The organism is Sandarakinorhabdus cyanobacteriorum (assembly GCF_002251755.1).
Lineage (GTDB): Bacteria > Pseudomonadota > Alphaproteobacteria > Sphingomonadales > Sphingomonadaceae > Sandarakinorhabdus > Sandarakinorhabdus cyanobacteriorum.
On sequence record NZ_NOXT01000114.1, the window covers coordinates 1 to 56,262 of the forward strand.

Sequence of the window (56,262 nt, forward strand, 5' to 3'; positions counted from 1 at the left end):
GGCAACGCCCTGACAGGAAGGCTCATGAATAAGGCGGGTCAACATCAAGACCCCGCGTCCGCTCGATCGCCCCGGGTTCAAGGGCAGCATCGCCGCCAAGGGCATGATCGACAACCAGTTCAAGGGCACGTCGCTCACCCCGGAAGTGTCGGGCATCCTGAGCAAGACCTTTGCGGATGACAAGATCGGCATCCTTGTCACCGGCGTGTATCAGCGCCGCAAGGCCAGCCTGGCTCAGTTCAACGCCGGCTGGCGCGAAGGCTATCTGGGCAACGAGAACAACTGGGGCTCGCTGCCGGTTGATGCCAACGACTGGCGCGGCAATTTTGCCAAGACCCAGAACCGCCCGGGCCCGACCGATGTCTATCAGGTCACCCAGAACGCCGGGTATGATTTCACCGACATCGATCGTGAGCGCATCAACGGCCAGGTCGTGCTGCAGGTGAAGCCGAGCGACACGCTCGACCTGCTGGTGGATTACACCTATTCGCAGAACACCATCGATGCGCGCACCAACAGCATCGGCGTGTGGTTCAACCACAACAACACCAGCAGCAACTGGACCAAGGGTCCGGCGGCTGGCCCGCTCTTCTATGCGGAAGAATTTGGTGCGGGCGAGGGCAAGGATCTGGCGATCACCGGCGCCGTGGCCGCCAACCGCAACATCAACCGCAGCCTGGGCGGCAATCTGAAGTGGGATGGCCCCGGCGGCCTGTCGCTGGAGCTGGATGTTCACCACTCCACCGCCGAGAGCAAGCCGACCTCGCCGTTCGGCAGCAACATCGCGGTGGGCAGCGCCATTTTCGGCGTGGCCAACCAGCGGGTTGATTTCCAGACCGACATGCCGGTGATTTCGGTGGCCATGCATCCGGGCGCCAATATCCAGGCCAGCAACATCCGCCCGGCCGGCAACAGCTTCCGCAACGCCTACATTAAGGACACGATCAACGAAGGCTCGCTGCGCGGTCGCTATGATTTTGAATCGGACCTGATCGACAGCCTGGATTTCGGCGTGACCTTCACCGAGAACAAGGTGCGTTCGGCCTTCAACGTGATCCAGAACGACAGCTGGGGCGGCACGCTGAGCGCGGCGGACACGCCGGATGCGCTCTATGCCATCACCCCGCTGGCCAATCGCCTGGCCGGCATGGATGGCTCGCAATCGCCCAACCTGATCCCGAATTATTTCCAGGTTGATACGGTTGGCCTGATCAACCTGCTGCAACAGCGCATCGGCATCTGCAATGCCAGCGCCGTGCAGGGGGCCTGCCTTGCCAGCTTCTCGGCCGCCGGTGCCACCGACCGCCGCATCCGCGAACAGACCTGGGCGCCCTATCTGCAGAGCACCCACAAGTTTGATCTGGGTGCCATGCGCGCCAACCTGCGCCTGAGTGTGCGGTACGAAAAGACCCGCATCAACTCGTCGGCGCTGGTGCCGATCCCGACCGGCGTGGTGTGGGTGGCCGACAATGAAATGGGTCTGCTGGGCGGCAATGCCCAGGATTTCAGCACCCTGCGGGGCGAATACGCCAACTGGCTGCCGGCCTTTGATTTCGATCTGGCGCCGACCAGCGACATCCGGCTGCGCGCATCCTACAGCCACACCATCACCCGCCCGGATTACACCAGCATGCAGGGCGGCATCACCGTGGCCCAACCGCTGCGCCCGAACGGCGGCAGCACCGCCAGCCGCGGCAACCCGGGTCTGCTGCCCTACAAGGCGAAGAACATCGATCTGTCGGCCGAATAGTATTACGGCAAGGATAGCTATGTCTCGGTGGGCTTCTTCCACAAGGATGTGAGCAACTTCATCGCCAACACCACCACGCAGGGCCCGCTGTTCGATCTGCCGAACCCGGCGCAGGGTGCGGCGGTGCAGGCGGCGCGGGCGGCGCTGGGCGGCAATCCGGGCCAGGCCGCGATCCTGGCCTGGCTGGCGACCAGCAATCCGGCGGTCGTGCGGTTTGAAACCATCAACAATGTCCGCACGCCCACTGGCATCATCGGCCAGAACGCCGATCCGGACGTGGTGTTCACCATCACCCAGCCGGCCAACAGCGCCCAGACCGCCAAGCTGCACGGCTTTGAATTTGCGGTGCAGCACAGCTTCTGGGACACCGGCTTCGGCACAATCCTGAACTATACCATCGTGCGCAGCGACACCCGCTATGACAACACGCTGCGTTACACGGCGACCCAGTTCGCGGTGAACGGCGTGTCGGACAGCGCCAACGCCGTGCTCTATTACGACAAGAACGGCGTGCAGGTCCGCGTTGCCTACAACTGGCGTGATGGCTTCCTGTCGGGCTATGGCTTCGATCCCTTCTATGTCGCGGCTTATGGCCAGGTCGATGTCAGCGCGTCGTGGGAGTTCAAGAAGGGTCTGACCGCGTTCGTTGAAGGCATCAACATCACCAATGCCGATCGGCGCGGCCACATGCGCAACAACAACACGGTGTTCTTCGCCGCACCGGGCTATGCCCGCTACACGGCTGGGATGCGTTACAGCTTCTGATCGGAACGGCCGGGCTGTGTTGAGGGGAGCCGCGCGCGCAAGCGTTGCGGCTCTCTTCATGCTCTGCCACTGTCGGGGCTGAGGTTATGGGTGTGACTGAGGACGGGGCATTTCGCATCGTGATTGCTGGCGGCGGCACCGCCGGCTGGTTGACGGCCTGCGTGCTGGCCGCGCGCCACCCGCAGCTGGACATCACCCTGGTGGAATCGCCCGACATCCCGACCATCGGCGTGGGAGAGGGCACCTGGCCGACCATGCGCGAGACGCTGGCCAGCATCGGGCGGGGCGAAGCCGAATTCATGGCCGCCTGTGATGCCAGCTTCAAGCAGGGCTCACGCTTTGATGGCTGGGTGACGGGCGCCGAGGATGACATCTGCCTGCACCCGTTCACCCTGCCGCCGCCCGGCAACATGGCGGCGCTGCTGCATGCCTGGGCAAGCACGGCACCGGCCAGGCGCTTTGCCGAGGTGATGACGGCCCAGGCCGCCGCCTGCGCGCAGGATCTGGCGCCCCGCCAGCGCGGCATGCCGGATTATGCAGGGGCGCTGAACTATGGCTATCATTTCGATGCCGGCAAATTTGCCAAGCTGCTCACCCGCCATGCCACCGGCCGGCTGGGGGTGAAGCATGTGCCGGCGGAGATTGTGGGTACGATTGCCGCCGACAATGGTGATGTGGCGGCGCTGGTTCTGGCCGATGGCCGGCAGCTGGCGGCCGACCTGTTCATCGATTGCACCGGCCAGGCGGCGCGGCTGATTGCCGGCCATTGCGGCGTGGCCTGGATTGACCGGTCGCATGTCTCGTTCAACGATCGGGCGCTGGCGGTGCAGGGCCCGGTGGCCCAGGGCAGCCCGATTGCGTCGCAAACCATCGGCACTGCGCACCGCGCCGGCTGGATCTGGGACATTGACCTGCCCACCCGGCGCGGCATCGGCTGTGTCTATGCCAGCCGCTTCATGAGCGATGACGAAGCCCATGCCGTGCTGTGCGCCCATGTTGCCGCCAAGGTGCCGGGCGCGGATGTGACGGCCCTGGCCCCGCGCCGGCTGGCCTTTGCCACCGGCCATCGCGCCCGTTTCTGGCAGGGCAATGTGGTTGCCGTGGGCCTGTCTGCCGGTTTCATCGAGCCGCTGGAGGCGTCTGCCATCGTGTTGATCGAGCTGTCGGCGCGGGCGCTGGCCGATGCCCTGCCGGCCAGCCGGGCCGCCATGGACATTCACGCCCGGCGGTTTGACGACATGTTCCACACGCGCTGGGACCGGATCGTCGATTTCCTCAAGCTCCATTATGTCCTCAGCCGGCAGAGCGAACCTTATTGGCAGGCCCAGCGCGACCCGGCGAGCCTGAGCCCGCGCCTGGCGGAGGATCTGGTGCTGTGGCGGGAACAGCCGCCATCGGCGCGGGATTTCCCGCTGCATGACGAGATGTTTCCGCCGGCCAGCCAGCATTATATCCTGTATGGCATGGGCCATGCCCTGCCGCCGGCGCCGCCGGCGCCGGCGATCGCCGCTGCGGCGGCCCGGCTTGCCGAGGTGCAGGCCCGCAGCCGCCAGTTGGGTGCCGCCTTGCCCGAAAACCGCATCTATCTTGCCGCCGGCGCAGCCCAGGCCGCCTGTGGACCACACGCATCATGGCCAATCATCAGATCCTGAATTTTGAACAGCATGGTGCGCTACGCGTGCTGACCGGCGCCGGGGCCGCTTTGGGCGATGCGGTGATGGCCTGTCTGGTGGTGCCGCTGGAATTCCGCCGGCTGGCCAATGATTATCCCATCCTGTTCCGCCGCGATGACGAAAGCGGCGACTGGTCGGCCCTGGCGCTGTTCGGCTTTGAACCGGGCGAGAATCTGTTTCTGGAGGGCGATCGCTGGCTGGCGCTGAACCGGCCGCTGGCGATGGCGGCGCAGCCGTTTCTGGTGGGCCGCACGGCTGCTGGCGAGGGCCCCGGCCAGGTGCATATCGACATGGACCATCCCCGCGTGTCGCGCAGCGGCGAAGGCGTGAAGCTGTTTGAGCCGGGCGGCCAGCCCACCCCGCATGTCGAACTGGTTGCCGACATGCTGGGCGCGCTGGATGAAGGCTATCGTGCCAGTGGCGGCTTTTTCGCGGCGTTGGCCCGTTATGATCTGATCGAACCCTTCTCGCTTGATGTCACGCTCGACAATGGCGCCATGCATCGCCTGGTCGGCTATCATCTGATCAACGAGGACAGGCTGGCAGCGCTTGAGCCGGGGGCGCTGGCCGAACTGCAGGCCGAAGGGCATTTGCAGCCGATCTACATGGCGTTGGCCTCGCTGGGCAATCTGGCCCGGCTGGTGCGGCGGAAGAACCAGTTGCAGCTTGGGGATGGCTGAGGCGGCGATCCTTGACCGGCTGCCGCGGGTGGCCGAAGTGGCGGTGCCGGCGGCTGGCCTGGCTGACCGGTTGACCGGCGCCACCACGCCGTTCGTGGTGCGCGGCCTGGCGGCCGATTGGCCGCTGGTGCAGGCGGCCGGGCAGGGCGGTGCGGCGGTGCGGGCGCTGCTGGCCCGGCAGGCACGGCCGCGCGGATTTCCGGCCAGCATTGCCAGCCAGGCCGGCGACGCGCGGCTGTTCTACACCGATGCGATGGCGATGAATTTCCGCATGGACATGGCGCCGCTGGCCCAATGGCTGGCCGCGATGGCCGAAGCGGAGACCGATCCGGCGCAGCCGACGCTCTATCTCTCGTCCATCGACATGGCGGATTATTTCACTGGCCTTGGCGAGGCGCACCAGCTGCCGCTGGGGGATCGCCAGCCGCTGGCCAGCATCTGGATCGGCACCCGCACCTGCATCGCCGCCCACAATGACGTGCCGGAGAATGTCGCCGTGTGCGCGGCCGGACGCCGCCGCTTCACCCTGTTTCCGCCGGATCAATTCGCCAATCTCTATGTTGGACCGCTCGACAATACGCCGGCGGGACGGCCGGTGAGCCTGGTGGATGTCAGGGCGCCCTATCTGGCCCGGTTTCCACGCTTTGCCGAGGCCTTGGCCCAGGCCCAGGTGGCAGAGCTGGGCCCCGGTGATGCCATTTTCGTGCGGTCGCTGTGGTGGCATCATGTCGAAGGGTTGGCGCCCTTCAACGTGCTGGTGAATTTCTGGTGGCGCGACTGCCCGCGCTGGCTGGGCAATCCGGAGGATGCCCTGCTGCATGCCATTCTGGCGGTGCGTGATCTGCCTGACCATCAGCGCCGGCAATGGCAGGCGCTGTTTGATCATCATGTCTTTGCCCCTGATGCCGGGGTGACAGAACATCTGCCGCCCGAGGCGCGCGGTGTGCTGGCGCCCCTGACCCCTGAAACCGCTGGCCGGATCAAGGCCCGATTGCTGAGAGGATTGTCGCGATGAACAAGGCAGCTTCGCCCCTGCGGGTGGTGGTGGCGGGCGGCGGCACCGCCGGCTGGATGACGGCGGCGGCGCTCGCCCACACGCTGGGCCCGGTGATCGAACTGACGCTGGTGGAATCCGATGCCATCGGCACCATCGGCGTGGGCGAAAGCACCATCCCGCCGATGCAGCTGTTCAACCGGCTCTTGGGCATCAACGAGGCCGAGTTCATGCGCGCCACACAGGCGACGTTCAAGCTGGGCATCATGTTCGAGAACTGGCGCGACGTGGGCCACAAATATTTCCACAGCTTTGGCACCACGGGAAAGGATCATTGGTCGGCCGGGTTCCAGCATTTCTGGATGCACGGGCTGACCCAGGGGCATGAGCATCCCTATGATGACTACGCGCTGGAACTGCAGGCGGCGATGCAATCCAGGTTCGCGCATCTGCCCGATGACCGGCTGAACTATGCCTATCAGCTCGACAGCGCGCTTTATGCCCGCTTCCTGCGCCAGCGCGCCGAAGCCGGCGGGGCCACCCGCATCGAAGGCCGCATCGCCCAGGTGGAGCTGAACGGCGAAAGCGGCGACATTGCCGCGCTGGTGCTGGATGGGGACCGCCGCATCGAAGGCGATTTGTTCATCGATTGCACGGGCTTCCGCGCCCTGTTGATCGAAGGGGCGCTGCATGCCGGCTTTGATGACTGGTCGCATTGGCGGCCGTGCGACAGTGCCATTGCCATCCAGACCAGCAGCGTGCGCCCCGCCGTGCCCTACACGCGGGCCATCGCCCATGATGCCGGCTGGCAGTGGCGCATTCCGCTGCAGCATCGCCAGGGCAATGGCATCGTCTATTGCAGCCGCTATCTGAGCCAGGAGGCCGCCCAGGAACGGCTGTTCGCCACCATCGAGGGCGACAAGCTGGTGAAGCCCAACATCATCAAATATCAGACTGGAGTGCGCCGCCGGCAATGGCACCGCAATTGCGTGGCGGTGGGCCTGTCGGGCGGGTTCATGGAGCCGCTCGAATCCACCTCCATCCACTTGATCCAGCGCGCCGTGCTGCGCATCTGCCGCATGCTGCCGGCCGGCCGGGTGAGCGAACGCGACATTGCCGAGTTCAACGAACAGCAGTTCACCGACATGGAGCAGATCCGCGATTTCCTGATCCTGCACTACAAGGTCACCGACCGGCGCGACAGCCCGTTCTGGCGCCATGTCGCCAGCATGGCCATTCCGGACAGCCTGGCGCACAAGATCGAGCTGTTCCGCGAGACCGGCCGGGTGTTTCGCAAGAATGAGGAATTGTTCGTCGAGAACAGCTGGGTGCAGGTGATGATGGGGCAGGGGATCATGCCGCAATCCTGGCATCCGGTGGCGGCCAAGCTGCGGCCGGGGGAGCTGACGGCCTTTCTGTCGGGCCTGCGCGACAGCGTTGCCCGCACCGTTGCGGGCCTTCCCGATCATCATGCCTATGTTTCCCGCTATTGCGCGGCGGCCGAACCGCGTGACAACAAGGCGGCGTGAGCAGCGGCAACGGGAGGCAGTGAAGCGGCATGGCGCGGCGCAAGCAGGCGGTGACGATCCGGCACGTGGCGGCCGAAGCGGGCGTGTCGTTGCAGACCGTCAGTCGGGTGATCAACAACGAGGCCAATGTCCGTGCCGAAACCAAGGAGCGGGTGCAGGCAGCGATTGACCGGCTGGGCTATGTGCCGTCCATCGCCGCCCAACGTATGAGCGGGTCGCGATCCTATCTCATCCTCGCGGTGAACGACCGGACACGCACCATCGCCGACTGGCAGGCCCGCCAGGGCACCGACTGGGTGGACCAGATGATGCTGGGCGGCATGCTGAAATGTGCCGAGCATGGCTATCGGATGATCTTTGAACTGGTCGATACCCACAGCGACCATGTCGAACGCGAATTGGGTGCCGCCATTGCCGCGTTGCAACCCGATGGCATCATCCTCACGCCGCCACACAGCGACAATCCGCAAATTGTTGATTTTCTGTGCGAACATGGTGTGCCGTTCGTGCGCATCGGTTCGCAGCGGCAAGATCATGGCATCCCGGTTTCGATGGATGATGAAGGTTCCGCGCGCATTGCGACCAACCATCTGATCGCCCATGGCCACCGCCGCATCGGTTTCATTGCCGGCCCTTCTGATTATGAATTGAGCGGCTGGCGCGTTGATGGCTGGCGTGCCGCGATGGCCGCCGCTGGCCTCGACACGGCCGGCCTGCTGGATGCCGGGGATTTTTCCCACGCCTCTGGCCGGGCGGCCGCGCTGCGCCTGCTCGATCCGCCCGAACGGCCAACCGCCATCATCGCCAGCAACGACCAGATGGCGGTGGCAACGCTGGAAGTGGCACGCGAGCTTGGGCTGGTCGTGCCCGATGATCTGTCGATCATCAGCTTTGACAACACGCCCATCGTGCAATTTGCCCAGCCGCCGCTGACAGCCATCGATCAATCCATCGCGGCGACCGCATCGCTGGCGGTGGAGCTGATCATTGCCAGCCTGAAGGGCGATCCGGCGCCGGACCAGTCCCCCCCGGAACCGCCGCAGCCGGACCAGTTGCATGTTGTGCCGGCCACATTGATTCCCCGTGCATCCGTGGCTGCGCGTGGCTGACGCCAGGCGCCTGCGCCGCTTTCTCCTCGTCTATGCCATCGCCTGGGCCGGCGTGGCTGTTGCCTACATGCCATTCCTCACCATCCTGTTGCCGATGCGCGTGGCCGGCCTGGCCGGCCCCGGCGCGGCCGTGGACTGGGTGGCGCAGATCAGCTTTGCCGGTGCCTTGGCAGCCAGCGCCGGCCACCTGTTGTTTGGTTGGCTCAGCGATGTGAGTGGCGTGCGCCGGCCCTGGATCTGGGCTGGCCTTGGCCTCAGTTGCGTCTTGCTGCTGCTGGTGCGTCAGGTCCACACGCTGCCGCTGTTGCTGGCGATCATCATTGCCTGGCAATTGGCGCTCAACCTGATGATGGCGCCGCTGGCCGCCCTGGCAGGTGATGTCGTGCCGGATGATCACAAGGGCATGCTGGGCGGACTGATGGCGCTGGCACCGGGCTGTGGTGCCTTGTCGGGCACGTTGATCACCTGGCCTGGGCTGGCCGGGGCGGATGGCCGGCTGTTGCTGGTGGCCGGGCTGGTGCTGATGTGCCTGTTGCCGTTGCTGCTGATGCCGCTGCCGGGCCCGGCGATGGCAGCCCCGGCCGGGGGCGCAGCGCCGGCGCGCAGCCGCACCCAGCGCATGTGGCTGGCCCGGCTGGCCGTGCAAATCGCCGAGGCGACGCTGTTCGCCTATCTCTATTTCTGGTTCCGCAGCGTTGATCCGGCGATGACCGACAATCGCGTCGCCAGCCTGTTTGCTGTCCTGCTGTTGCTGTCAGCGCCCATGGCCTTGCTGGCCGGTCGCTGGTCTGACCGGCGGGGAGAGCCGCTCATGCCGCTGCGGCTGGCCGCGCTGGGATCGGCGGCGGGGCTGCTGGTGATGGCCCTGGCCGATGGGCTGGCCATGGCGGCCGGCGGCTTTGCCCTGTTTGCGCTGGCTTCGGCGAGCTTTCTGGCCCTGCATTCGGCCCAGACGCTGCGGGTGCTGCGCCGGCCTGATCGGCGCGGGCGCGATCTGGGCCTGTTCAACCTCACCAACACCATCCCATCGCTGATCATGCCGTGGCTCACCCTCGGCATTGTGCCGCGCTTTGGCTATGCCGGGCTGTTCCTGGTGCTCGCGCTGCTCAGCCTGGTCGGCGCTGCCTTGCTCAGCGAGCGTCGAGCCTGATTTCAGTGGCTTGATTTCCCATTTTGCCCGTGCCAATGTTTGAGAACGTTCACAGATTTCGACCGATGCGGGGCAAGCGCGCGGTTGCGGACGGCCAGCAACGGGCCGGGACGGGGGATGGACATGCGCAAGGCAGCCTTGCTTGCAGGCTTGATGACATTGGTGGCCAATGATGCGGCGATGGCGGCAGAACCGGCGCTGGATCCCCAGCGCTGGCCGGCCACGGCCAGTCCGGCGGCGTTGACCGATCCGGCCACCGAAGCCCGCATCACCGCCCTGATGGCGCGGATGACCTTGCGGCAGAAGATTGGCCAGATGATCCAGGCCGATCTGAATGCCATCAAGCCGTCTGAGCTGAAGCGGTATCCGCTGGGCTCCATCCTGGCGGGCGGCAATGGCGGGCCCTATAATATCGAGCGTGCCGATGGCGCGACCTGGGTGCGGCTGGTCAATGAATTTCGGGCCGCTTCGGCCCGCAGTGGCGCCGGCATTCCCATCCTGTTCGGGGTTGATGCCGTGCACGGCCACAGCAATCTGCCGGGCGCCACCATCTTTCCTCACAATATCGGCCTGGGTGCCGCCCGTGATCCCGATCTGATTGGCCGGATTGGCGCGGCCACCGCGGCCGAACTGTCGGGCGGCGGCATTGACTGGACCTTTGCGCCGACGCTGGCCGTGCCCCAGGATCTGCGCTGGGGCCGCAGCTATGAAGGGTTCAGCGCCGATACCGGCATCACCGCCGCCTATGCACGCGCGTTGACCCTGGGCTTGCAGGGGGTGCTGGTCGGGGCGCAACCAATGGCGGCCGACAAGGTGGCCGGCAGCGCCAAGCATTTCGTGGCCGATGGCGGTACCGACGGCGGCAAGGACCAGGGCGATGCCCGCATCGATGAGGCGACGCTGGTGCGCGTCCACGCCGCCGGTTATGCGCCGGCGGTCGAAGCTGGCGTGCTGAGCGTGATGGCCAGTTTCTCCAGCTGGAACGGCACCAAGGCGCACGGCAACCGCTATCTGCTGACCGACGTGCTGAAGGGCCGCATGGGCTTTGCCGGGCTGGTGGTGGGCGATTGGAATGGCCATGGGCAGTTGCCCGGCTGCACGGTCACCGATTGCCCGCTCACCTTCAATGCCGGGCTGGATCTGGCGATGGCGCCCGACAGCTGGAAGGGTCTGTTTGATTCGACCCTGCGCCACGTGAAGGCCGGCACCATTTCGATGGCGCGGGTGGATGATGCGGTGCGGCGCATCCTGCGGGTGAAGGCGAAGCTGGGCCTGCTCGACACGCCGGCAACCGCGCGGGCCGATCTGTCGCGCATCGGGGCCGCCGAGCATCTGGACCTGGCGCGCGAGGTGGCGGCGAAATCGCTGGTGCTGCTCAAGAACAATGGCGGCGTGTTGCCGATCAAACCGGGCGCGCGGGTGCTGATCACCGGGCCCGGTGCCGATGACATGGCGATGCAGAGCGGGGGCTGGACGGTGACCTGGCAGGGCACAGACACCACAGCAGCCGATTTCCCCAAGGGCCAGACCATCGGCCGGGCCATTGCCGATGCCGTCCGCGCTGCGGGGGGGCAGGCCGAGGTTGCGGCCGGCAAGGCAGGCGACGCGCCGGCCGATGTGGCCATCGTGGTGTTTGGTGAACAGCCCTATGCCGAGTTTCAGGGGGATATGCCCGATCTGGCGTTCCGCGCCTTGTCGGGCGAGGCCGAATTGATCGCGGGGCTGAAGGCCAGGGGCATCAAGGTCGTTTCGCTGTTCCTGTCGGGCCGGCCCTTGTTTGTTTCCCCGCTCATCAACGCGTCGGATGCCTTTGTGGCGGCCTGGCTGCCGGGGTCGCAGGGGCAAGGCGTTGCCGATGTGCTGGTGGCGGGCCGCGATGGCCGTTCGGTCCGGGATTTCACCGGGCGGCTGCCGTTTGCCTGGCCGGCCGATGCGCGCTCGCCGATCAGCCAGCCGCTGTGGCCGCTGGGCCATGGCCTCAGCTATGCCAATGCGGCTGAGGTGGGACCGCTGCCAGAAGCGCCGGGTATTGATCTGGCCGCCACCGCCAGCGAGGATGTCTATATGCTGCGCGGCAAGGTGATGGCGCCGTGGCGGCTGGGGCTGGACAGCGCGGTGGTGATGAAGGCGGTTGATGTGTCGGCGCAGGAGGATGCCCGTCAGTTCCGCTGGAACGCGACGGGCGCCATCGCCATCGACGGGCCCCCGGTGGGCCTGACGCGGCATGCCACGGGCGGCTTTGCCCTCACGCTGGAATGGCGGGTGGATGCAGCCCCGGCCGGGCCGGTGACCTTGGCCATTGGCAGCGCCACGCTGGATATCACAGCGGCGGTGAAAACGGCGCCGGTGGGCGAGATCGGCAGCCTTGCCGTGCCGCTGGGCTGCTTTGCCAAGGCGGGTGCGGATCTTGCGCATGTCGGCACGGCGCTGCGCCTGGCGGCGCCCAAGGGCTTCGGCATGACCTTGCGCACGGCGCGGTTGACGCAGCCGGCCAACATGCCACCTTGCCCTGCGACTGTTTCATCGGGCCACTGAGGGGGGAATCGCCGTGTCCATGCCGGCAACGCCGACCGCCACCGCGCCGAATGCCGGGGCGGTGATCCTTGATACGCGCCTGCAAAGCTTTGTCTTTGCGCTATTTTTCATCTTTGGCGGTATCACCAGCCTCAACGATGTGATCATCCCCAAGCTGAAGGAGCTGTTCACCCTCAGCTACACCCAGGCGATGCTGGTGCAATTCTGCTTCTTCACCGCCTATGCCGTGGTCGGCATCCCCGGTGCGCGGCTGGTCAAGCGCATCGGATACATGCGCGGGGCCGTCGCCGGCTTGTGCCTGATGATGCTGGGCTGCCTGATGTTCATCCCGGCCAGCCAGACCGCGGCCTATCCGCTGTTTCTTGCGGCGCTGTTCGTGCTCGCCAGCGGTGTGGTGATCGTCCAGGTGGTGGCCAACCCGTTGATTTCCATGCTGGGCAAGCCGGAAACCACCCACAGCCGCCTGACCTTTGCCCAGGCGTTCAACTCGCTGGGCACAACCGTGTTTCCCTATTTCGGGGCGATCCTGATCCTGGGCGCGCTGGCCAGCCAATCGGCCGAGACGCTGTCGGGCGCGGCGCTGGATGCCTATCGCACCGCCGAAAGCCAGGCCATCGTGAATGGTTATCTGGGGCTGGCCGCCGCGCTTGCGGTGGTGGCCGGCGTGGTCTGGATGTTCCGCAACAGCCTGAAGGGCGAACAGCATGAGGCATCGTCTGGCCTTGCCGGGCTGGATTTGCTGCGCCAGTCGCGCTTTGGTTTCGGGGCGCTGTGCATCTTCCTTTATGTCGGTGCCGAGGTGTCGATCGGTTCGCTGATCGTGTCTTATCTCAGCGATTCCAGGGTGATGGGCCTTTCGGGTGAAGAGGCCGGCAAGCTGATCGCCTGGTATTGGGGTGGGGCGATGGTGGGCCGCTTTGTCGGCTCGGCGGTGCTGCGGCTGGTGGCGCCGGGCAAGGTGCTGGCCTTTGTTGCGGTGGGGGCCATCACGCTGATCGCGGTTTCGACCCAGACCAGCGGCACGCTGGCCGGTTACAGCCTGCTGGCCATTGGTCTGATGAACGCCATCATGTTCCCGACCATCTTCAGCCTGGCCTGCGAAGGGCTGGGCCCGCGCTCGGCCGATGGGTCGGGCATTATCAATGTCGCGATCTTTGGCGGCGCGGTGATCCCGCTGCTGACCGGCTTCCTGGTCGATGGCACCGGGAGCATCGCCATCGGCCTGGCGCTGCCGGCGGTCTGCTATGCCATCATCGCGATGTTCGGTGTGAAGACCGCCCGAGAACCGGCTGTTATCTGACGATTTTCAGGAATGACTGGTGGAGTAGAGGGGAATCGAACCCCTGACCTCAGCAGTGCGATTGCTGCGCTCTCCCATCTGAGCTACTACCCCGCACCAGTTCTGGCCCCTGCGATGCAGGGGCCGCCCGTATAGCGCGCCAGACGCTGTTTGCAACGCCCTATTTCACGGCAAAGCCATTGTTGAGGAAGGCTTGTGCGATGGCGGCTTGGAAGGCGGCGCCGCGGGCCATGGCGGCTTCATCAAGGTGCATGTGGCTGCTGTGCAGGCCGCAGCAGGCGCGCCAGTCACTGCCTTCGGGCGCGACGCCCAGGAAGAACATGGCGCCGGGTACTTTTTCCAGCACATAGGCGAAATCCTCCGCCCCCATGATCGGGTGTGCCAGATCCTGCCAATATGTGTCACCAAACAGCTCGCGGGTGACCGCGGCGCCCAGCGCAGTGGCCGCGGCATCGCAGCGGGTGACCGGAAAGCCGGGGATGATGTCGATTTTGGCCTCTGCCCCGTGGGCGGCGGCGATTCCGGCGGCGAGGCGGGGAATGCCGGCGTGGAGTTTGGCACGGGTTTCGGCCGAAAGCGTGCGCATCGTGCCATAAAGCAGGGCGGTTTCGGGGATGACATTGTCGGTCGTCCCGGCGCTGATCTGGCCGATGGTGATGACGGCGGGATCAAACACGCTGATCTGCCGGGTGACGAAGCTTTGCAGCGCCAGCGCGATCTCGCAGGCGATGGGCACGGGATCGAGCGCATCGTGCGGCATGGAGGCATGGCCGCCACGGCCGGTGATGGTGATGCGCAATTTGTCATTGCTGGCCAGCAGCGGCCCGGTGCGGCCGGCAATCACGCCCCACGGCGCGTTGGGCATGATGTGGAGCGCGAAGGCGGCATCGGGGAGGGGGGTGATTAGGCCATCATCCAGCATGAAGCGGGCGCCGTGGTGGCCTTCCTCGCCGGGCTGGAACATGAACATCACGCTGCCGGCCAACTGGTCCCGCTGTTCGCACAGCAGCCGCGCTGCGCCGGCCAGCATGGCGACATGGGCATCATGGCCGCAGGCGTGCATGGCCCCCGGAACGCCGGAAGCGAAATCCAGCCCGGTTTCCTCCGCCATCGGCAGCGCATCCGAATCGCCGCGCAACAGCACGGTGCGGCCGTTGGCGGGGCCTTTCAGCGTCGCGATGATGCCGCTGGTTGACGGGCCGGTGCGGAACTCGAGCGGCAGGCCGGCCAGCGCCGCCATGATCTTTTCGGCGGTGCGCGGGTTGTGCAGGCCCAGTTCGGGTTCGGCATGGATGGCGCGGCGGAGCGCGATCATGTCGGGCAGGATGGCTTCGGCTGCTTGAGTCCAATCGGTCATGGGGTCAGTCTATCCAAAAATCCCCGTCATGCTGAACTTGTTTCAGCATCCATGGGTGTGCTGCTCCACAAGCGCGCTTTGCGGGGCATGCATCCCTTGGATGCTGAAACAAGTTCAGCATGACGAATGGCTTTTGAGGCGTTAGGCGCTCAGCCATGCATGACGCCATCATCCTGGGGGCCGGCGGGGCCGGGTTGTTCTGTGCCGCAACGGCGGGCCAGGCCGGTGCGCGGGTGCTGGTGGTGGATCACAACCAGGAGCCGGGCAAGAAAATCCTGATCTCCGGCGGCGGGCGCTGCAATTTCACCAATGTGGGGGCGGTGCCGGACCGGTATCTGAGCGAAAACCGCCACTTCGCCCGGTCCGCTCTGTCGCGCTACACCCCGGCGGATTTCGTCGCGTTGGTGGAAAAGCACCGCATCGCCTATCACGAAAAGACGCTGGGCCAGTTGTTCTGCGATGGCTCCGCCCGGCAGATCGTGGCGCTGTTGATGGATGAATGCGCCGCCGGCGGAGTCGATTTCGCCTTTGGCGCCAGCATCAGCGATGTCACCCACGCCGATGGCCTGTTCAGCGTTTCCACCAGTGCCGGCCGCTTCACCGCCCCCAACCTGGTGATTGCCACCGGCGGGCCGGCCATTCCCAAGCTGGGCGCGACCGGCTTTGCCTACCAGTTGGGCAAGCAATTCGGTTGTCGGATCATTCCGCCGCGCCCGGCGCTGGTGCCCTTCACCCTGCCGCAGGGGGAGAATCTGTTCCGCGAGCTGGCCGGGGTCGCGGCTGAGGTGGTGGCGAAGGCGGGAAAGACCGCCTTCCGCGAGGCGGCGCTGTTCACCCACAAGGGGCTTTCCGGCCCGGCGATGCTGCAGGTGTCGAGCTATTGGCGGCATGGCGAGGCGATTGCGGTGGATTTCCTGCCCGATGCGCCGGCGGACTGGCTGCAGGCCGCCAAGCGCCAGCGGCCCAGGGCCGGGCTGAAGAGCGTGCTCGCTGCCGCGCTGCCGGAGCGGCTGGCCGAGGCACTGTCGGCGCAGCTCGCCCTGCCGGGCGAACTGGGCGCGCAGAAGGATGCGGCGCTGGTGACCGCAATGGGCCGACTCAAGGCCTGGGCCTTCCGCCCGGATGGCACCGAAGGCTTTGCCAAGGCCGAAGTGACCGCTGGCGGCATCGACACCGCCGCGCTGAGCAGCCGCACCATGATGGCCAATCAGATTGGAGGGCTGTTCGCCATCGGCGAGGCAGTGGATGTGACAGGCTGGCTGGGTGGTTATAATTTCCAATGGGCCTGGGCGAGCGCCCATGCCGCCGGCCAGGCGATTGCGGAGAGGGTGCGCGGATGATGAGTTATGACGAGGTGGTGCTGGGCCGCCGTTCGATCCGGGGCTTTCTCGACAAGCCGGTGCCGATGGACCTCATCAAGGAAATCCTGACGCTGGCGATGCGCAGCCCGTCGTCGATGAACACCCAGCCGTGGAATTTCACCGTGGTCACCGGTGAGCCCCTGAACCGCATCCGCGCCGGCAACACCGAACGCAATCTGGCTGGCATTCCCCACAGCCGCGAATTCCGCACCGGCACGGCGTTCGAAGGCGTGCACCGCGAACGCCAGATCGGCGTGGCCAAGCAATTGTTTGCCGCCATGGGCATCGCCCGCGACGATGCGCCCGCCCGGCAGGACTGGGTGCTGCGCGGCTTTCGCCAGTTTGATGCGCCGGTGTGCGTGATCATCACCTATGACAAGGTGCTGGCCGGCAGCGACGACACGCCGTTCGATTGCGGTGCCGTTTCGACCGCGCTGGTCAACGCCGCCTGGTCGCGCGGGCTGGGGGCGGTGATCAACAGCCAGGGCATCATGCAATCCCCCGTGGTGCGCGAACATGCCGGCATTGCGGACGATCAGGTGATCATGAAGGCGATTGCGCTGGGTTGGCCGGACGACAGTTTTCCGGCCAACGCCGTGGTGTCGGAACGCAAGAGCGTGGAGGAGGCGGCACGATTCGTCGGGTTCGACCGCTAATTGCTATTTATCCCATATTTCGGAATTTGCGATATTTTGCAGACCGCCCACTTACAAACAGCCAAAACATGAATTATATGTAATAAGCGATTGGGAGACGGCCAATGTTCGTGCGCCTCAATTTCTTGTTGCCGATGCTCGCCCTTTTGGTCGTTGGCCCAGCCCATGCACAGTTTCCCGGTTACGCGGTGCCGGGTGCTGCGCCCCAGCCAGCCGCGCAGCGGGCGGCGGTGCTCCGGACTGTTGCGGAGCTGCAGTTCGGCACGTCTGCGGTAGCAACGCGCCAGTTCCTCGAAGGGCGCGGCTACAAGTTGATCGATTTTGACACCGGTCTGTCGTGGTTTGGTCAGGTCGTGGCGCAAACGAACACGTCCATACCGCGTGGTTACCGCAGATCCGTGACCGCAGCGCGCTTTGAAGGACCAGAGGGCGACACACTGTCCCTCGGCTTTGTGCAACTGCCGGGCGGCGCTGCACTGGCGCGTGTGGGCGTGCAGATGTCTGCGCATGTTACGCCCGATATAATGCGAGCAGCCGTTTCCCAGAACTATGGCCAGCCCAATTGCGCGCAAGGCTGGTGTGCCGTGCCTGTTGCGGCCCGCGTGCCGGCGCGCAGTGGGCTTGTGCCACGATTGACCGCAGATGATCAGGCCCGCTCCTTCGTGCTTGATGTCTCCTATCAACTGGAACCGCTTGCCCAATCGAGCGTGAAGACCGCGATCTGGGAATGCCGCCGGACCCGGCTGGGCGTCCCGCTGGACATGAGCGCCTACACATTGTTTGCCTGTTCCTGAGGGCCAGCCCGACCACCTCATTCCACCATCAGGCCGACCACGCGCCAGCTGTCGCCTTCCTGCACCAGGGACAGGGTTTCGACGGCGTCGGGCTTGCCGGCAAAATGGCTGCGGAACTTGACCTGCCACAGGCCGGCGGGCGGGGCGGGGATGTAACCGCTGCTCAGCAGTTCGCGGCGGCTGGCCGGGCCGAGCGGGCCGTGCACGCGGGCGGCGGCTTCGGCCCAGCGGGCGCTGCTGTTCAGCGCGCGGAAGGCCTTTCCGGTGGCGTTCCAGCTGCCGGCCCAGTCTCCGGCATCGACCAGCGCCAGGAAGCGGCGGGCGGCGGCGACGGGTGGGCTTTCGCCCGTGCTGGCGGGAGCCGGTTGCGACAGGGTGGCGGTGAGGGTGCTGGTGGTGGCCGGGGCCGACGGATCGGCCGGCAAGTCAGTCGGCTGGGCGACGGCAAGCAGGGCGGCAAATGTGAGGGCAAGGGACATGGCAACAGCTCCCGTTTGCCAGCCGGGCCGCGGCCGCGGGGTGCGGGCGGCGGGCTGGTGCAGGGCAGATTGGGCCGGCGCGGGCGCCGTGGCTGCCCCCAAAGACATGGGCACCAGTTTTTCGGGCACCAGTTTTTCGGGGGGCAGTTTTTCGGGGGCTTCGGCGGCCATCAGCAGGCGGGCGGCTTCGCGGCTGCTGCCGGTGCCCAGCTTCCGCCGGGCATCGCGCAGCCGTTCGTTGATGGTGTGGACCGACAGGCCGAGATGGCGGGCGATGCTCTTGGCGTCATGCCCCTGGGCCAGCAGGCGCAGCGTTTCCTGTTCCTTGGGCGTGAGGGCGTTGGGGCCGCTGGTCATGGCCAAGGGCTAACCGGGCCGGAGACGGCGTGCCACCCCGAATTTTTCGGGTGCAGCGACACTGTGGCGGTTGCCTGCCGCCACGGCCATGCCATCAGGGGCAGGCGGGGGTATCGGGGCATGAGCGGGTTTGAATTCATCTTTTCGCTGATGGGCCTGCTGCTGGGCCTGGCGCTGGCCGAAGGGCTGGGCGGGCTGGCGCGCTGTCTGAAGGCCAGCCACAAGGTGCGCATCGGCTGGCCGACCGCGCTGCTCGGCCTGTTCGTGAGCTGCGATGTCGTGTCGTTCTGGATGTATGGCTGGGCGATGCGCGAGCTGCTGCCGATCAGCTGGCCGGTGCTGTTTGGCGGGTTCGTGCTGACCGGGGTTTATTACGTGGTGGCCTCGCTGGTGTTTCCCAACGATATCGAGGCGTGCGACGATCTGGATGCCCATTTTGAGCAGCATCGCCGCACCGTGCTGGCCGGCGTGATGCTGTGCAATGCCGCGCTGCTGGCGGTGACGCTGACGCTGTTTCCCAAGTTCCCGTTGGGGTCGTTCAGGGCGATCCTGTTCACCTGGTCCTTTTTTCCGATCACGCTGCTGGCCATCGTGGCGCGTGACCGGCGGGTGGTGGTGGGCTGCCTGTTGCTGTTGATCGCCACCTATCCCGCTTCGGCGCTGTGGAATTGAAACGGCCGGATCAGCGCTTGCGGCAGGGGTAGGCCGCCGCCAGCGCGCGGCTGTACACCTCGATCGACGGGCGGGCCAGATCGGCCGGGTGCTTGGCCAGCCAGGCCAGGATGATGCTCCGATAGGCGGCGAGATCGAAATTCAGGCTGGGCGGGCAGAAGGCCGGAGTCTGCGCCGGATCACGCGGCTTGAACCAGCCGGTGCCCTGGGCGGCACCGTTCAGCCATGACAGGCAGATGATGCGGCGATCACGGGCCTCCTGGTTGCCGCAGATGGCCTGGAGATGGGCGCCGGTGGCCATGGCGACGGGATTGTCGGCCGGCTGGGCCGCAGCGGGCACGGCAGCGAGAAGGAGCAGGGCGGCGAGCTGTTTCATGGGTCAGCCGGGCGGGCAGGGGAAGGCGGCGGCCATGGCCTTGCGATAGGCCAGCAGCGCCGGGCTGACGCGTTCGCCGGGGTTGGCAGCGAGCCAGGCCAGCAGCAGCTCGCGTTGCCGGCCGAGCGGGGCGGCGCCGGCGGGCGGGCAGCTGTCGGGGAACAGCTGCGGGCTGAGCGACTGGTAGCGGGTGGCGATCTGATAGGCGCCGTTGAGCCACGACACGCAGGCCAGTTGCTTGGCGACGTCTACCCGCTCCCCACAGACAAGGCGGGCATCATCGGCGCTGTTCAGCAGCAATGGGCTGGCCGCCGGGGCGGGCGCCACGTCCATCATCGCGGGCGGGGCGGCGGCGGTGGCCAGCAGCAGGGCCAGCGGGGCGAGCCGGCGGATCACACGCCGTTGGCCTTGAAGTGCGCCAGCAGCTTGGCCCACGCATCCTGGCCGGCTGCCGCGTTATAGCTGGGGCGATAATCGGCGAGGAAGCCGTGATCGGCCTCAGGGTAGAGGATGATTTGGCTCTTGCTGCCCTTCAGCGCGGCCTGCATCGCCTCCACATCGGCGACCGGGATGCCCTTGTCGAGCGCGCCATAGAGGCCGAGGACGGGGGCCTTCAGCTCGGAAGCGATCTCCAGCGGCCATTTGCGCCCTTCGGCACCGGGATCGCCCTTGATGCGGCCATACCAGGCGCCGCCGGCCTTCAATTGCGGGAAGCGGGCGGCGGCCATCCAGGTGACGGCACCGCCCCAGCAGAAGCCGGTGATGGCAAGCTTCCTGCCGTTGACGAAGCCCTGGCCCGCCAGCCAATCGAGCGTGGTTTTCGTGTCGCCCATCACCTGTTCGTGGCCGGCCTTGGCGACGATGGCGCGGATGGCGGTAAAATCGGTGAGCTTGGGCAGCGTCTTGTCGGGATCGCCGCGGAAGAAATACTCCGGCGCGATGGCAACATAGCCGGCCTGGGCAAAGCGGCGGCAGACATCCTGGATCCAGGCGTGCACGCCGAAAATCTCGTTCACCACGATGACGGCGGGGTGTTTGCCTTTCTTCGCCGGCCGCGCGACATAGGCGGGCAGGCCGCCGGGCAGGGTTTCCCAGCCAGTTACAAGGCCGGTATCGGGCGTGCTGATCGGTTCGGCATTGGCCGCGATGTCAAACGCGGCATAGCCTGCCGCCAGCAGCAGCGCGCGCCGCGACAGGGCCAGATCGGCGGCTTCGGTGCCATCCGGGCGGGTGAGCGTGGCCATGGTGGTTCCCCTGTTGTTGAGTCGGGGGCAAGATTAGGGCCGCGGCCCGGCCGCGCCAATGGGATGCGTCACAACAGCAGCATGCCGGCGCTGGCCGCCGCCATCAGGGCAACCGCGCCCCAACCCAGCACCGCCTGGCCGCCCGACACGCGGAAATTGCCCATCACGCGGCGCCGGCTGGCCAGCAGCATGATCGCCAGCATCACCGGCACCGCCACCACGCCATTGGCCACCGCTGTCCAGAACAGGGCCTGCATGGCATCAATGCCGGCCAGATCGATCAGGAAGGCGGCCAGCACCGAAACCGCGATGACGCCATAGAAGCCGGCCGCCTCACGCGGTTTCAGCTCCAGCCCGGCGCGCCAGCCCATGAGTTCGGCCAGCGCATAGGCGGCCGAACCGGCCAGCACCGGCACGGCGAGCAGGCCGGTGCCGATGATGCCGCAGGCAAAGAGCGCGAAGGCGAAATCGCCGGCGATGGGCCTGAGGGCAGCGGCGGCATCGGCGGCGGTGGTGATGGGATGGCTGCCGGCGCCGTGCAGCGTGGCGGCCGTGGCGGCAATGATGCACAGCGATATGACCATGGTGACCAGGAAACCGGCGGCGCTGTCGATCACCAGGCGGTTGAGTTCCTGGGCCGCGCCGCGCGGCCGGCGGGACAGCGGGGTGGCGTGGTGCAACTGCATCTCTTCCAGTTCCTGCGCGCTTTGCCAGAAGAAGAGATAGGGGCTGATGGTGGTGCCCAGGATCGCGACGACTGTTGTGGCGCTGCCGGCCGGCAGGCTGGGCCACAGGCCGGCGGCAAAGGCGGCCCAGGGCACACCGGCGACCAGCACCACGCCGACATAGGCGAACAGCGACAGGGTCAGCCATTTCAGCAGCCCGACATAGCGGTGATAGGGCACGAACACCTGCAGCCCCAGCGACAGCAGGGCAAAGCCGGCCATCAGCGCCGTGCGGTTGCCGCCCGCGACCAGCCGTGTCGCCTCGGCCATGGCGGCGATATCGGCGGCGATGTTGAGGATGTTGGCGCCGAGCAGCAGCACCACGACCGCCCATACCGCCGGGCGCGGCAGGCTGGATTTCAGATTGGCAGCGAGGCCCTTGCCGGTGACCCGGGCGATTTCGGCGCAGGTGAACTGGAAGGCGGTGAGGAAGGGCCAGGCCAGCACCACCGGCCACAACAGGGCATAGCCATAGCTGGCGCCGGCCTGGGCATAGGTGGCTATGCCCGATGGATCGTCATCGGCCGCGCCGGTGACGAGGCCCGGCCCCAGCGCCGAATGATAGGGCGGGCGTTTGAGACGGTGGGCGATGCCGGGGCGGGGGCTGGTCACGGCCGGTAACGGATCAGCCCTTCCTGCATCACGCAGGCGATGGGGCGTCCATTGATGTCATGCACGATGGCACGGTTGGTGCCGCGCCCGCCAGCGGCCATCGGCGAATCCTGATCGAACAGGTGCCACTGGTTCATGTCCGGCGTCTGGTTGAACCAGATGGCGTGATCGAGGCTGGCCGATTGCAGCGCCGGGTTGGCCCAGCTGATGCCATGGGGGGCAAGGCAGGTGTCGAGCAGGGTCATGTCGCTGGCATAGGCGAACAGGCAGCGTTGCAGCACCGGATCGGCGGCCTGTTCGGGGGACAGGGCGGCGGCGAGGCGAATCCAGTGGCGCTGCTGGGGCGGGCGTTTCTGCGGATTGAAGAAATCATCATCGCCTTCGACCGCGCGCACATCGAGTGGCCGTTCACGGGTGAGCCAGATGGTGCGCCAGGGTTCGGGCGCCAGGGGGGCGTTGCGGCGGGCCCAGTCCGAATCGCTTTCCAGGCCATCGGGGTGCGGCACGTCGGATGGCGGGGATACGGCATGTTCGAGGCCGTCTTCCGGCACCTGGAAACTGGCGGCCATGTTGAAGATTGGCCGGCCTTTCTGGATGGCGATGATGCGCCGCGTGGTGAAGCCGGCGCCGTCCCGGTCCCGCTCCACCTTGTAGACGATGGGCAGCTTTGGATCGCCGGGGCGGATGAAATAGCTGTGCAGGCTGTGGCACAGACGCGGCTGTTCGACCGTGCGGCTGGCGGCCATCAACGCCTGGGCCACCACCTGGCCGCCATAGACGCGGATCCAGCCTTCATCGGTGGACTGGCTGCGGAACAGATCGGTTTCCACCTCTTCGAGATTGAGGAGGGAGAGGAGGCGGGCAACGGCGCGGGTGGCGACGGCGTCGGGGGAGTCGGTGGTCATGGCCAACCTCCTAGCCGATCGGCATTTGTCCACAACATGATTTGATATGATGCTTGACAGGGCGGCGCGCCGTCCATATCAGCGCGGCTCCGCAAGACACGCGGGTGTAGCTCAGTCGGTTAGAGCGTCGGCCTGTCACGCCGAAGGTCGCGGGTTCGAGCCCCGTCACTCGCGCCACTTGCCCTGCAAGTGGCGGCATGAAAAAGCCCCGCTGCCAGTGATGGCAGCGGGGCTTTTCCTTTGGCGGTGCGGCGGCGGATCAGGCCGCGTCGGGCGTTGCCAGATTTTCCATTGGCCGCAGGCGGTCCCATTCGCCGAATTCGTGCGCGATGCTGGCTTCCACCAAGGTCTCCCAAAGCGCTTCAGCGAGGCCCGCAGGCAGGCCGGCTTCGCTGGCGGCAGCCGCCGCGTTGGCAATCACCTGGGCCTTGCGCGCCTCGTCGCGCACGGCGCCGCGGGTTGGCTTGATGCGGGCAGCCGCGTTCATGTAACCGAAGCGGCGGGCGAGCAGGGCGACCAGTTCGCGATCGAGCGCGTCAACGCCGGCGCGCACCTCGATCATGGTCTGGCACTGCTCGGGCGGCTTCACGGTCATTTCACTCTCCAGCGGCCGGTGTTCATCCACAGCAGCACCGGCTTCAGCGGCGCGATCCAGGCAATGCCGGCCGCGGCATAAACCAGCAGTTCCAACAGGCGCGGCAAGCCCTGCAGCCAATCCGCCAGCGCCGCGATGGCAAGGGCATAGGCGGTGATGTACAGCACGATGCCCAGCATCCCGACCGGCTTGCGCCAGCTGGGTTCGGGGGGGATGCGGTGCGGGGCCACGCTCATGGCGGAGCGCCTTAGCGATATTTGCGGCAGTCCACCAGCCGCTCCGGTGTCGCGATCAGGTCCAGCGGCATGTCCCACGGCTCGGCCGGCAGGGCCGGGGCAATCTGGCATTCCCAGGCAAGGCCGATGGCCCGCACCGGGCGGTGCTGGCGCAAGGCCGCCAGCGCCCGGTCATAATAGCCGCGGCCCTGGCCCAACCGCACGCCGCCCAAGGTGACGGCGACCAGCGGCACCAGCAGCAGGTCGGGTTCCACTTGGCGAGCGCTGGCCGGCGGCTCGGGAATATTCTGGAAGCCGGGCACCAGCGCGCTCCATTCCACCTGGTGGAAGCTGGTATTGGGGCCGGCGACGCGCGGGAAGGCGTGGGGGCCCAGCTGCTTTTCGATCCACACCGGGTCGATCTCGTCAGCCACGGCGGCATAGCTGCCGGCCATGCGCACACCGGCCAGCGCCGGGGCAATCATCGCGGCCAATTGGCGTTCCAGCCGTTCCCGCACGCCGGGGCCAAGGTTGGCGACAAAGGCCTTGCGGGCGGCGCGATAGGTGCGGCGAAGGTCGGTCTTGGTCACGGCAGCTCTCGGGTGATGTGGCGGGACCACCATGGGCCGTTGGACTTGAAGATCCTCTGACGCCAGTAACGTCAGGTGGGAACCAGTTGTGGTGAACCACGGTTCACCCAGGGCCAGCCCCCAATAGGATGATTATCGCCTCAGGGATGCTTGCTTGCTCGTACCGGGCAGTGCCCGCCACGTCTGGCTATAGGCGCTTGGGGCCGCCCGCTCAAGTGCGGGCAATCGCCTCAAGCCGTTCGACCAGCGCCGCCAACCGCGACAGGTCGGGGGCGGCGGTGGCTGTGGCAGCCGCCGTCACCGGGGCCAGCGATGGCGGATTGGCGCCGCGCGCTTCGGCCAGTTCATCGGCCAGCATCAGGGACACCAGCACCAGCAGCTGGTTTTCCGGCAGCACGCCCAGCGCCGTCGTCAGCCGGTGGGCGCGGGCCGACAATTCGTCGCCCAGGCGCGAAATCCGCGCCTCGTCGCCGTCGCGCGCCGGGATGCGATAGCTGCGGCCAGCGATGGTGAGCAGTGCCTGGCCCATCAGCCGTTCCCGGCCAGCAGCGCATCTAGCGCCGCCACGGTGTCGCTGGCCGCCGCCTCGATCCGGGCGAGGCGGGCGCGGTCGCCGGCCTGGGCCGTGCGCAGATCGTTCAGGGCGGCCGCATCGGTGAGGCGGCGCCGTTCGATGGCACCGATTGCGCTTTCGAGTCGCGCCAACAGGCTCTCCAGCTCGGAAATGGCCATTCTCCCCGCCAAGCTCAACGGCTTGCACCGCAGACATAAGAGCAATTGTCAACGAGCGTCAAGAATCGCGCCTGTCAATTTCGCCGCGCGCAACAGCAAAAGGTTGACGTTGCCGCCATGCTTCGGCCAAAGCCGCGCACGTCAATCCGAACTGCACTGCCACCCATGGTGGCGCCACACACAAGGACCGGCCGCGATGACCGATCTGAACCGCTGCGCCAATGCCATCCGTGCCTTGGCCATGGACGCGGTGGAGGCCGCCAACAGCGGCCATCCCGGCATGCCGATGGGCATGGCCGATGTGGCGACGGTGCTGTTTGCCAATCACCTGAAATTTGATCCGGCCGCGCCGCGCTGGCCGGATCGGGATCGCTTCGTGCTGTCGGCCGGCCATGGTTCGATGCTGATCTATGCGCTGCTGCACCTGACCGGCTATGCCCAGCCGACGCTGGACGACATCAAGCGCTTCCGCCAGTGGCACTCACCCTGCGCCGGCCACCCGGAAAACACCGAACTGCCGGGCGTGGAATGCACCACCGGGCCGCTGGGCCAGGGCCTGGCCATGGCAGTGGGCATGGCGATGGCCGAGCGCCATCTGAACGGCGTGTTCGGTGACGGCCTGGTGGATCACCACACCTGGGTGATCGCCGGCGATGGCTGTTTGATGGAGGGGATTTCCCAGGAGGCGATTTCGCTGGCCGGCCATCTGCAGCTGGGCCGGCTGAACGTGATCTGGGACGACAATGGCATTTCCATCGACGGCCCGGTGAGCCTGGCCAGTTCGGAAAACATGGCCGCGCGCTTTGCGGCGGCCGGTTGGCATGTCGTGGCCTGTGACGGGCATGATTTTGCCAGCATCGACGCGGCCTTGACGGCGGCGAAGGCCGATCCGCGCCCCAGCCTGATCGCGGCGAAGACCACCATCGGCAAGGGCGCGCCCACCAAGGCCGGCACCAGCGGCAGCCATGGCAGCCCGCTGGGCGCCAAGGAGATCGAGGGCGCCCGGGCCGCGCTGGGCTGGAACCATGGCCCGTTCGAGATTCCGGCCGACATCAAGGCCTGGTGGGAAGGGCTGGGTGCCCGTGGCGCCGCCGCCCGGACCGCCTGGGAAGCCCGGCTGGCCGCCAGCGACCAGGCCGGCGAGTTCACCCGCCGCATGGATGGCCGTCTGCCCGAAGGCGCCGCCGCCTATCAGGCGCATGTGGCCAGCCTGATCGCCAATCCGCCCAAGGTGGCCACGCGCAAGGCCAGCGAGATGGCACTGGATGCGCTGGTGCCGGCCCTGCCCGAACTGGTGGGCGGTTCGGCCGACCTGACCGGATCGAACAACACCAAGGCCAAGGGCCAGGCGCTGTTTGGCGCGGCCGATTATGCCGGCCGCTATGTCCACTATGGCATCCGCGAATTCGGCATGGCCGCCGCGATGAACGGCATGGCGCTGCACGGCGGCATCATTCCTTATGGCGGCACCTTCCTGGTGTTCAGCGATTACATGCGCAACGCCATCCGTCTCGCCGCCATCCAGCAGATCCGCGTGATCCATGTGGCGACGCACGACAGCATCGGCCTGGGCGAGGATGGCCCGACCCACCAGCCGATCGAGCATCTGGCGTCCTTGCGCGCCATGCCCAATGTGGCGGTGTGGCGGCCGGCCGATGCGGTGGAAACCGCCGAGGCCTGGGCCTGCGCCCTGAAGGACGAGAAGCGCCCGTCGGTGCTGGCCCTGTCGCGCCAGAATCTGCCGCCGCTGCGCAGCGATGGCGGCGAGAACCGCGGCGCGCGCGGCGCCTATCGCCTGGTGGCCGCCACGGCCCCGCGGGCCGCCGTGCTGATCGCCACCGGTTCGGAAGTGCATATCGCGGCCGAAGCGGCCAGGTTGCTGGAGACCGATGGCATTGGCTGTGATGTGGTGTCGATGCCGTGCTGGGAGGCGTTTGCGACGCAGGATGCCGCCTATCGCGCCGATGTGTTGCCGGCGGGCGTATTGAAGGTGTCGGTGGAAGCCGGCGTCACCCTGGGTTGGGAGCGCTGGACGGGCAGCGATGGCCTCAACATCGGGGTTGATCATTTTGGCGCTTCGGCGCCGGCCGAGCGGCTCTATGCCGAATATGGTTTGACCGCGCCGGCGATTGCCGCGCGGGTGAAGGCCCAACTGGGTCGCTGAGGAAAGGTGAGTGACATGGCTGTGAAGGTTGCAATCAACGGTTTCGGGCGCATCGGCCGCAACGTGCTGCGCGCCATCGCCGAATCCGGCCGCACCGATATCGAGGTGGTGGCGATCAACGATCTCGCCAGCGCCCAGGCCAATGCCCGGCTGCTGGCGCGCGACAGCGTGCACGGCGCCTTCCCGGGCAGCGTGAGCGTGGATGGCGACGCCATCGTGGTGAATGGCAAGCGCATCGCCGTGACCGCCGAGCGTGACCCGGCCAAGCTGCCGCACGCCGCCATGGGCGTGGACATCGCGCTGGAATGCACCGGTTTCTTCACCGATGCCGCCAAGGCCGGCGCCCATATCACGGCTGGTGCGAAGAAGGTGCTGATCTCCGCCCCCGGCAAGAATGTCGATCTGACGGTGGTGTATGGCGTCAACCACGGCAAGCTGGCGGCGGAGCATAATATCGTTTCCAACGCCTCGTGCACCACCAACTGCCTGGCGCCGGTGGCCATGGTGCTGGACCGGGAGTTCGGCATCGTGAAGGGCCTGATGACGACGGTGCACGCCTATACCAACGATCAGAAGATCCTCGATCAGATCCACGACGATCCGCGCCGCGCCCGCGCTGCCGCCCTGTCGATGATCCCCACCACCACCGGGGCTGCCCGCGCCGTGGGTGAGGTGCTGCCGCAGCTCAAGGGCAAGCTGGATGGGTCGGCCATCCGCGTGCCGACCCCGAATGTGAGCGTGGTGGACCTGACCTTCGAAAGCGCCAAGGCGACGACGAAGGAGGAGATCAACGCCGCGCTGGCCGCGGCCGCCAATGGCGAGCTGAAGGGCGTGCTGGATTTCGCCGTCGAGCCGCTGGTGAGCATCGATTTCAACCACAGCCCGGCCTCGTCCACCGTGGACAGCCTGGAAACCGCGGTGATCGGCGGCAATCTGGTGCGCGTGCTGGCCTGGTATGACAATGAATGGGGCTTCTCCAACCGCATGGCTGACACGGCGGTTGCCATGGGCAAGTTCCTCTGAACCATGGCCGGCTTTCGCACCATCGATGACATGCCGGCACAGGCCGGCAAGACCGTGCTGGTCCGCGCCGATCTGAACGTGCCGATGGCGGACGGTGTCGTGGGGGATGACACCCGCCTGCGCGCCGCCGTGGCCACCATCGCCGGGCTCGCCGATGCCGGCGCGCGTGTGGCGGTGCTGTCGCACTTTGGCCGGCCCAAGGGGCGGGATGCGAAGAACAGCCTGGCCCCGGTGGCCAAGGCGCTGGCCGGCGTGCTGGGCCGCGATGTGGCGTTCATCGATGATTGCGTGGGCGTAGCCGCGGCGGCGGCGCTGGCCGCCCTGCCGGAAGGCGCGGTGGCGGTTCTGGAAAACACCCGCTTCCATGCCGGGGAGGAGGCCAATGATCCGGCCTTCGTGGCCGAACTGGCCAAGCTGGGCGATTATTATGTGAACGATGCCTTTTCGGCGGCGCATCGCGCCCATGCCAGCACCGAAGGCCTGGCCCATCATCTGCTGGCCTTTGCCGGCCGCACGATGGAGGCCGAGCTGAAGGCGTTGCAGGCGGCGCTGGGCACGCCCAGGCGCCCGGTGGCAGCCGTGGTCGGCGGCGCCAAGGTGTCGAGCAAGATCGATGTGCTCACCAATCTGGTCGGCAAGGTTGATCATCTGATGATCGGCGGCGGCATGGCCAACACCTTCCTGGCGGCGCGCGGCATCGATGTCGGCAAATCGCTGTGCGAGCATGATCTGAAGGCCACCGCGCTCGACATCATGGCGCGGGCCGAAGCGGCCGGCTGCACCATCCATCTGCCCTATGACGTGGTGGTGGCCAAGGAATTCAAGGCGCAGGCCGAGAACCGCGGCGCCAATATCCATGACATAGCCGCCGACGAGATGGTGCTGGACATCGGCCCGGCGGCGGTCGAGGCGCTGGCTGATGCCCTGAAAACCTGTGCGACCTGCGTGTGGAACGGGCCGCTGGGTGCATTTGAAATCGCGCCGTTCGATGCAGCCACGGTGGCGCTGGCCCGCACGGCGGCCGCGTTGACGCAAGGCGGCACGCTGCTGACCGTGGCCGGTGGTGGCGACACGGTGGCGGCGCTGGCCCATGCCGGCGTGACGCAGGATTTCAGCTTCATTTCGACCGCCGGCGGCGCCTTCCTGGAATGGATGGAAGGCAAGGCTTTGCCCGGTGTCGTTGCACTTCAGCATTGAGAAGAGGGGGATTTATGTCGATCACGCCGACCGTGAAGGCCATCCTGGCCAATTATGAGAGCGACAATCCCGGCACCAAGGCCAACATCGCCCGCATGCTGATGCAGGGCCGGCTGGGCGGCACCGGCAAGATGGTGATCCTGCCGGTGGACCAAGGCTTCGAGCATGGCCCGGCCCGAAGCTTTGCGCCCAACCCCGATGCCTATGATCCGCATTACCACTACCAGTTGGCCATTGATGCCGGCCTGTCGGCCTATGCCGCGCCGCTGGGCATGCTGGAGGCGGGCGCCGACACGTTCGCCGGCCAGATCCCGACCATCCTGAAGGTGAACAGCAGCAACAGCTGGGCGACCGGCATCAACCAGGCCGTGACCGGCACCGTGCACGACGCGCTGCGCCTGGGCTGCGCCGCCATCGGCTTCACCATCTATCCGGGTGCGGATGATGTGTTCGACATGATGGAGGAGTTCGGCGAGCTGGCTGCCGAAGCCAAGTCGGTCGGCCTCGCCACCGTGCTGTGGAGCTATCCGCGTGGCGGCAAGCTGTCGAAGGATGGCGAGCTGGCGCTCGACGTCGGCGCCTATGCCGCGCACATGGCGGCGCTGCTCGGCGCGCACATCATCAAGGTGAAGCTGCCGAGCGCGCATATCGAGCAGAAGGATGCGGTGAAGGCCTATGAGGGCGGCGACTGGTCCACGCAGGCCAAGCGCGTTTCCCATGTGGTCAAATCCTGCCTGAACGGCCGCCGGCTGGTGGTGTTCTCGGGCGGCGCCACCAAGGGCACCGATGCCGTGTATGAAGATGCCTATGCCATCCGCGACGGCGGCGGCAACGGCAGCATCATCGGCCGCAACACCTTCCAGCGTCCGCGCGCCGAAGCCATGGCGATGCTGGACAAGATCATCGACATCTATCTCGGCAAGGCGTGAGACAGCGCTGTCGGCAAAATGGATGCTGGCCTGCGCCAGCATGGCGAGAATTGTGAGACATGACCGACGACGACCTCATCCCGCTGCCGGCCGAGTTTGCTGATCGCTTCGATCAGGAAGACCGGCCGGCGTGTCAGCTTTATGTCGTCTCGCCCGCGCGCATCGAAATCCCGGCCTTCATTGACAGCCTGAAGGCGGCGCTGGACGGCGGGCCGGTGGCGGCCTTCCAGCTGCGGTTGAAGGATGTGTCCGACGACATGGTGCTGCGCGCCTGCGAGGCGTTGCTGCCGGTCTGTAATGAGCGCGAGGTCGCCTTCATCCTGAATGATCGCGCCGATCTGGCCAAGCGCGCTGGCGCCGATGGCGTGCACCTGGGGCAGGGCGATGGCAGCCTGGCCGAAGCGCGCGCGCTGCTGGGCGCCGGCGCGCAGATCGGCCGCACCTGCCACGACAGCCGGCATCTCGCCATGGAAGCCGGGGAGCAGGGCGCCGATTATGTGGCGTTCGGCGCCTTTTACGACACCACCACCAAGCCCAGCCATTACCGGCCGCAGCCGGAAATCCTCAGCTGGTGGATCACGCTGAGCCAACTGCCCTGTGTCGCCATCGGCGGCATCTTCCCGCACAATGCCGCGCCGCTGGTGGATGCCGGCGCCGATTTCATCGCCGTCGTCCGCGCCGTTTGGGAGCATGAGGGCGGGCCCGGTGCCGGGGTGGCGGCCTTCAAGGACGTGCTGGGCTGGTAATCGGCGGCGGCTTCGGTTAAGGGCCGCCCGTTCTTTCGCATTCCCGTTCCCCACGCCCGGCCGGCACCCGCTGGCCGCAAGGATTTAGCCATGGTCGCCCATTCGTCCCTCATCACCGTCATGGAAAAGGCCGCGCGCAAGGCTGCGCCCAAGCTGCGGCGCGATTTCGGGGAGGTGGATGCGCTGCAGGTCAGCCGCAAGGGCCCGGCCGATTTCGTGTCCAATGCCGACAAGGCCGCCGAAGCCGCCGTGGTGGAGGTGTTGCGCCACGCCCGGCCGGATTGGGGCCTGCTGCTGGAGGAGGGCGGCGAGATCAAGGGGGCCGATGACCGCTGCCGCTGGATTGTCGATCCGCTGGATGGAACCTCCAACTTCCTGCACGGCATCCCGCATTTCGCCATTTCCATCGCCGCCGAAGTGGTTGGCGAGGTGGTGTCCGGCCTGATCCATCAGCCGCTGACGGGCGAAAGCTATTGGGCGGAAAAGGGGCGGGGGGCCTGGCTCAGCGACCGGCGGCTGCGCGTGTCGGGCCGGCGCGATCTGAATGATTGCCTGATCGCCACCGGCATCCCCTATCAGGGCCATGGCAACCGCGCCCAGTTTTCCGCCATCCTGGATGCGGTGATGCCCGAAGTGGCCGGTGTGCGCCGCTTTGGCGCCGCCAGCCTGGATCTGGCCTGGGTGGCGGCCGGGCGCTTTGACGGCTTCTGGGAAACCGGCCTGTCTTATTGGGATATTGCCGCCGGCATGCTGCTGATCCGCGAGGCCGGCGGCTTCGTTTCGGATTTCCGCGGTGGGCAGGACATGGTGTCCCGGCGCGAGGTGGTGGCGGGCAACCAGTCCATTCAGTCGCGCCTGCACAAGCTGGTGGCCGGCGCGCTGCGTTGAGCGCCAGCTCCCCCCTGGCCGAAATGATGACAAAATGTCGCATTTTTTGGGCTTGGGAGGTTGCCCCACCGGCAAGGGGCCGCTAATCATGGTGCATCGCAACAGCTGTTGAAGGCGCCCCCAGGCCATGTCGGCCATCGCATCTGAATATCTGCCGGTATTGCTGTTTTTTGCAGTGGGCATCGCCTTTGCGCTGATCTTCGTCAGCGCCCCCATCGCCGTTTCGGCGCTCACCGGCACGGCCAAGCCCGAAGCGGTGAAATTGTCGGAATATGAAAGCGGTTTTCCCGCCTTTTCCGATGCGCGCGCCAAATTTGACGTGCAATTCTATCTGGTTGCCATCCTGTTCATCGTGTTTGACCTGGAAGCGGCCTTCCTGTTCCCCTGGGCAGTGAGCCTGCATTGGGGCGGCGAAAGCGCCTGGTGGGCGATGATGGAATTTCTGGGCGAACTGGCCATCGGCCTTGTCTACGCCTGGAAGGTGGGAGCGTTGGAGTGGGAGTGATGACGCCTCAGGAAGGAACCGGCGCCATCGCCCTGCCGGAAAACAACCGCGACCTGTTCCTGCGCGATGTCTCCCAGGAAGTGGCGGACAAGGGCTTTCTCGTCACCTCGACCGAGGATCTGTTCCACTGGGCCCGCACCGGCAGCCTGTGGTGGATGACCTTTGGCCTCGCCTGCTGCGCGGTCGAGATGATGCACACCAACATGCCGCGCTATGACATGGAGCGCTTTGGCATCGCGCCGCGCGCCTCGCCGCGCCAGTCCGACGTGATGATCGTGGCCGGCACGCTGTGCAACAAGATGGCCCCGGCATTGCGCCGCGTCTATGACCAGATGGCCGAGCCGCGCTATGTCATCTCCATGGGCAGCTGTGCCAATGGCGGCGGCTATTATCACTACAGCTATTCGGTGGTGCGCGGCTGTGACCGGATCGTGCCGGTGGACATTTATGTGCCCGGCTGCCCGCCGACGGCCGAAGCCCTGCTTTATGGCATCCTCGCCCTGCAGCGGAAGATCCGCCGCGTTGGCGTGTTCGAACGGTAAGCAAGATGACGATCATTGCGCCTGAGGTGGGCAAACACAGCTGGCCGGTGATGGCCCGCCATGCCGAGTTGCACGGCCGGCTGGCCGAGCTGCTGGGCGATGCGTTGATCCATGTGGTCGATCATGCCGGTGAGACCAGCGTGACCGTGGTGCGCGAACGGCTGGTCGAATGCGTGACCGCGCTGCGCGATGCCGAGGATCTGCGCTTCAACCAGCTGACTGACATTTGCGGTGCCGATTATCCCGACCGCGCCGAACGGTTCGAGGTGGTGGTGCAGCTGCTGTCGATGGCGAAGAATCTGCGCCTGCGCGTGAAGACGGCCACCGATGGCGCCGCCCCGGTGCCCAGCCTGACGGGCGTGTTTGCCAACGCCGGCTGGTATGAGCGCGAGACCTGGGATTGTTTCGGTGTGATGTTTGCCGGCAACCCCGACATGCGCCGCATCCTCACCGATTATGGTTTTGAAGGTCATCCGTTCCGCAAGGATTTCCCGCTGACCGGCCATGTCGAGCTGCGCTGGTCGGAAGAGCACAAGCGCGTGGTGTATGAGCCGGTGCGCCTGGCGCAGGATTTCCGCAGTTTCGATTTCCTGAGCCCCTGGGATGGCACCGATTATGTGCTGCCGGGTGACGAGAAGGCTGGACAATGAGCAGTCTTGGTTCCGCGGGGGCCGCCTGGACGGCCGAAGACACGATCGACGTGCTGCCGGCGAAGGACGGCAACGAGATCCAGAACTACATGATCAACTTCGGGCCCCAGCACCCGGCAGCGCACGGCGTGCTGCGGCTGGTGATGGAGCTGGACGGCGAGATCATCGAGCGGTGTGACCCGCACATCGGCCTGTTGCACCGCGGCACCGAAAAGCTGATCGAATACAAGACCTATCTGCAGGCGCTGCCCTATATGGACCGCCTCGATTATGTGTCGCCGATGTGCATGGAGCACAGCTATGTGCTCGCCGTCGAGAAACTGGCGGGCATCGAGGTGCCGCTGCGCGCCAAATATATCCGCACCATGTTTGCGGAAATCACCCGCATACTGAACCACATCCTCAACACCACCGCGCATGCCATGGACGTGGGCGCCATGACGCCGATGCTGTGGCTGTTTGAAGAGCGCGAAAAGCTGATGGAGTTTTACGAGCGGGTGTCGGGCGCGCGCTTCCACGCCGCCTGGTTCCGCCCCGGCGGCGTGCACCAGGATCTGCCGGCCGGCATGCTGGAGGATATCGCCGCCTGGTGTGATGGCTTCCCGCGCCTTCTGGATGAATTCCAGGGCCTGGTGGCGGACAACCGCATCTTCAAGCAGCGCAATGTCGACATCGGGGTGATTTCCAAGGACGATGCCATCAACTGGGGGTTCACCGGGCCGTGCATCCGCGCCAGCGGCGTCGCCTGGGATCTGCGCAAGGCCCAGCCCTATGACGCCTATCATCTCGTCGATTTCAATGTGCCCGTCTCCAACGACGGCGATTGCTATGCCCGCTTCATGGTGCGCATGGAGGAAATGCGCGAGAGCGTGAAGATCATCCGCCAGTGCGTGCGCGACATGCCGGCGGGCCCGCACATCACCGAAAACCGCAAGGTGGCGCCGCCGTCACGCCGCGAGATGAAGCGCTCGATGGAAGCGCTGATCCACCATTTCAAGCTCTACACCGAAGGCCTGCACGTGCCGGCCGGCGAAGCCTATGTCGCCACCGAAAGCCCCAAGGGCGAGTTCGGCATCTATCTGGTCGCTGATGGCACCAACAAGCCGTGGCGCTGCCATATCCGTGCGACCGGCATGGCGCATCTGCAGGCGATGGATTTCCTGTGCAAGGGCCATCTTCTCGCCGACGCACCGGCGGTGCTGGGCAGCCTGGACATCGTGTTTGGTGAGGTGGACCGGTGAGCAAGCTGGCCATCGCCGAGGCGATGATCGCGCATTACAACGCGCAGGATGCCGATGCCTATGTGGCGCTGATGACCGACGATGCGGTGGAGGCCGGCTATCGCGGCGCCGTGCTGCGCGATGGCAAGGAAGGCGTGCGGCAGGGCCTGAAGGCGATGTTTGCCCAGTTCCCGGAAAACCGTGCCGAGATCATCAGCGGCCATGAACTGGGCCCGTTCGCCGTGCTGCACGAGAAGGTGTGGCGCACGGCGGATGGCGAGCCGTTCGAGGTGATAAGCGTGTACAGTTTCGAGGGCGACCTGTGCAGTCGCGTGGAGTTCATCCGGTGAGTGCGCCGCAGCCCATATCACTGGCCGACAAGCTGGCGGGTATTTCCGACCATTGGAACCCGCGCATCGTCGCCGGCTACAATGGCAACGAGCTGCGGCTGGTGAAGCTTGCCGGCGACTTCACCTGGCACAGCCACCCCGATACGGACGAGCTGTTCCTGGTGTTGAAGGGCCAGATGCGCATCCTGTTTCGCGACGGCGTGGCCGAACTGGGCGAGGGCGATCTGCTGGTGGTGCCGCGCGGAGTCGAACACTGCCCGCAGGCCGACGCCGAATGCCATGCGCTGCTGATCGATCGCGAAGGCGAGCCCAACACCGGCGACACGCCATCGCACCGCACCCGCACCACCCTGGAACGCGCATGACCGACTTTTCCGACTTCAGCTGGACCGCCGAGAACGCCGCCGAAGCGCAGCGCCTGATCGGCCTCTATCCGCCCGGCCGCCAGGCCAGCGCCATCATGCCGTTGCTGTGGCTGGCGCAGTATCAGATGCGCGATGAAACCGGCGTCGCCTGGCTGCCGGTGCCAGTGATCGAGTTTGTCGCCGCCCAAATCGGCATGCCCTATATCCGGGCGTACGAGGTGGCGAGCTTCTACACCATGTACAATCTGAAGCCGATCGGCCGCTTCCATGTGCAGGTGTGTGGCACGACGCCGTGCATGCTGCGCGGCAGCGACGATGTGATGAAGGCCTGCAAGGACAAGGGCCTGAAGAAATATGGCACCACAGATGACGGCCTGTTCACCCTGACCGAGGTGGAATGCCTGGGCGCCTGCGCCAACGCGCCGATGGTGCAGATCAACGACGAGAATTATGAAGACCTGACCTATGACAGCATGACCGCCATCCTGGACATGCTGGCGCGTGGGGAAATGCCGAAGGTGGGCAGCCAGATCGGCCGCACCGCGTCGTGCCCGGACGGCGGGCCGACCACGTTGACGGATATGGTGTGATGGATCGGCGCATTGGTTTTGCAGCGCTTGTTGTCGCTGTTTTTGGCCTTGCGTTGATGGCCAGGCAGGCCGCTGAGGCGCCGGGCAACAGCATTTCGCTCTTGGCGGTTCTGCTCACCTGGCTGCCCTTGTCGGTCTTGTTGGTGTACCGACTGCTGAAGCGGAGGTAATGGTGTGATGAAGCCGCTCAATATCCTGTCGATCCTGCTCATGCTGGCCTCCATCGGCCTGCTGATCTTTGGCATCGTCAACGACAAGTCGATGGTGGCCGTGGCCATGCCGCTGCTGGTGGTGGGCATTGCGGTGGGCGCACAGGCGCGCAAGCGCGAAGGGAAGTGAACGGCCATGCTGGCTGACAAGGATCGCATCTTCACCAACCTCTATGGCTTCCAGCCGTGGAATCTGGATGCCGCGAAGAAGCGCGGCGACTGGGCCGACACCAAGGATCTGATGAGCGTTGGCCCCGATGCCCTGATCGATGCGGTCAAGGCCAGCGGCCTGCGCGGGCGCGGCGGCGCGGGTTTCCCGACGGGGATGAAGTGGAGCTTCATGCCCAAGACGCCCAATCCCGACCGGCCGTCCTATCTGGTGGTCAATGCCGATGAATCCGAACCCGGCAGCTGCAAGGACCGCGAGATCATCCGCCATGATCCGCACAAGCTGATCGAAGGCGCGTTGATTGCCGGCTTCGCGATGCGGGCGCGCGCCGCCTTCATCTATATCCGGGGCGAGTATATCGCCGAGGCCAAGGTGCTGATGGCCGCCGTGCAGGAGGCCTATGCTGCCGGGCTGATCGGCCGGAACGCCTGCGGCACCGGCTATGATTTCGATGTTGTCGTCCATCGCGGCGGCGGCGCCTATATCTGCGGCGAAGAAACCGCGATGATCGAAAGCCTGGAAGGCAAGAAGGGCCAGCCGCGGCTGAAACCGCCGTTCCCGGCCGGCGCCGGCCTTTATGGCAACCCGACGACGGTCAACAATGTCGAGAGCATTGCCGTGGTGCCGACCATCTTGCGCCGCTCGCCCGAATGGTTTGCCGCCATCGGCCGGCCCAAGAATGAAGGCACCAAGCTGTTCCAGATCAGCGGCCATGTGAACCGCCCGTGCGTGGTGGAGGAAGCGATGAGCATCCCCTTCCGCCAGCTGATCGATGAACATTGCGGCGGCATCCGCGGCGGGTGGGACAATCTGCTCGCCGTCATCCCCGGCGGATCATCGGTGCCACTGGTGCCGGCACATCAGATCATGGATTGCCCGATGGATTTCGACGCGCTGCGCGATCTGAAATCCGGCCTGGGCACCGCCGCCATCATCGTGATGGACAAATCGACCGACATCGTGCGGGCGATCGCGCGGCTGAGCTATTTCTACAAGCATGAAAGCTGCGGCCAGTGCACGCCGTGCCGCGAAGGCACGGGCTGGATGTGGCGGGTGATGGAACGGCTGGTGACGGGTGACGCCGAACCGCACGAGATCGACATGCTGCTGGAAGTCACCACGCAGGTGGAAGGCCATACCATCTGCGCCCTGGGCGACGCTGCCGCCTGGCCGATCCAGGGCCTGATCCGCCATTTCCGCCCCGAGGTGGAAGCGCGCATTGCCCGGCGCAAGGGCTTTGTGCAGGTGCCGGGGTTGGCAGTCGCGGCGGAGTAACCGTCCTCACAGTCATGCTGGCGAAGGCCAGCATGACTGTGCCGCTAGCGCTCTAGTGACTGCCGAATAGTCCCCCGTCCTACGGTGGATGCTGGCCTGCGCCAGCATGACTGGAGAATGGCGGGAAAACAGCCTTTCCACTGGCCTTTTCCGGCCCAATCCCCTAATCGGGTCATGCATTTGCAACACGCCAAGTTGAGCCGATAAAAAGCCAATGGAATCAACCATTCAGCCACCCGCCGGGGCACCCGATATCCAGCCGGTCTCCATCGTCACGGAGATGCGGACGAGTTTCCTTGATTATGCCATGTCGGTCATCGTGGCGCGCGCGCTGCCGGATGTGCGCGATGGCCTGAAACCAGTGCACCGGCGCATCCTGTGGGGCAGCCACGAAAACGGCTTCACCCACAACAAGCCCTATCGCAAATCGGCCCGCATCGTTGGCGATGTGATGGGCAAATATCACCCGCACGGCGACAGCGCGATCTATGACGCGCTGGCGCGCATGACCCAGGATTGGTCGATGCGGCTGCCGTTGATCGACGGGCAGGGCAATTTCGGCTCGATGGACCCGGATGCCCCGGCCGCCATGCGGTACACCGAAGCCCGCCTGGCCAAGTCGGCCGATGCGCTGCTCGCCGATATCGACAAGGACACGGTGGATTTCGTCCCCAATTATGACGGGTCCGAACATGAACCGTCGGTGTTGCCGGCGCGTTTCCCCAATTTGCTGGTCAACGGTGCCGGCGGCATTGCCGTGGGCATGGCCACCAACATCCCGCCGCACAATCTGGGCGAGGTCGTGGATGCGGTGCGCGCCTATCTCGATGATCCGCTGATCACGGTGGAAGGGCTGATGGCGCATGTGCCGGCGCCCGATTTTCCCACCGGTGGCCTGATCCTGGGATCAAGCCAGCTGCGCGCCGCCTATGAAACCGGGCGCGGTTCGATCCGCCTGCGTGCCCGCCACGAGATCGAGGAGGGCCGCGGCGACAAGCGCGCCATCGTGCTGACCGAAATTCCCTATCAGCAGGGCAAGAACGCGCTGGTGGAGAAGATCGCCGAGGCGGTGAAGGACAAGCGCATCGAGGGCGTGTCGGACCTGCGCGACGAGAGCAACCGCGAAGGCGTGCGCATCGTGCTGGATCTGAAGCGCGACGCGACGCCTGATGTGGTGCTGAACCAGCTGTGGCGTTACACCCCGGCGCAGCAGAGCTTTGCCATCAACATGCTGGCCATCCGCGGTGGCCGGCCCGAGCTGATGGGCCTGAAGGACATCATCAGCGCCTTTGTCGAATTCCGTGAAACGGTGATCACCCGCCGTTCCAAGCACGAACTGATGAAGGCGCGGGAACGCGCGCACCTGTTGATCGGCCTGGTCATCGCGGTGGCCAATCTGGACGAGGTGGTGCGCATCATCCGCGCCAGCGCCAGCCCGGCCGACGCCCGCGAAACACTGATGGCGCGGGATTGGGATGCGGCCGAAATCCGCCCCTATCTGGCGCTGGTGGAAGCCGGCACGGTGGATGCGGATGCACCCACCATTCGCCTGACCGAGGCCCAGGTGCGCGCCATCCTCGATCTGCGCCTGCAGAAGCTGACGGCGTTGGGCCGCGATGAAATCGGCAATGAGCTGAAGGAACTGGCCGACAGCATCGCCGATCTGCTCGATATCCTGACCAGCCGGGTGCGGCTGCGCAGCGTGCTGCGCGCCGAGCTGGACGCGGTGTCGGACGAGTTCCAATCCAAGCGCCGCACCGAGATCGTGACGGCGCATGACGATATTGACGACGAGGATCTGATCGAGCGGGAGGACATGGTGGTGACCGTGACCCGCGATGGCTGGATCAAGCGCGTGGCGCTGGCCGAATATCGGGCGCAGGGGCGCGGCGGCAAGGGCCGCAACGCCATGGGCACCAAGGATGAGGACGCGGTGACGACGCTGTTTGTCACCTCCACCCACAATCCGGTGCTGTTCTTCTCCACCGCCGGCAAGGTCTATCGCCTGAAGGTGTGGCGCCTGCCGCAGGGCAGCCCGCAGGCCAAGGGCAAGCCGATCAACAATCTGCTGCCGCTGGCCGAGGGTGAGACGATCATCACCACGCTGGCCCTGCCGGAGGATGAGGCCGAATGGGGCCGGCTGCACGTGATGTTCGCCACCGCCCATGGCAGCGTGCGCCGCAACGCCATGGATGCCTTCACCAGCGTGCCCACCGCCGGCAAGCTCGCCATAAGGTTCGAGGATGGCCCAGAAGGAACGAAAAATACTGACCGGCTGATCGGCGTGGCGCTGTGCGATGCCGCCGACGATGTGTTCCTGGCGGCCAAGAGCGGCAAGGCCATCCGCTTTGCCGTGGATGATGTGCGCGAGTTTGTGTCACGCACCTCCACCGGGGTGCGCGGCATGACGCTGGCCGACGGGGACGAAGTTGTCTCCATGGCCATTCTGAAGGGCTTTGAGGCCAGCACCGAGGAGCGTGAGGATTATCTGAAGGCGGCGGCCTGGAAGAGCGATCCGGGTGAGCGCATCCTGTCGGAAACCCGCATGGGCCAGTTTGCGGCGGCCGAGGAGTTCATCCTCACCATCACCGCCAATGGCTTTGGCAAGCGCAGCTCCGCCTTTGAATATCGCCAGTCGGGCCGCGGCGGGCAGGGCATCCGCAACATCGGCGAAAGCGATCGCAACGGCGATGTGGTGGCCAGCTTCACCGCGCATGATGATGATGATGTGATGCTGGTCACCGATCAGGCCAAGCTGATCCGCATCCGTGCCGCCGATATCCGCATCATGGGCCGTGCCGCCCAGGGCGTCACCCTGTTCAAGGTCGCCGATGATGAGCATGTCGTGTCGGCCGCGCTGATCCCGGCCGATGGTGAGGACGCGGCGACGGATGGGGCAGAGCCGGCTGCCTGAGCCGGTTCAGCCGCCGTGTTGTGCCTTGGCCAGCAGGCCGCGGGCGACCCCCAGCGTGATCAGCCATTGGCCGGCGAAATAGCTGGCCCAGACCAGCGCGCCATCGACCAGCGGATCGATCAGCCCGCCGCCGCCCAGGCGCAGCACCAGCAGCGTGTCTGACGCGATGAACAGCAGGGCGCCGATGGCGGCGAGGCGGGGAAAGCGGCTGAGCCACAGCGTGGCTGTCATGGCGCACAGCAGCAGCGCATAGACCAGCATTGCGGTGAAGCTTTGCCCGGCCGGGGTGAGCAGTGGCGGCATCGCCAGCGCATAGGCGAGCAGCGCGGCCATCACGATGAAATCGCCGATCGCCGGCCGGCGCCGATGCTGCAGATAGAAGGCGATGGCGGTGGCATGGCCCAGTGCGAAGCAGGCCGCGCCGGCAAGGAACAGGCCGGGGATGGCGAGCAATATGTCGCCAGCCGCCCCCAGGAGCATGACCAGGACCAGCCAGGATGCGCCGGCACAGCGCAACTGCAGCGCCGAACCCGCCAGCAGCAGCACGCCGCTGCCTTTCAGCACCACATGTGCCGGCCCGGTGGTGAGTGGCCCCAGCAGCAGATAGGCCAGCCCGGCAAGGCCCGCCATGGCCAGCATGGCCCGGAAGCGCAGCGGCAGGCCGCTGGCACCGGCGATGGAGATCAGGGCCGTCATGTTAACCATTGTCGGCCTTGGCCGGCCGAACGGCAAGGCCGCAGCGCCTGTCTCACCGATTGTTCATCTTTGGCCGGTTACACACGGCCAATCACCGTGCGTGTGACCGGTTGACGCGGAAAGAGTCGCGGCTTAGCCCAAGGCGAAACGAAGAGAGGCCTTTGGGCTTGAGGGAGGCATGAATGAGGATTTTGACGACTGCGCTGGCAATTGGCCTGATGGCTGGCACCACCCTGGGCGCCGCCAGCCCGGCGCTGGCCCAGAAGAAGCCTGAGGCCGCCAAGCCGGCCCCGCCCAAGCTGTCGAAGCCGGTGATGGCGGTGGTGATGGCGGTGCAGAAGCTGCAGCAGGCCGGTGATCATGCCGGGGCCCTCGCCAAGCTGACCGAGGCGGCCGCCGTGCCGCGCGCCGAGAAGGATGATGCGCTGATCCTGGCCAAGCTGAAGCTGTTTTCGGCTCAGACCATCAAGGACAATGCCAAGCTGGAAGAAGGCCTGACCGAAGCGGTCGAGGCGCCGAGCATCACGCCCGACGAAAAGCTGATGTTCTCCAAGTTTGTTGCCGGCCTGGCCAGCAACCGCAAGGATTATGGCAAGGCCTGGACCTGGTATGAATTTTATCTGGGCCAGAAGCCGGATGATGTGGAAATCACCGTGCAGGCCGCCAGCGTGGCGGCAGCCCTGAAGCAGCCGGCGCGTGTGTATGAACTGCTGACCAAGGCCATCGATCTGCGCGAGGCCAAGAACGAGACCGGCGATCGCAGCTGGTATGAATTCCGCGCCCAGACCGCCATCGACAACAAGATGGACGACAAGCTGCTGCCGTCGCTACTGGGTTGGGTGAAGGCCTTTCCGGAGCCCAAGAGCTACAACCTGGCCATCGGCCTGGTGAAGCAGCGCCAGGGCAATCTGGACAACAACGTGCTGGTGGATTTCGGCCGCCTGATGTCGGCCGCCGGCGCGATGACCGATGCCAACAACTATCTGGAATATGCCGATGCGGCGCTGGATCGCGGCATGCCCAACGAAGCCGAGATCGTGTTGAAGGAAGGCATCGCCAAGCAGCTGCTGGACGGCAGCAAGCAGAATATCAAGGAATTCGTGGCCCAGGCGGCATCGAAGAACGCCGAAAGCAAGGCCGGCCTGGCCGCGCTGGAAAAGGATGCCAAGACCAGCCCGCGCCTGGCGCTGGTAGTGGCCGACACGTTTGCCAATCTGAAGCAGTATGACAAGGCCATCACCTGGTACAAGACGCTGGTGGGCAATGCCATGATCGATCAGGACACGGTGAACCTGCGCCTGGCCTTTGCCCTGAAGAACAGTGGCGATGCCGCCGGTGCCAAGGCCGCGCTGGCCAATGTGAAGGCCGGCCCGCGTGCCATCATCGCCAAGTTCATGGATGTGGTGATCGGCGACGCCGCCTGATCGGCCAACGGACGTGACACGGGAGCGCGCCGCACGGCTTCGTGCGGCGCGCTCTTTTCATGTGCGCGCCTTGCCCCTATAGACGCGCACCCTTTTTCGCAGCCCGCCCGCCACGGAGTCGTTCATGCCCATTCGTCCGGAACCCCGCCTTGGCCTCACTTTCGATGATGTGCTGCTGGTGCCGGCCGCGTCGGCGGTGCTGCCCAGCATGGCGGACACCTCAACCTTCGTCACCCGCTCCATCCGGCTGAACATCCCGATGCTGTCGGCCGCGATGGACACGGTGACGGAAGGCAGCATGGCGATTGCCATGGCCCAGATGGGCGGCCTCGGCGTGCTGCACCGCAATCTCACCGTGGAGCAGCAGGCGCTGGCGGTGCGGCAGGTGAAGCGCTTTGAAAGCGGCATGGTGGTGAACCCGGTGACGCTGACTCCGGATCAGACGCTGGGCGATGCCCGCGCCCTGATGGCCAGCCATGGCATTTCGGGCTTTCCGGTGGTGGAAAAGGTTGGCCCCGATGGCGCGCCGGGCAAGCTGGTCGGCATCGTCACCAACCGCGATCTGCGTTTTGCCGAAAATGATGGCCAGCCGATTGCCGAGTTGATGACCCGGGACAATCTGGTGACGGTCCGCCAGGGCGTGACCGAGGCCGAAGCCCGCCGCCTGTTGCACAGCCACCGCATCGAAAAGCTGCTGGTGGTGGATGATGCCGGCCATTGCATCGGCCTGATCACCATGAAGGATATCGTGCGCGCGGTGAACCATCCCGATGCCACCAAGGATGCCGCCGGCCGCCTGCGCGTCGCTGCCGCCACCACCGTGGGCGATGCCGGGTTCGAGCGCACCGAAGCGCTGCTGGATGCCGAATGCGATCTGATCGTGGTGGACACCGCCCACGGCCATAGCGACCGCGTCGCCGAAGCCGTCAACCGCATCAAGAAGTTGAGCAACAATGCCCAGGTGATCGCCGGCAATGTGGCCACCGCGTCGGCCGCCATGGCGCTGATTGATGCCGGCGCCGATGGCATCAAGGTGGGCATTGGCCCCGGTTCCATCTGCACCACCCGCGTGGTCGCCGGCGTGGGCGTGCCGCAGCTGACAGCGGTGATGGACACGGCCGAAGCCGCCTGGAAACAGAATATCCCGGTGATCGCCGATGGTGGCCTCAGGACCAGCGGCGATGTTGCCAAGGCGCTGGCCGCTGGCGCCAGCGCGGTGATGGTCGGCAGCCTGCTGGCCGGCACCGAGGAAGCGCCGGGCGAGACCTTCCTGTGGCAGGGTCGCACCTACAAGGCCTATCGCGGCATGGGCAGCGTGGGTGCGATGGCGCGCGGCAGTGCCGACCGTTATTTCCAGCAGGACATCAAGGATCAGCTGAAGCTGGTGCCGGAAGGCATTGAAGGCCAGGTGCCCTACAAGGGCCCGGTCGCCAATGTGCTGCACCAGCTGGTCGGCGGCGTGAAGGCGGCCATGGGCTATACCGGTTCGCCCACGCTGGCCGATTTCCGGGAGCGGGCCGAGTTCATCCGCATCACCAACGCCGGCCTGAAGGAAAGCCACGTGCACGACGTGACGATCACCCGCGAGGCCCCCAATTATCCGACCGGCGGGTGACGCCGGCCGCGCGGTTGCAGGCCGCCATCGAGATATTGGACCAGGTGATTGCCGCCGCCCGTGATGGCGGGGCGGCGGCCGATACCATCATCCAGCGCTATTTCAGCACCCGCCGCTATGCCGGATCGAAGGACCGGCGGGCCGTGCGCGATCTGGTGTTCGCCGTGGTGCGATCCCTGGGCGAACGGCCGGTCAGCGGCCGGGCCGCGGTGATCGGCCATGCGCGCAGCGCTGATCCGGCCCTGCTGGCGCTGTTTGGCGCCGCCGGCCACGCGCCGCCGCCGCTGGTGCATGGCGAGCCGGCGGCCAGCCCCGGCCTCGCGCCGGCCTGGCTGGAACGCATGTTGATCGAACGCTTTGGCAATGATGCCGAACGGCAGGCGCGGGCGCTGCTGGAACGCGCGCCACTGGATGTCCGGGTGAACGGCCTGAAGGCAAGGCGGGATGACGTGCTGGCCGCCCATCCTGATTGGACATTGCTGCCGGCCACCCGCCACGGCGTGCGCCTGCCGCCCGGCACCAATGTCGAGGCGCTGCCCGACTTTGCCGAGGGCCGGATTGAGGTGCAGGACGAAGGCAGCCAGATCGCCGCGGCGGCGCTGGCGGTGCGGCCCGGTGAGACGGTGGTGGATCTGTGCGCCGGGGCCGGCGGCAAGACGCTGGCGCTGGCGGCCGAAATGGCCGGGCAGGGGCGCCTGATCGCCTGCGACACCGATCGCGCCCGCCTGCAGCAATTGCCGCCGCGCAGCGAGCGGGCCGGCGTGGCCGTGGAAAGCCGCCTGCTCAACCCCGGTGCCGAGGCGCAGGCCCTGGCCGATCTGGTGGGGGCCTGCGATGCCGTGCTGATCGATGCGCCCTGTTCGGGCAGCGGCACCTGGCGGCGCAACCCGGAAAGCCGCTGGCGACTGACTCCGGACCGGCTGGCCCGGCTGGTGGCGACCCAGGCCATGCTGATCCGATTGGGCGCCTCGCTGCTGAAACCCGGCGGCCGGCTCGTTTACATCGTCTGCTCGCTGCTGCCGGCGGAGGGCGAGGCCCAGCTGGCCGACACGCCGGGCCTGGCGCCGTGGACCGCCCAAGTGCTGACGCCCGCCGATGATGGCTGCGACGGCTTTTTCATCGCACAGTCATCCCGGCTCTGATATTGGCAGGGCATGATGATGCGCTCTGCTCTGCTTTCCCTCGCCCTGGTCTTGGCCGCCCCGGCGGCGGCGGTGGGCCGTGATGACCAGTTGAAGCCTGCCTCCACCCAGTTTGCCGCCGCCGGCCAGACCGCGCTCGCGGCCGGCAAGGCGCAGGATGCCATCGACAGTTTCGAAGCCGCGCTGGCGGTGGACCCGCGCAATGTCGCCGCCTTTGCCGGCATCGCATCGGCCTATGAAAAGCTCGGCCTGCCGGGCAAGGCGGTCAAATATTATCGCGAGGCCCTCGCGCTCAACCCGTCCGACATTGCGTCGCTGGAAGGGCAGGGCCGGGCGCTGGTGGCACGCGGCGCAACGGCGCGGGCGCAGATCAACCTCGCCCGCATCAAGGCGCTGTGCAAGGCCGATTGCAGCGCCGCTGTGCGCCTGGAAGGTGTGATCGGCAAGGCGGCGCAAACCGCCGAGGCGCCGGCCAAGCCGAAAAGCTGAGCTTCACCCCAGCCGCGCCGCCGCCCGGGCAAAGGCTGCCACCGGCACGGTTTCGGCACGGGCTTCGGGCTTGATGCCCTCGGCCTCCATCGCCTCCAGCGCGCCCGGCAGGCCCTTCAGGCTGGCGCGCAGCATCTTGCGGCGCTGGCCAAAGGCGGCGGCCGTCAGCGCGGCGAGCCTGGCCGGCTGTGCACTGCTCATCGGTGTGGCCGGCACCAGATGCACCACTGCCGATTCCACCTTTGGCGCCGGCACGAAGGCGCGCGCCGGCACGCTGAGCGCAATCCGCGGCGTGGACCGCCACTGCGCCAGCACGGCGAGGCGGCCATAGGCTGCGCTGCCCGGCTGGGCTGTGATGCGCTGCGCCACCTCCTTCTGGAACATCAGGGTCAGGCTGGCCCACCACGGCGGCCATTGCGGCCCGTCCAGCCAGCCGGTGAACAGCGCGGTGCCGATATTATAGGGCAGGTTGGCGACGATATGCGCGCCGGGGCCCACCAGCGCCGCCGGGTCCACCGCCATGGCATCGCCGGCCACCACCTGCAGCCGGCCATCGGCGGCGGCAGCGAGTTCCGCCAGCGCCGGCAGCGCGCGGTCATCCCGCTCCACCGCCACCACATGCGCGCCAGCTCTCAGCAGCGCGCGGGTCAGCCCGCCGGGGCCGGGGCCAACTTCATAAACACGGGCGCCGGCCAGATCGCCGGGCACCCGGGCAATCCGGTCGAGCAGATTGGTGTCGGTGAGGAAATTCTGGCCGAGCGATTTCTTGGCGTTGAGCCCGTGCGCCGCGATCACCTCACGCAGGGGGGGCAGGTCGGCCAATGCCATTGGTCAGCGGCGGCGGGCGGCGCAATCGGCCGCCATGCGGATGGCGGCGATCATCGCACCGGGGGAGGCCAGGCCCTTGCCGGCAATGTCAAAGGCGGTGCCATGATCGGGCGAGGTGCGGATAATCGGCAGGCCCAGCGTAATGTTGACGCCATCATCGAAATGCAGCGCCTTCAGCGGGATCAGCGCCTGGTCATGATACATGCACAGCGCCGCGTCATAGCGGGCGCGGGCATGGGCATGGAACATCGTGTCGGCCGGCAGCGGGCCGATCACGTCAATGCCCTCCTCGCGCAGCGCCTCGATCGCCGGGCGGATGATCTCGATCTCCTCCCGCCCGATGGTGCCGCTTTCGCCGGCATGGGGGTTGAGGCCGGCAATGGCCAGCCGCGGCGCATCGATGCCGAAATCGCGGGCCAGGCTGCGCGCGGTGATGCGGGCCCGGCACATGATCAGATCGCTGGTGATCAGCCGCGGCACCTCGGCCAGCGGCACGTGCACGGTCAGCGGCACGGTGCGCAACGTCGGCCCGGCCAGCATCATCACCGCATTGCTGGCGGCCACGCCGCAGCGTTCGGCAACAAATTCGGTCTGCCCCGGATAGCTGAACCCGATGGCGGCCAGCTGCGATTTTGCCACCGGCCCGGTGACCAGCGCCGATGCCATGCCCTGCCGCGCCAGCCCGCAGGCCAGTTCCAGACTGTCGAGCGCGCAGCGGGCACCGGGCAGATTGGGCTGGCCGGGCACGATCTCGCCCGGATCATCCACCTGGATCAGCGGCAACGCATCGGCAAAGGCCGACGCGGCGTGATTGGGATCGGAAAGCGTCGCGATCGGCCCGTTCCACACGGCGCGCAGGGCACGGGCATCGCCGATGGCGAGGAACGGCGGCAGGCCGGCGCTGTCACGCCGTTCCCAGGCGGCCGCGATGATTTCCGGGCCAACCCCGGCCGGATCGCCAAGCGAAACCGCCAGCGGCGCCGAAGGGGCAGGATCGGCCATCAGCGATAATCGACGATGGCGTCGCGCCGCAGATCGCGCAGATAGCGGCGCGCGCGCATGCCCACCCGCTCTTCGTTCATCTGGTTGTATATCTCGTCGAAATTGGGGGCCTGGGCCTGCACCTGGCTGTCATCGCGGCCGCACAGCACCAGCACGCGCAGGCCTTCCTCGGCCGAGCCAAAGGCCGGCGTGGCCTCCCCGATCGACATCCGGCCCAGCACATTCTGCAGCGCCGGGGGCAGATCCTTCATGCGGATGGCATCATTGGTGGCAACATCACCGCCCACCTGCTTGGCCAGCGCGTCCACCCCGCCACAGCCGCCCATCTTCTGGGTCAGGCTGCCCAACTCGGCGACCTTGGCGCGCGCCTGTGCCTCGGTGGTGTCGGCCTTCAGCGGCACGGTCAACTGTTTCAGGCTGAGGATGGCAAGGGTGGGATCGGCGGCCAGCACCTGGCGCTTTTCCAGCAGCGACATGATGGCGACGCCGCCCGGCACCGGGATCGGATCGCTGATCTGGCCCGGCTGCATGGCGGCGAGCACCGGGGCCAGCGCATCGCTCAGCTGCTCGGCGCGGACCCAGCCCAGATCGCCGCCCAGGCCGGCCGTGGAGGCTTCGGAAAACTGGCGGGCATAGGCAACAAAGCTGGCGCCGCCACGCACCTGGCCAACGATGCGCGCCGCATCCTCCATCACCTGGTCCAGATTTTCGGTGGTGGCGGTCAGGAAAATCTCGCCCACATGATATTCGTCCTTGCCCTTGGCGGCGTTCAGCTTGTCCACCACCGCCTGCACCTCGTCATCGCCGACATTGACCAGCGGCTCCACCTTGCGCCGCAGCACGCGGCTCCAGGCCAACTCGGCGCGGATCTGGGCCTTGAGGCTGGCCGCCGACGAGCCGCTTTGGCTCAGATAGGCTTCGAACTGGGCCGGGGTCCGCTTGAAATTCTGGGCCACACGGTCGAACGAGCGCTGCACTTCGGATTCGGGGATGCGGATGTCGTTTTCGGCCGCTTCCTGCAGCTGCAGCTTTTCATCGATCAGGTTGCGCACGATCTGCAGGCGCAGGCGCTGGCGTTCGGCCTCGTCGATGCGGCCGCCATTGGCCGCCAGCACCAGCGCCAGCCGGTGATCGATATCGGTATCTGTGATCACATCGCCGTTCACGATGGCCTGGGCCTTGCGCAGGGCCGGATCGACATTGCCGAGCAGAACGATGTCGGGCAGATCGTCGGCCGAAAAGCTGCGCTCGGTGGATTGCGCGCCGGCAGCATCGGCGACCACCAGGCCAGAGGCCAGGGGCGCGGCCGTGGCAAGAGCCAGGGCCAGCATCGGGCGCTTGATCAACTGAAACCGCATTCCATCACTCCGCAGAACCTTGTCCGCCTTAGCGCATGGCTGCGCCGGGGGGAAAGCATCATCTTGGCCGCTGTGCGCCAACCGGCCTGAACCAAAGGTGAAATAAAAGTCAGATGCGGCGGGCGCTTGTGCCGCCCGGCCGGTTTACCGGCCAAGTGTCTTGCCCGGGCCGGTTTACCGGCCAAGAGTCTTGCCCCGGCCGGTTTACCGGCCAAGAGTCTTGAACGCGATGCTAATCTGGAAGGCGTTGCCGGGGCGGAAATCGCGGTCGCCCACATAATCGCGCCGCCAGCCCACGCCAAAGCGGAAACATTCATCCTCATACTCGACGCCAAAGCGATGGCGGATGCCGCGAAAGCCGTTGCCGGTGGCCAGCGGATTGTCGGCCTTGGTGGTGAGATCGATGATGCCGTTGCCAAACAGCGTCCAGTAACGCGCGAAGGCAACCCGGCCGGCCAGGCGCAATTCCTGCCGGTCTTCCAGATCCTCCAGCGTGACATTGCGGTTGAGGCGGATATAGGCCGCCGAAACATAGGTGCGCCGGCCGCCGACGGTGAGATCGATTTCGTTGCGACGCACGGCCAGATTGTCCTTGTCCAGCCGGAAGCGGTGGGTCAGTTCGACCAGCCCACCCAGTTTCATGGCGATACGGCCCACCACGTCCGACATCTGGCCGCGAAAGCCGGTGCCGGCAGAAAATTCGTTGCCATCGCCGCTCAACCGCACCGATTGGCCGAGTTCGGCCATCAGCTGGAATCCGGAGCGGACAAGGCTGTATTCCGCGCCATAGGTGAGGCGGCTGCCGCTTTCAAAACGGTCCAACCCCGGGGCGCGGTTCAGATCGAACAGGCTGACATCCTCCAGCTCGAACGCGCGCGCATCCTCGTTGGGGAAGCCCAGATTGCGCACCTTCGGGGCCGCAACCAGCTGCACGCGCGGTGTGATGGTCTGCTCGCCGCCCAGGGCCGGGCCGGCAAAGGGCCAGCTGACGTCCACCGCGGCCAGCGCCATGCCGCGCCCGCGCCAGCCATCGCGCCCGGCATAATCGGGGAAGGTGGCCAGCTGGCTGTTGCGCACATCATAGACGTCGCCGCGCGCCAGGCCGGTGAAGGCGATGCGCTGGCCAAGGCCGGTGAGCAGGCTGCGATCCCAGCGCGCCCAGCCCAGGGCCCGGAACATGTCCTGCCCGCTGCTGCGCACGATGGTCTGGCTGTTGGCGCCCAGCCGGATGCGGCCGCCCGCCACCTGCCAATCAGGGCGCCAGTCATAATCGATCAGCGGCAGCACCAGCGGGCTTTCGCCGGCGCGATCGGTGGCGCGCAGGCCCTGGAAATACCAGGCCGAAACCGACAGCCAGCTTTCGTTGGTGATGCGTTCCAGCGCGTAGGACGAGCGCAGCGTATCATCAAAGCCCAGGCCATAACGGCGGTTGAACGTGTCGTCGCTTGAAAGCCGGATGGAGAAGACCGAACGCCAGCGCGCGCTGTGCTGCAGTCGGCCCTTGATGCCCAGATAGCCGCGAAATTGTTCGCCCTTGTCGATTTCGGTGATGCCATTGGGCGCCAGATCAAAGCGGCGCGACACGGTGACCATGCCATCGACCTGGATCGGCCCATCGGCCAGCAGCCGGCGGGCCTGGAAGGCGAGCGCCGGATTGGTGGCCGAATAAAGCCAGGGCGTGAGCGTGAGATCATGATCCGGCCCGAACGCCATGTGCACCGGGGCGGAAATGCCGATGCCGAGCTGGCGCTGGATTTCGATGGCGGGCACCAGCAGGCCGCCGGCCCGCGGCGCATCGCCATCGGGGTGCGACAGGCGCGGCAGATAGAACACCGGCACGCCGAACATTTCCAGGCTGGCATCGCGATAGGAAATGCGGTGGCGGGTTTCATCATAGCTGATCTTGACCGCCTTGATCTTCCAAACCGGCACCTGCGGGCAGCCATCGCCATTCACCACGGCGCATGGCGAATAGGCGGCATGATCCAGCGTGTAATTGCCGCCGTTGCGCGTGGCACCGCGGGCACCCAGCCGGCCGCCGTCATTCAGCACCAGCAGCATGTTGGCAATGGCGCCATCCTTCAGACTGTCAGACAGGGTGATGCGTTCGCCCATAGCCTGGTTGCCGGCCGGATCGGTGATCGAAACATTGCCGATTGCCACCACCTCACCGGCATCACCCTCGGCCCCGCGCCGATATTCCACGCGATCGGCCACCAGCGCATAACCATCGCGCGACACGCGCACCCGCCCTTGCGCCGTCACCAGCCGGGCGGTTTCGTCATAGACCAGCTGGTCCGCTTCGAAATCCACCATGTCGCCGGGGGCGGGCAGGGCGGATTTGCGCACCGGTGCATCCGGATCGACGTTGCGCGGTTCGGGATTGCCCCACAGCGCCGGGTTCATGCGCTGCGCCTGCGCGGCCTGGGGCAGCAGGGCCACCATCGCCACGGAAGCAAGGCACAGGGCGCGGCGCGGGAACGGGTGGCAAAGCAGGGTCACCGGGGTGGATTAGCCGGGCGGCCACCAAGCTGCAACCATGTGCTTGGGTTCACGCCTTGTCCGGCCTAATTGAAGGGACTGCCGAATCGAAAGGGTGCTTGAATGCTTGTCGTGTCGTTCCTGCCTGTTGTTGCCGATGCCGCTCATGCGCTGGCCGTGCTGGCCGGGCCCGGTGATCTGGCCGGGCCTGCCGCAGCTGCCGATGCTGCCACCGGCGGTGCGCTGGCGCGCGCGGCAAAGGCGGCCCGGTTCGAAGGCGAAGCTGGCGCCATCGTCGAACTGCTCGCCCCCGCCGGCCTTGATTGCCACCGCCTGCTGCTGGTGGGTACGGGCGCGGCCGACAAGCTGGACGCATTGACCGCCGAACGCATCGGCGGCGCCATCACCGCCCGGCTGCTGACCAGCGGCGAAACCCAGGCCAATGTCGATGTGACCGGCGTGCTCACCGCTGAACAGGCCGCGCATCTTGCCCACGGCGCCCAGCTGCGCAGCTGGCAGTTCAACCCCTATCGCACCCGCCTGAAGGACAAGCAGAAGCCCAGCCTGGCCCATCTGGCGGTGGTTGGCGCCGCCGATGCTGCCGGCCCGCATGCCCGGCTGGCGGCGATTGCCGGCGGCGTTGCCCGCACCCGCACGCTGGTGAGCGAGCCGCCCAACATCCTCTATCCCGAAAGCTTTGTCGAAAAGGCGCTGGATCTGGCCGGCCTGGGTGTCGAGCTGATCGTGCTGGATGATGCCGAAATGAAGCGTCTGGGCATGGGCGCGCTGCTGGGCGTGGCGCAGGGTTCGGTGCGGCCGGCGCGCATGCTGGCCATGCGCTGGAACGGCACCGGCCGTGATGACGTGAAGCCGGTGGTGTTCGTCGGCAAGGGCGTGACGTTCGACACCGGCGGTATCAGCCTGAAGCCGGCGGCCGGCATGGAAGACATGAAGTGGGACATGGGTGGGGCAGGGGCCGTGACCGGCGCCATGCACGCGCTCGCCGCCCGCAAGGCCAAGGCGCATGTCATTGGCGTGGTGGGCCTCGTTGAAAACATGCCCGACGGCAATGCCCAGCGCCCCGGCGATGTCGTCACCACCATGAACGGCCAGACGGTTGAGGTGATCAACACCGATGCCGAAGGCCGGCTGGTGCTGTGCGATGCCATGTGGTGGGCGCAGGAGACGTTCGAGCCGGAAATCGTCGTCGATCTGGCGACGCTCACCGGTGCGATCATCATCAGCCTCGGCCACGAACATGCCGGCATGTTCTGCAACGATGATGGCCTGGCCGAACAGCTGCGCAGCGCGGGCGCGGCTGTGGGCGAGAAGCTCTGGCGGATGCCGATCGGTGATGCCTATGACAAGCTGATCGACAGCGATGTCGCCGACATGAAGAATGTCGGCCCGCGGGAAGGCGGCTCGATCAGCGCCGCCCAGTTCCTTGCCCGCTTCCTGAAGCCCGGCGTGAAATGGGCCCATCTCGATGTCGCCGGCACCGTCTGGTCGAACAAGCCCGGCGCGGTCCACGACAAGGGCGCCACCGGCTATGGCGTGCGCCTGCTCGACCGCTTCATCGCCGACAATTTCGAAGCCTGACTGCGCCGATCCTCCCCCTCTGGGGGAGGTGGCAGCCGAAGGCTGACGGAGGGGGCGCGCACGCCGATACACATGCGCCCCCTCCGCCCTGCGGGCACCTCCCCAAGCGGGGGCGGATCATTGCCGTCCCACCCTTGCCATTTCCCGCCTCGCCCTGTAGGGGGCCGCGCATCCGTTTCCCCTATCAACCGAGTGGACTTTTCTCATGGCCATCACCCGCACTTTCTCGATCATCAAGCCCGACGCCACCCGTCGCAACATCACCGGCAAGGTGAACGCGATGATCGAAGCCGCTGGCCTGCGCATCGTCGCGCAGAAGCGCCTGCAGCTGACCCAGGCCCAGGCCGAAGGCTTCTACGCCGTCCACCGCGAGCGTGGCTTCTTCGGTGAACTGGTGCAGTTCATGATCAGCGGCCCGGTCGTGGTGCAGGTGCTGGAAGGCGAAGACGCCGTTCCGGCCTATCGCAAGGTGATGGGCGCCACCAACCCGGCCAACGCCGATGCTGGCACCATCCGCAAGGAACTGGCCGAATCGATCGAAGCCAACACCGTCCACGGTTCGGACAGCGACGAGAACGCCGCGATCGAAATCGCCTACTTCTTCTCGCAGTGCGAAATCGTCGGCTAAACCGAACCAGGTCGAACGATCGAGGGCCGCAGCGCATGCTGCGGCCCTTTTTCGTTGCTTTCCTCAGGGCGTGGTCACGCCCAGACCGCGCCGCAGCGCCGCGATGATGGCGGCATTGAACTGGCGACTGACCCGGGCGCCCGGCACGATGTTCATGAAGGCGTGATAGGCCCCCGGCACCACCAGCAATTCCACCGGCACACCAGCGGCGTTCAGGCGCCGGGCATAGGCAATATCTTCCTCGACAAACAGGTCGAGACCGCCAACCGCGATGAAGGCCGGCGGCAAACCGGCGAGATCTTCAACCCGGCCCGGCACCGATCCTGGCGGCACCGTCGGCAGGCCCGGCGGTTGGCCCAGCAGGGCGCTCCAGCCATTGCGGTTCGCGTCCACCGTCCAGACGTAGGTGCCAATGTGCGGCGGCACCGGCGTGCCTGATCCGGTGCGGTCGTCGAGCATCGGATAGACCAGCAATTGGAAGGCAATCGGGAACTCGCCGCGATCACGGGCAGCAATGGCAAGCATGGCCGCATGGCCACCGCCGGCACTGTCACCGCCAACCGCGATCCTGGCCCGATCAATGCCGAGCGCATCGGCCTCGCGGTGCAGCCAGCGCAACACGGCATAATTGTCTTCAAGGGCGCCAGGAAAGCGGGTGGCCGGCGCCAGCCGATATTCGACGGACACCAGCATGCAGCCGCTGTCCCGCGCGCGCACCTGCAGCCGTTGCAGATTCTGATCGAAGCGGCCACCGATGAAGCCGCCGCCATGCATGAACAGATAGACCGGTTTGCCACGGTGCAACTGCGACCCGTCGATGATCATCACCCGCACATCGGGGGCGCCCGGCGGTCCGGGCACGGTCCTGATCACCGGCTGCGGCGCCGGCGGGGGCAGGGGCACCGGATTGGGCGGCGGCTGGCGGTTTGCTGGCGGGTTGGGGCGCGCCGCATTGCGGGCCGATGCTTCGGCGGCTGCCCGCAATTCCGGATCAACCAGCGCCAGCGGATCAGGCGCTGCTGCCCAGGCACCGGTGGTGCTGACCAGCCCGGTTCCCACCGCCGCCAGAAATCCCCGGCGGCTCAGCCCGGGCGGCATTCCCGTCATGGCGCTGGCCGCCGGCCGGCTCACTTCTTCTTCACATAGGGCGTGATCTCCAGCGCCCCCGGCTCGACGGCATGAACACCGCCGAACACCATGATGCCGCCGCGAAATTCGAGCAGGCGGTAATCCTTGAAGTTGCCGAGATCCCAGCCCCGCCACTTCAGCGGCTTGCCGACAAAGGGCAGCGATCCCTTGATGTCGAGCCGGGCTTCATCGTCGCGGGCAAAGGGCTGGCGGCGGTCGGTCAGCATCAGGCGCAGGGCGGTGTCCAGCTCGGTGTTGAGCAGCGCCTTCAGCTTTTCGCCGTTGTTTTCGGTCAGGCTGCCTGCACCGGTCAATGGCATCGCCGGGCCTTCGCAGCAGAAATACTTAATTGTTCGGGGTTTCTTGCTGCCGGCTTCGGGTTCGAGCTTGGTCTTCAGCACGATATAGGGCCGCACGTCAGTCTCGTTGACGAAGGTGAGCACGATATAGGGCACCATCGAAACGGCCGTTGGGCTCTCCTCGGTAAGGAGCGTGTAGGCGCCCTCGAACGGCTTTTCGGCCAGGATGCTCGTCGTCAATTCCCTTGCCCGACCGGTCACGTCAAACCGCAGCGCGTCCTGGATGTCGTTGGTCCGCTTGCCGCCGGCATCGGTGTTGGCCGAACTCTGGATCGCCATGCCAACCACACCGAACAACAGGCCAAGCGCGCCGCCCTTCTGATGACCCGACACGACGATGTTGCTGTCGGGAATGCGCTTCACGCCCATGGGCAGATCGCTCATGCCGTTGGGGCCCTTGCCATCGATGAACAGGCCCAGCGGCGGCGGAGCGGCCGGGCTGGCAACCGTGTCGCTCGCCTGGGCCCGCAATGGTTGAGCCGCGAGGCCAGCCAAGGCCGCGGCAAGAAGCAAGATGCGCATCGTCGATCCCCCCGTTTGTGCCGCCCGTCACGGCGTGCGCGCGGGCCTGTGTGCTGGCATAGGAGAGGTGGCGCGTGCGGGCAATGGGCAGCCGCACCGC

The 56,262-nt window shown here is 66.4% G+C and carries 54 protein-coding genes, 2 tRNA genes and 1 pseudogene; 37 read left to right on the forward strand and 20 right to left on the reverse strand.

All coding sequences use genetic code 11. The features are described from left to right. Positions 1-862 precede the first annotated feature (862 nt). From CHU93_RS10605 to CHU93_RS10645, 9 genes and pseudogenes are all read left to right on the forward strand, one after another. Positions 863-2,515: pseudogene (locus tag CHU93_RS10605) on the forward strand (TonB-dependent receptor domain-containing protein). Between the two features lie 92 nt (positions 2,516-2,607). Next, positions 2,608-4,167, forward strand: coding sequence for a tryptophan halogenase family protein (locus tag CHU93_RS10610; RefSeq protein WP_243375546.1), 1,560 nt, complete (start codon positions 2,608-2,610; stop codon positions 4,165-4,167). Then, positions 4,146-4,868 (forward strand): SapC family protein, encoded by a 723-nt coding sequence (locus CHU93_RS10615; RefSeq protein ID WP_094474022.1) that lies wholly within the window; start codon positions 4,146-4,148, stop codon positions 4,866-4,868. Before CHU93_RS10610 ends, CHU93_RS10615 begins: the two co-directional genes overlap by 22 nt. Further along, the gene (locus CHU93_RS10620; protein WP_094474023.1) at positions 4,861-5,883 is read left to right on the forward strand and encodes a cupin-like domain-containing protein; all 1,023 of its coding nucleotides are present in this window, start codon (positions 4,861-4,863) and stop codon (positions 5,881-5,883) included. Before CHU93_RS10615 ends, CHU93_RS10620 begins: the two co-directional genes overlap by 8 nt. After that, on the forward strand, positions 5,880-7,391 hold the full coding sequence (locus CHU93_RS10625) for a tryptophan halogenase family protein (protein ID WP_094474024.1): 1,512 nt from the start codon (positions 5,880-5,882) through the stop codon (positions 7,389-7,391). The genes CHU93_RS10620 and CHU93_RS10625 overlap by 4 nt, the downstream gene beginning before the upstream one ends. A gap of 29 nt (positions 7,392-7,420) precedes the next feature. Beyond that, complete coding sequence (locus CHU93_RS10630; protein ID WP_094474025.1) at positions 7,421-8,500, forward strand: LacI family DNA-binding transcriptional regulator; 1,080 nt, start codon at positions 7,421-7,423, stop codon at positions 8,498-8,500. Next, a complete protein-coding gene (locus tag CHU93_RS10635; protein WP_094474086.1) occupies positions 8,493-9,650 on the forward strand; it encodes an MFS transporter in 1,158 nt (385 codons plus the stop codon). The genes CHU93_RS10630 and CHU93_RS10635 overlap by 8 nt, the downstream gene beginning before the upstream one ends. A gap of 153 nt (positions 9,651-9,803) precedes the next feature. Then, the gene (locus CHU93_RS10640; protein WP_243375549.1) at positions 9,804-12,185 is read left to right on the forward strand and encodes a glycoside hydrolase family 3 protein; all 2,382 of its coding nucleotides are present in this window, start codon (positions 9,804-9,806) and stop codon (positions 12,183-12,185) included. Between the two features lie 19 nt (positions 12,186-12,204). Further along, positions 12,205-13,485 (forward strand): sugar MFS transporter, encoded by a 1,281-nt coding sequence (locus CHU93_RS10645; protein ID WP_086117355.1) that lies wholly within the window; start codon positions 12,205-12,207, stop codon positions 13,483-13,485. 17 nt (positions 13,486-13,502) lie between these two features. Here CHU93_RS10645 and CHU93_RS10650 read toward each other — a convergent pair. Together CHU93_RS10650 and CHU93_RS10655 are read right to left on the reverse strand one after the other, a co-directional pair. Continuing rightward, positions 13,503-13,578: transfer RNA gene (locus CHU93_RS10650), tRNA-Ala, on the reverse strand. A 67-nt stretch (positions 13,579-13,645) separates the two neighbouring features. After that, positions 13,646-14,842 (reverse strand): M20 metallopeptidase family protein, encoded by a 1,197-nt coding sequence (locus tag CHU93_RS10655; protein ID WP_094474026.1) that lies wholly within the window; start codon positions 14,840-14,842, stop codon positions 13,646-13,648. Between the two features lie 155 nt (positions 14,843-14,997). Here CHU93_RS10655 and CHU93_RS10660 point away from each other — a divergent pair, with 155 nt between their 5' ends. From CHU93_RS10660 to CHU93_RS10670, 3 genes are all read left to right on the forward strand, one after another. Further along, complete coding sequence (locus CHU93_RS10660; protein ID WP_094474027.1) at positions 14,998-16,182, forward strand: BaiN/RdsA family NAD(P)/FAD-dependent oxidoreductase; 1,185 nt, start codon at positions 14,998-15,000, stop codon at positions 16,180-16,182. Next, entirely contained in the window at positions 16,182-16,859 is a 678-nt protein-coding gene (locus CHU93_RS10665; protein WP_094474088.1) for a nitroreductase, read from the forward strand. The genes CHU93_RS10660 and CHU93_RS10665 overlap by 1 nt, the downstream gene beginning before the upstream one ends. Positions 16,860-16,963: 104 nt before the next feature. Continuing rightward, entirely contained in the window at positions 16,964-17,653 is a 690-nt protein-coding gene (locus tag CHU93_RS10670) for a hypothetical protein (protein WP_094474028.1), read from the forward strand. Between the two features lie 17 nt (positions 17,654-17,670). Here the strand turns inward: CHU93_RS10670 and CHU93_RS18130 are convergent, their stop codons facing one another. Next, the gene (locus CHU93_RS18130; protein WP_094474029.1) at positions 17,671-18,489 is read right to left on the reverse strand and encodes a helix-turn-helix domain-containing protein; all 819 of its coding nucleotides are present in this window, start codon (positions 18,487-18,489) and stop codon (positions 17,671-17,673) included. A gap of 120 nt (positions 18,490-18,609) precedes the next feature. Here CHU93_RS18130 and CHU93_RS10680 point away from each other — a divergent pair, with 120 nt between their 5' ends. Next, positions 18,610-19,161, forward strand: coding sequence for a hypothetical protein (locus CHU93_RS10680; RefSeq protein ID WP_094474030.1), 552 nt, complete (start codon positions 18,610-18,612; stop codon positions 19,159-19,161). Positions 19,162-19,171: 10 nt separating this feature from the next. Here the strand turns inward: CHU93_RS10680 and CHU93_RS10685 are convergent, their stop codons facing one another. The 5 genes from CHU93_RS10685 to CHU93_RS10705 form a co-directional block, all read right to left on the reverse strand. Then, the gene (locus tag CHU93_RS10685) at positions 19,172-19,537 is read right to left on the reverse strand and encodes a Rap1a/Tai family immunity protein (RefSeq protein ID WP_094474031.1); all 366 of its coding nucleotides are present in this window, start codon (positions 19,535-19,537) and stop codon (positions 19,172-19,174) included. Positions 19,538-19,540: 3 nt separating this feature from the next. Beyond that, positions 19,541-19,933 carry a Rap1a/Tai family immunity protein gene (locus CHU93_RS10690; protein WP_094474032.1) on the reverse strand — a complete coding sequence of 131 codons (393 nt, stop codon included), beginning with the start codon at positions 19,931-19,933 and terminating at the stop codon, positions 19,541-19,543. Further along, the gene (locus tag CHU93_RS10695; RefSeq protein ID WP_094474033.1) at positions 19,930-20,781 is read right to left on the reverse strand and encodes a dienelactone hydrolase family protein; all 852 of its coding nucleotides are present in this window, start codon (positions 20,779-20,781) and stop codon (positions 19,930-19,932) included. Before CHU93_RS10695 ends, CHU93_RS10690 begins: the two co-directional genes overlap by 4 nt. A 68-nt stretch (positions 20,782-20,849) precedes the next feature. Then, on the reverse strand, positions 20,850-22,118 hold the full coding sequence (locus CHU93_RS10700; protein WP_094474034.1) for an NRAMP family divalent metal transporter: 1,269 nt from the start codon (positions 22,116-22,118) through the stop codon (positions 20,850-20,852). After that, positions 22,115-23,023, reverse strand: coding sequence for an acyl-CoA thioesterase (locus CHU93_RS10705; RefSeq protein WP_094474035.1), 909 nt, complete (start codon positions 23,021-23,023; stop codon positions 22,115-22,117). The genes CHU93_RS10700 and CHU93_RS10705 overlap by 4 nt, the downstream gene beginning before the upstream one ends. A 100-nt stretch (positions 23,024-23,123) precedes the next feature. Between CHU93_RS10705 and CHU93_RS10710 the strand changes: the two genes are divergently transcribed. Next, positions 23,124-23,200, forward strand: a tRNA-Asp gene (locus tag CHU93_RS10710). Positions 23,201-23,282: 82 nt separating this feature from the next. On the opposite strand, the gene CHU93_RS10715 is transcribed toward CHU93_RS10710, so the two are convergent. The 5 genes from CHU93_RS10715 to CHU93_RS17580 form a co-directional block, all read right to left on the reverse strand. Next, complete coding sequence (locus CHU93_RS10715) at positions 23,283-23,618, reverse strand: chorismate mutase (RefSeq protein WP_094474036.1); 336 nt, start codon at positions 23,616-23,618, stop codon at positions 23,283-23,285. Then, positions 23,615-23,854, reverse strand: a complete 240-nt coding sequence (locus tag CHU93_RS10720; RefSeq protein ID WP_086117367.1) for a DUF2842 domain-containing protein — start codon at positions 23,852-23,854, stop codon at positions 23,615-23,617. Before CHU93_RS10720 ends, CHU93_RS10715 begins: the two co-directional genes overlap by 4 nt. Before the next feature lie 11 nt (positions 23,855-23,865). Continuing rightward, positions 23,866-24,423, reverse strand: a complete 558-nt coding sequence (locus tag CHU93_RS10725) for a 5-formyltetrahydrofolate cyclo-ligase (RefSeq protein WP_165768693.1) — start codon at positions 24,421-24,423, stop codon at positions 23,866-23,868. Positions 24,424-24,634: 211 nt separating this feature from the next. Then, entirely contained in the window at positions 24,635-24,952 is a 318-nt protein-coding gene (locus CHU93_RS17575) for a cell division protein ZapA (protein ID WP_165768694.1), read from the reverse strand. After that, positions 24,952-25,155: a hypothetical protein gene (locus tag CHU93_RS17580; protein ID WP_086117370.1), complete on the reverse strand. Its 204-nt coding sequence runs from the start codon at positions 25,153-25,155 to the stop codon at positions 24,952-24,954. The genes CHU93_RS17575 and CHU93_RS17580 overlap by 1 nt, the downstream gene beginning before the upstream one ends. A gap of 196 nt (positions 25,156-25,351) precedes the next feature. Between CHU93_RS17580 and tkt the strand changes: the two genes are divergently transcribed. The 17 genes from tkt to gyrA all read left to right on the forward strand — a co-directional run bounded on the left by tkt (position 25,352) and on the right by gyrA (position 40,891). Beyond that, positions 25,352-27,319: a transketolase gene (gene tkt, locus CHU93_RS10735; protein WP_094474039.1), complete on the forward strand. Its 1,968-nt coding sequence runs from the start codon at positions 25,352-25,354 to the stop codon at positions 27,317-27,319. Between the two features lie 15 nt (positions 27,320-27,334). Next, positions 27,335-28,342 (forward strand): type I glyceraldehyde-3-phosphate dehydrogenase, encoded by a 1,008-nt coding sequence (gene gap / locus CHU93_RS10740; protein WP_094474040.1) that lies wholly within the window; start codon positions 27,335-27,337, stop codon positions 28,340-28,342. A 3-nt stretch (positions 28,343-28,345) separates the two neighbouring features. After that, complete coding sequence (locus tag CHU93_RS10745) at positions 28,346-29,539, forward strand: phosphoglycerate kinase (RefSeq protein ID WP_094474041.1); 1,194 nt, start codon at positions 28,346-28,348, stop codon at positions 29,537-29,539. Between the two features lie 14 nt (positions 29,540-29,553). Next, on the forward strand, positions 29,554-30,468 hold the full coding sequence (locus CHU93_RS10750; RefSeq protein ID WP_094474042.1) for a class I fructose-bisphosphate aldolase: 915 nt from the start codon (positions 29,554-29,556) through the stop codon (positions 30,466-30,468). A gap of 59 nt (positions 30,469-30,527) precedes the next feature. Continuing rightward, complete coding sequence (gene thiE, locus CHU93_RS10755; RefSeq protein WP_094474043.1) at positions 30,528-31,214, forward strand: thiamine phosphate synthase; 687 nt, start codon at positions 30,528-30,530, stop codon at positions 31,212-31,214. Between the two features lie 90 nt (positions 31,215-31,304). Beyond that, positions 31,305-32,102: an inositol monophosphatase family protein gene (locus CHU93_RS10760; RefSeq protein WP_094474044.1), complete on the forward strand. Its 798-nt coding sequence runs from the start codon at positions 31,305-31,307 to the stop codon at positions 32,100-32,102. Positions 32,103-32,229: 127 nt separating this feature from the next. After that, positions 32,230-32,607, forward strand: a complete 378-nt coding sequence (gene ndhC, locus CHU93_RS10765) for an NADH-quinone oxidoreductase subunit A (RefSeq protein WP_086117378.1) — start codon at positions 32,230-32,232, stop codon at positions 32,605-32,607. Then, entirely contained in the window at positions 32,607-33,149 is a 543-nt protein-coding gene (locus CHU93_RS10770) for a NuoB/complex I 20 kDa subunit family protein (RefSeq protein ID WP_094474089.1), read from the forward strand. Before ndhC ends, CHU93_RS10770 begins: the two co-directional genes overlap by 1 nt. Before the next feature lie 5 nt (positions 33,150-33,154). Then, on the forward strand, positions 33,155-33,799 hold the full coding sequence (locus CHU93_RS10775) for an NADH-quinone oxidoreductase subunit C (RefSeq protein ID WP_243375552.1): 645 nt from the start codon (positions 33,155-33,157) through the stop codon (positions 33,797-33,799). Beyond that, a complete protein-coding gene (locus CHU93_RS10780; protein WP_207759266.1) occupies positions 33,796-35,040 on the forward strand; it encodes an NADH-quinone oxidoreductase subunit D in 1,245 nt (414 codons plus the stop codon). Before CHU93_RS10775 ends, CHU93_RS10780 begins: the two co-directional genes overlap by 4 nt. After that, complete coding sequence (locus CHU93_RS10785; protein ID WP_279354385.1) at positions 35,037-35,369, forward strand: nuclear transport factor 2 family protein; 333 nt, start codon at positions 35,037-35,039, stop codon at positions 35,367-35,369. Before CHU93_RS10780 ends, CHU93_RS10785 begins: the two co-directional genes overlap by 4 nt. Beyond that, the gene (locus tag CHU93_RS10790; protein WP_094474045.1) at positions 35,366-35,734 is read left to right on the forward strand and encodes a cupin domain-containing protein; all 369 of its coding nucleotides are present in this window, start codon (positions 35,366-35,368) and stop codon (positions 35,732-35,734) included. Before CHU93_RS10785 ends, CHU93_RS10790 begins: the two co-directional genes overlap by 4 nt. Next, entirely contained in the window at positions 35,731-36,324 is a 594-nt protein-coding gene (nuoE, locus tag CHU93_RS10795; protein WP_094474046.1) for an NADH-quinone oxidoreductase subunit NuoE, read from the forward strand. Before CHU93_RS10790 ends, nuoE begins: the two co-directional genes overlap by 4 nt. Then, a complete protein-coding gene (locus CHU93_RS17585; protein WP_165768695.1) occupies positions 36,324-36,494 on the forward strand; it encodes a hypothetical protein in 171 nt (56 codons plus the stop codon). Before nuoE ends, CHU93_RS17585 begins: the two co-directional genes overlap by 1 nt. A gap of 7 nt (positions 36,495-36,501) precedes the next feature. Further along, positions 36,502-36,663 (forward strand): hypothetical protein, encoded by a 162-nt coding sequence (locus CHU93_RS17590; protein ID WP_165768696.1) that lies wholly within the window; start codon positions 36,502-36,504, stop codon positions 36,661-36,663. Positions 36,664-36,669: 6 nt separating this feature from the next. After that, a complete protein-coding gene (gene nuoF, locus CHU93_RS10800; RefSeq protein WP_094474047.1) occupies positions 36,670-37,977 on the forward strand; it encodes an NADH-quinone oxidoreductase subunit NuoF in 1,308 nt (435 codons plus the stop codon). A 214-nt stretch (positions 37,978-38,191) separates the two neighbouring features. Then, positions 38,192-40,891 carry a DNA gyrase subunit A gene (gyrA, locus tag CHU93_RS10805; RefSeq protein WP_094474048.1) on the forward strand — a complete coding sequence of 900 codons (2,700 nt, stop codon included), beginning with the start codon at positions 38,192-38,194 and terminating at the stop codon, positions 40,889-40,891. Positions 40,892-40,897: 6 nt separating this feature from the next. On the opposite strand, the gene CHU93_RS10810 is transcribed toward gyrA, so the two are convergent. Beyond that, positions 40,898-41,587 (reverse strand): lysoplasmalogenase family protein, encoded by a 690-nt coding sequence (locus CHU93_RS10810; RefSeq protein ID WP_165768697.1) that lies wholly within the window; start codon positions 41,585-41,587, stop codon positions 40,898-40,900. A 182-nt stretch (positions 41,588-41,769) separates the two neighbouring features. On the opposite strand from CHU93_RS10810, the gene CHU93_RS10815 reads away from it, so the two are divergent. From CHU93_RS10815 to CHU93_RS10830, 4 genes are all read left to right on the forward strand, one after another. Then, entirely contained in the window at positions 41,770-43,011 is a 1,242-nt protein-coding gene (locus CHU93_RS10815) for a hypothetical protein (protein WP_133064378.1), read from the forward strand. Between the two features lie 124 nt (positions 43,012-43,135). Next, the gene (gene guaB / locus CHU93_RS10820) at positions 43,136-44,626 is read left to right on the forward strand and encodes an IMP dehydrogenase (protein ID WP_094474050.1); all 1,491 of its coding nucleotides are present in this window, start codon (positions 43,136-43,138) and stop codon (positions 44,624-44,626) included. Then, a complete protein-coding gene (locus tag CHU93_RS10825; protein ID WP_094474051.1) occupies positions 44,623-45,768 on the forward strand; it encodes an RsmB/NOP family class I SAM-dependent RNA methyltransferase in 1,146 nt (381 codons plus the stop codon). The genes guaB and CHU93_RS10825 overlap by 4 nt, the downstream gene beginning before the upstream one ends. A gap of 12 nt (positions 45,769-45,780) precedes the next feature. Beyond that, positions 45,781-46,257 carry a tetratricopeptide repeat protein gene (locus CHU93_RS10830; RefSeq protein WP_094474052.1) on the forward strand — a complete coding sequence of 159 codons (477 nt, stop codon included), beginning with the start codon at positions 45,781-45,783 and terminating at the stop codon, positions 46,255-46,257. A 3-nt stretch (positions 46,258-46,260) separates the two neighbouring features. On the opposite strand, the gene rsmA is transcribed toward CHU93_RS10830, so the two are convergent. The 4 genes from rsmA to CHU93_RS10850 form a co-directional block, all read right to left on the reverse strand. Further along, positions 46,261-47,085 (reverse strand): 16S rRNA (adenine(1518)-N(6)/adenine(1519)-N(6))-dimethyltransferase RsmA, encoded by an 825-nt coding sequence (gene rsmA, locus CHU93_RS10835; RefSeq protein WP_094474053.1) that lies wholly within the window; start codon positions 47,083-47,085, stop codon positions 46,261-46,263. Positions 47,086-47,088: 3 nt separating this feature from the next. Next, entirely contained in the window at positions 47,089-48,087 is a 999-nt protein-coding gene (pdxA, locus tag CHU93_RS10840; protein WP_094474054.1) for a 4-hydroxythreonine-4-phosphate dehydrogenase PdxA, read from the reverse strand. Continuing rightward, on the reverse strand, positions 48,087-49,445 hold the full coding sequence (locus tag CHU93_RS10845) for a peptidylprolyl isomerase (RefSeq protein ID WP_094474055.1): 1,359 nt from the start codon (positions 49,443-49,445) through the stop codon (positions 48,087-48,089). The genes pdxA and CHU93_RS10845 overlap by 1 nt, the downstream gene beginning before the upstream one ends. A gap of 204 nt (positions 49,446-49,649) precedes the next feature. Continuing rightward, positions 49,650-51,947: an LPS-assembly protein LptD gene (locus tag CHU93_RS10850; RefSeq protein ID WP_133064379.1), complete on the reverse strand. Its 2,298-nt coding sequence runs from the start codon at positions 51,945-51,947 to the stop codon at positions 49,650-49,652. Between the two features lie 102 nt (positions 51,948-52,049). Here CHU93_RS10850 and CHU93_RS10855 point away from each other — a divergent pair, with 102 nt between their 5' ends. Both CHU93_RS10855 and ndk read left to right on the forward strand, forming a co-directional pair. Next, on the forward strand, positions 52,050-53,525 hold the full coding sequence (locus tag CHU93_RS10855) for a leucyl aminopeptidase (RefSeq protein WP_094474057.1): 1,476 nt from the start codon (positions 52,050-52,052) through the stop codon (positions 53,523-53,525). 205 nt (positions 53,526-53,730) lie between these two features. Then, complete coding sequence (ndk, locus tag CHU93_RS10860) at positions 53,731-54,153, forward strand: nucleoside-diphosphate kinase (protein ID WP_086117396.1); 423 nt, start codon at positions 53,731-53,733, stop codon at positions 54,151-54,153. A 63-nt stretch (positions 54,154-54,216) separates the two neighbouring features. On the opposite strand, the gene CHU93_RS10865 is transcribed toward ndk, so the two are convergent. After that, complete coding sequence (locus CHU93_RS10865) at positions 54,217-55,260, reverse strand: alpha/beta hydrolase (protein WP_094474093.1); 1,044 nt, start codon at positions 55,258-55,260, stop codon at positions 54,217-54,219. Between the two features lie 20 nt (positions 55,261-55,280). Further along, positions 55,281-56,162 carry a hypothetical protein gene (locus CHU93_RS10870; protein WP_133064380.1) on the reverse strand — a complete coding sequence of 294 codons (882 nt, stop codon included), beginning with the start codon at positions 56,160-56,162 and terminating at the stop codon, positions 55,281-55,283. Between the last annotated feature and the right edge of the window lie 100 nt (positions 56,163-56,262).

Bases quoted from the DNA above. Each gene is read 5' to 3' on its own strand.
- CHU93_RS10615 (WP_094474022.1), top strand. From the start codon at position 4,146: ATGGCCAATCATCAGATCCTGAATTTTGAACAGCATGGTGCGCTACGC.
- CHU93_RS10620 (WP_094474023.1), top strand. From the start codon at position 4,861: ATGGCTGAGGCGGCGATCCTTGACCGGCTGCCGCGGGTGGCCGAAGTG.
- CHU93_RS10625 (WP_094474024.1), top strand. From the start codon at position 5,880: ATGAACAAGGCAGCTTCGCCCCTGCGGGTGGTGGTGGCGGGCGGCGGC.
- CHU93_RS10630 (WP_094474025.1), top strand. From the start codon at position 7,421: ATGGCGCGGCGCAAGCAGGCGGTGACGATCCGGCACGTGGCGGCCGAA.
- CHU93_RS10640 (WP_243375549.1), top strand. From the start codon at position 9,804: ATGACATTGGTGGCCAATGATGCGGCGATGGCGGCAGAACCGGCGCTG.
- CHU93_RS10645 (WP_086117355.1), top strand. From the start codon at position 12,205: ATGCCGGCAACGCCGACCGCCACCGCGCCGAATGCCGGGGCGGTGATC.
- CHU93_RS10655 (WP_094474026.1), bottom strand. From the start codon at position 14,842: ATGACCGATTGGACTCAAGCAGCCGAAGCCATCCTGCCCGACATGATC.
- CHU93_RS10660 (WP_094474027.1), top strand. From the start codon at position 14,998: ATGCATGACGCCATCATCCTGGGGGCCGGCGGGGCCGGGTTGTTCTGT.
- CHU93_RS10665 (WP_094474088.1), top strand. From the start codon at position 16,182: ATGAGTTATGACGAGGTGGTGCTGGGCCGCCGTTCGATCCGGGGCTTT.
- CHU93_RS10670 (WP_094474028.1), top strand. From the start codon at position 16,964: ATGTTCGTGCGCCTCAATTTCTTGTTGCCGATGCTCGCCCTTTTGGTC.
- CHU93_RS18130 (WP_094474029.1), bottom strand. From the start codon at position 18,489: ATGACCAGCGGCCCCAACGCCCTCACGCCCAAGGAACAGGAAACGCTG.
- CHU93_RS10680 (WP_094474030.1), top strand. From the start codon at position 18,610: ATGAGCGGGTTTGAATTCATCTTTTCGCTGATGGGCCTGCTGCTGGGC.
- CHU93_RS10685 (WP_094474031.1), bottom strand. From the start codon at position 19,537: ATGAAACAGCTCGCCGCCCTGCTCCTTCTCGCTGCCGTGCCCGCTGCG.
- CHU93_RS10695 (WP_094474033.1), bottom strand. From the start codon at position 20,781: ATGGCCACGCTCACCCGCCCGGATGGCACCGAAGCCGCCGATCTGGCC.
- CHU93_RS10705 (WP_094474035.1), bottom strand. From the start codon at position 23,023: ATGACCACCGACTCCCCCGACGCCGTCGCCACCCGCGCCGTTGCCCGC.
- CHU93_RS10715 (WP_094474036.1), bottom strand. From the start codon at position 23,618: ATGACCGTGAAGCCGCCCGAGCAGTGCCAGACCATGATCGAGGTGCGC.
- CHU93_RS10720 (WP_086117367.1), bottom strand. From the start codon at position 23,854: ATGAGCGTGGCCCCGCACCGCATCCCCCCCGAACCCAGCTGGCGCAAG.
- CHU93_RS17575 (WP_165768694.1), bottom strand. From the start codon at position 24,952: ATGGGCCAGGCACTGCTCACCATCGCTGGCCGCAGCTATCGCATCCCG.
- CHU93_RS17580 (WP_086117370.1), bottom strand. From the start codon at position 25,155: ATGGCCATTTCCGAGCTGGAGAGCCTGTTGGCGCGACTCGAAAGCGCA.
- tkt (WP_094474039.1), top strand. From the start codon at position 25,352: ATGACCGATCTGAACCGCTGCGCCAATGCCATCCGTGCCTTGGCCATG.
- gap (WP_094474040.1), top strand. From the start codon at position 27,335: ATGGCTGTGAAGGTTGCAATCAACGGTTTCGGGCGCATCGGCCGCAAC.
- CHU93_RS10745 (WP_094474041.1), top strand. From the start codon at position 28,346: ATGGCCGGCTTTCGCACCATCGATGACATGCCGGCACAGGCCGGCAAG.
- CHU93_RS10750 (WP_094474042.1), top strand. From the start codon at position 29,554: ATGTCGATCACGCCGACCGTGAAGGCCATCCTGGCCAATTATGAGAGC.
- thiE (WP_094474043.1), top strand. From the start codon at position 30,528: ATGACCGACGACGACCTCATCCCGCTGCCGGCCGAGTTTGCTGATCGC.
- CHU93_RS10760 (WP_094474044.1), top strand. From the start codon at position 31,305: ATGGTCGCCCATTCGTCCCTCATCACCGTCATGGAAAAGGCCGCGCGC.
- ndhC (WP_086117378.1), top strand. From the start codon at position 32,230: ATGTCGGCCATCGCATCTGAATATCTGCCGGTATTGCTGTTTTTTGCA.
- CHU93_RS10770 (WP_094474089.1), top strand. From the start codon at position 32,607: ATGACGCCTCAGGAAGGAACCGGCGCCATCGCCCTGCCGGAAAACAAC.
- CHU93_RS10775 (WP_243375552.1), top strand. From the start codon at position 33,155: ATGACGATCATTGCGCCTGAGGTGGGCAAACACAGCTGGCCGGTGATG.
- CHU93_RS10780 (WP_207759266.1), top strand. From the start codon at position 33,796: ATGAGCAGTCTTGGTTCCGCGGGGGCCGCCTGGACGGCCGAAGACACG.
- nuoE (WP_094474046.1), top strand. From the start codon at position 35,731: ATGACCGACTTTTCCGACTTCAGCTGGACCGCCGAGAACGCCGCCGAA.
- CHU93_RS17585 (WP_165768695.1), top strand. From the start codon at position 36,324: ATGGATCGGCGCATTGGTTTTGCAGCGCTTGTTGTCGCTGTTTTTGGC.
- CHU93_RS17590 (WP_165768696.1), top strand. From the start codon at position 36,502: ATGAAGCCGCTCAATATCCTGTCGATCCTGCTCATGCTGGCCTCCATC.
- nuoF (WP_094474047.1), top strand. From the start codon at position 36,670: ATGCTGGCTGACAAGGATCGCATCTTCACCAACCTCTATGGCTTCCAG.
- gyrA (WP_094474048.1), top strand. From the start codon at position 38,192: ATGGAATCAACCATTCAGCCACCCGCCGGGGCACCCGATATCCAGCCG.
- CHU93_RS10810 (WP_165768697.1), bottom strand. From the start codon at position 41,587: ATGACGGCCCTGATCTCCATCGCCGGTGCCAGCGGCCTGCCGCTGCGC.
- CHU93_RS10815 (WP_133064378.1), top strand. From the start codon at position 41,770: ATGAGGATTTTGACGACTGCGCTGGCAATTGGCCTGATGGCTGGCACC.
- guaB (WP_094474050.1), top strand. From the start codon at position 43,136: ATGCCCATTCGTCCGGAACCCCGCCTTGGCCTCACTTTCGATGATGTG.
- CHU93_RS10830 (WP_094474052.1), top strand. From the start codon at position 45,781: ATGATGATGCGCTCTGCTCTGCTTTCCCTCGCCCTGGTCTTGGCCGCC.
- rsmA (WP_094474053.1), bottom strand. From the start codon at position 47,085: ATGGCATTGGCCGACCTGCCCCCCCTGCGTGAGGTGATCGCGGCGCAC.
- pdxA (WP_094474054.1), bottom strand. From the start codon at position 48,087: ATGGCCGATCCTGCCCCTTCGGCGCCGCTGGCGGTTTCGCTTGGCGAT.
- CHU93_RS10845 (WP_094474055.1), bottom strand. From the start codon at position 49,445: ATGCGGTTTCAGTTGATCAAGCGCCCGATGCTGGCCCTGGCTCTTGCC.
- CHU93_RS10855 (WP_094474057.1), top strand. From the start codon at position 52,050: ATGCTTGTCGTGTCGTTCCTGCCTGTTGTTGCCGATGCCGCTCATGCG.
- ndk (WP_086117396.1), top strand. From the start codon at position 53,731: ATGGCCATCACCCGCACTTTCTCGATCATCAAGCCCGACGCCACCCGT.
- CHU93_RS10865 (WP_094474093.1), bottom strand. From the start codon at position 55,260: ATGACGGGAATGCCGCCCGGGCTGAGCCGCCGGGGATTTCTGGCGGCG.
- CHU93_RS10870 (WP_133064380.1), bottom strand. From the start codon at position 56,162: ATGCGCATCTTGCTTCTTGCCGCGGCCTTGGCTGGCCTCGCGGCTCAA.